47 protein-coding genes, 1 tRNA gene and 1 pseudogene (2 of these 49 running past the window's edge) are annotated in these 57,671 nt (G+C 66.0%); 31 read left to right on the forward strand and 18 right to left on the reverse strand.

From position 1 onward, the window contains the following. The 4 genes from IPN92_15090 to IPN92_15105 all read left to right on the forward strand — a co-directional run. Positions 1–555, forward strand: the final stretch of a protein-coding gene (locus IPN92_15090; protein ID MBK8639524.1) for a peptide chain release factor 3. Its footprint begins 1,026 nt before the window's first position; the window shows 555 of its 1,581 coding nt (coding positions 1,027–1,581); its start codon lies off the left edge, out of view; the stop codon is at positions 553–555. Positions 556–601: 46 nt separating this feature from the next. Further along, positions 602–862, forward strand: a complete 261-nt coding sequence (locus IPN92_15095; GenBank protein ID MBK8639525.1) for a BolA/IbaG family iron-sulfur metabolism protein — start codon at positions 602–604, stop codon at positions 860–862. Positions 863–942: 80 nt separating this feature from the next. Next, the gene (locus IPN92_15100) at positions 943–1,182 is read left to right on the forward strand and encodes an acetyltransferase (GenBank protein MBK8639526.1); all 240 of its coding nucleotides are present in this window, start codon (positions 943–945) and stop codon (positions 1,180–1,182) included. Positions 1,183–1,343: 161 nt separating this feature from the next. After that, positions 1,344–1,418, forward strand: a tRNA-Val gene (locus IPN92_15105). A gap of 550 nt (positions 1,419–1,968) precedes the next feature. Here the strand turns inward: IPN92_15105 and IPN92_15110 are convergent. From IPN92_15110 to chlG, 9 genes are all read right to left on the reverse strand, one after another. After that, positions 1,969–3,792: a glycoside hydrolase family 15 protein gene (locus tag IPN92_15110; GenBank protein ID MBK8639527.1), complete on the reverse strand. Its 1,824-nt coding sequence runs from the start codon at positions 3,790–3,792 to the stop codon at positions 1,969–1,971. A gap of 28 nt (positions 3,793–3,820) precedes the next feature. Further along, positions 3,821–4,561 carry a trehalose-phosphatase gene (gene otsB, locus IPN92_15115; GenBank protein MBK8639528.1) on the reverse strand — a complete coding sequence of 247 codons (741 nt, stop codon included), beginning with the start codon at positions 4,559–4,561 and terminating at the stop codon, positions 3,821–3,823. Between the two features lie 17 nt (positions 4,562–4,578). Further along, positions 4,579–6,861 (reverse strand): trehalose-6-phosphate synthase, encoded by a 2,283-nt coding sequence (locus IPN92_15120; protein MBK8639529.1) that lies wholly within the window; start codon positions 6,859–6,861, stop codon positions 4,579–4,581. A gap of 303 nt (positions 6,862–7,164) precedes the next feature. Beyond that, on the reverse strand, positions 7,165–9,363 hold the full coding sequence (locus IPN92_15125; protein ID MBK8639530.1) for a GAF domain-containing protein: 2,199 nt from the start codon (positions 9,361–9,363) through the stop codon (positions 7,165–7,167). Next, complete coding sequence (gene ppsR / locus IPN92_15130) at positions 9,360–10,727, reverse strand: transcriptional regulator PpsR (GenBank protein ID MBK8639531.1); 1,368 nt, start codon at positions 10,725–10,727, stop codon at positions 9,360–9,362. The genes IPN92_15125 and ppsR overlap by 4 nt, the downstream gene beginning before the upstream one ends. A gap of 37 nt (positions 10,728–10,764) precedes the next feature. Next, positions 10,765–11,028: a hypothetical protein gene (locus tag IPN92_15135; GenBank protein MBK8639532.1), complete on the reverse strand. Its 264-nt coding sequence runs from the start codon at positions 11,026–11,028 to the stop codon at positions 10,765–10,767. A gap of 29 nt (positions 11,029–11,057) precedes the next feature. Beyond that, entirely contained in the window at positions 11,058–12,260 is a 1,203-nt protein-coding gene (locus IPN92_15140) for a geranylgeranyl diphosphate reductase (GenBank protein ID MBK8639533.1), read from the reverse strand. A 1-nt stretch (position 12,261) separates the two neighbouring features. Further along, positions 12,262–13,629 carry a BCD family MFS transporter gene (locus tag IPN92_15145; GenBank protein MBK8639534.1) on the reverse strand — a complete coding sequence of 456 codons (1,368 nt, stop codon included), beginning with the start codon at positions 13,627–13,629 and terminating at the stop codon, positions 12,262–12,264. Next, positions 13,629–14,534 (reverse strand): chlorophyll synthase ChlG, encoded by a 906-nt coding sequence (gene chlG / locus IPN92_15150; GenBank protein ID MBK8639535.1) that lies wholly within the window; start codon positions 14,532–14,534, stop codon positions 13,629–13,631. Before chlG ends, IPN92_15145 begins: the two co-directional genes overlap by 1 nt. A 266-nt stretch (positions 14,535–14,800) precedes the next feature. On the opposite strand from chlG, the gene bchF reads away from it, so the two are divergent. The 19 genes and pseudogenes from bchF to IPN92_15245 all read left to right on the forward strand — a co-directional run bounded on the left by bchF (position 14,801) and on the right by IPN92_15245 (position 40,275). Beyond that, positions 14,801–15,316, forward strand: a complete 516-nt coding sequence (gene bchF, locus IPN92_15155; protein ID MBK8639536.1) for a 2-vinyl bacteriochlorophyllide hydratase — start codon at positions 14,801–14,803, stop codon at positions 15,314–15,316. Positions 15,317–15,333: 17 nt separating this feature from the next. Then, the gene (locus tag IPN92_15160; GenBank protein ID MBK8639537.1) at positions 15,334–16,602 is read left to right on the forward strand and encodes a ferredoxin:protochlorophyllide reductase (ATP-dependent) subunit N; all 1,269 of its coding nucleotides are present in this window, start codon (positions 15,334–15,336) and stop codon (positions 16,600–16,602) included. A 4-nt stretch (positions 16,603–16,606) separates the two neighbouring features. Next, on the forward strand, positions 16,607–18,253 hold the full coding sequence (locus IPN92_15165) for a ferredoxin:protochlorophyllide reductase (ATP-dependent) subunit B (protein MBK8639538.1): 1,647 nt from the start codon (positions 16,607–16,609) through the stop codon (positions 18,251–18,253). Then, entirely contained in the window at positions 18,228–21,965 is a 3,738-nt protein-coding gene (locus IPN92_15170) for a magnesium chelatase subunit H (GenBank protein ID MBK8639539.1), read from the forward strand. Before IPN92_15165 ends, IPN92_15170 begins: the two co-directional genes overlap by 26 nt. Beyond that, complete coding sequence (locus IPN92_15175; GenBank protein ID MBK8639540.1) at positions 21,965–22,873, forward strand: ferredoxin:protochlorophyllide reductase (ATP-dependent) iron-sulfur ATP-binding protein; 909 nt, start codon at positions 21,965–21,967, stop codon at positions 22,871–22,873. Before IPN92_15170 ends, IPN92_15175 begins: the two co-directional genes overlap by 1 nt. Then, positions 22,873–23,574, forward strand: a complete 702-nt coding sequence (locus IPN92_15180; GenBank protein ID MBK8639541.1) for a magnesium protoporphyrin IX methyltransferase — start codon at positions 22,873–22,875, stop codon at positions 23,572–23,574. Before IPN92_15175 ends, IPN92_15180 begins: the two co-directional genes overlap by 1 nt. Further along, the gene (locus tag IPN92_15185) at positions 23,571–25,004 is read left to right on the forward strand and encodes a BCD family MFS transporter (GenBank protein ID MBK8639542.1); all 1,434 of its coding nucleotides are present in this window, start codon (positions 23,571–23,573) and stop codon (positions 25,002–25,004) included. Before IPN92_15180 ends, IPN92_15185 begins: the two co-directional genes overlap by 4 nt. Positions 25,005–25,028: 24 nt before the next feature. Next, positions 25,029–25,832, forward strand: coding sequence for a photosynthetic reaction center subunit H (gene puhA, locus IPN92_15190; protein MBK8639543.1), 804 nt, complete (start codon positions 25,029–25,031; stop codon positions 25,830–25,832). A gap of 8 nt (positions 25,833–25,840) precedes the next feature. Beyond that, positions 25,841–26,512: a PH domain-containing protein gene (locus tag IPN92_15195; GenBank protein MBK8639544.1), complete on the forward strand. Its 672-nt coding sequence runs from the start codon at positions 25,841–25,843 to the stop codon at positions 26,510–26,512. A gap of 28 nt (positions 26,513–26,540) precedes the next feature. After that, positions 26,541–27,002: a phosphonoacetaldehyde hydrolase gene (locus tag IPN92_15200; protein MBK8639545.1), complete on the forward strand. Its 462-nt coding sequence runs from the start codon at positions 26,541–26,543 to the stop codon at positions 27,000–27,002. Between the two features lie 49 nt (positions 27,003–27,051). After that, a complete protein-coding gene (locus IPN92_15205; GenBank protein MBK8639546.1) occupies positions 27,052–27,966 on the forward strand; it encodes a DUF3623 domain-containing protein in 915 nt (304 codons plus the stop codon). Positions 27,967–28,178: 212 nt separating this feature from the next. Further along, positions 28,179–29,540 carry an oxygen-independent coproporphyrinogen III oxidase gene (gene hemN / locus IPN92_15210; protein ID MBK8639547.1) on the forward strand — a complete coding sequence of 454 codons (1,362 nt, stop codon included), beginning with the start codon at positions 28,179–28,181 and terminating at the stop codon, positions 29,538–29,540. Next, positions 29,537–30,133 (forward strand): bacteriochlorophyll 4-vinyl reductase, encoded by a 597-nt coding sequence (gene bchJ / locus IPN92_15215; protein MBK8639548.1) that lies wholly within the window; start codon positions 29,537–29,539, stop codon positions 30,131–30,133. The genes hemN and bchJ overlap by 4 nt, the downstream gene beginning before the upstream one ends. Before the next feature lie 102 nt (positions 30,134–30,235). Further along, entirely contained in the window at positions 30,236–31,582 is a 1,347-nt protein-coding gene (locus tag IPN92_15220; GenBank protein MBK8639549.1) for an AMP-binding protein, read from the forward strand. 67 nt (positions 31,583–31,649) lie between these two features. Then, positions 31,650–34,478, forward strand: coding sequence for a DEAD/DEAH box helicase family protein (locus tag IPN92_15225; protein MBK8639550.1), 2,829 nt, complete (start codon positions 31,650–31,652; stop codon positions 34,476–34,478). After that, the gene (locus tag IPN92_15230) at positions 34,475–36,019 is read left to right on the forward strand and encodes a restriction endonuclease subunit S (protein ID MBK8639551.1); all 1,545 of its coding nucleotides are present in this window, start codon (positions 34,475–34,477) and stop codon (positions 36,017–36,019) included. The genes IPN92_15225 and IPN92_15230 overlap by 4 nt, the downstream gene beginning before the upstream one ends. 39 nt (positions 36,020–36,058) lie before the next feature. Then, complete coding sequence (locus IPN92_15235; protein MBK8639552.1) at positions 36,059–37,060, forward strand: virulence protein RhuM/Fic/DOC family protein; 1,002 nt, start codon at positions 36,059–36,061, stop codon at positions 37,058–37,060. Then, positions 37,057–38,721 (forward strand): annotated as a pseudogene (locus IPN92_15240) (putative DNA binding domain-containing protein). The gene IPN92_15235 and the pseudogene IPN92_15240 overlap by 4 nt, the downstream one beginning before the upstream one ends. A 72-nt stretch (positions 38,722–38,793) precedes the next feature. Beyond that, on the forward strand, positions 38,794–40,275 hold the full coding sequence (locus IPN92_15245) for an SAM-dependent DNA methyltransferase (GenBank protein ID MBK8639553.1): 1,482 nt from the start codon (positions 38,794–38,796) through the stop codon (positions 40,273–40,275). Between the two features lie 23 nt (positions 40,276–40,298). Here the strand turns inward: IPN92_15245 and IPN92_15250 are convergent, their stop codons facing one another. The 7 genes from IPN92_15250 to IPN92_15280 form a co-directional block, all read right to left on the reverse strand. Next, the gene (locus IPN92_15250; GenBank protein ID MBK8639554.1) at positions 40,299–40,664 is read right to left on the reverse strand and encodes a thioesterase family protein; all 366 of its coding nucleotides are present in this window, start codon (positions 40,662–40,664) and stop codon (positions 40,299–40,301) included. A 137-nt stretch (positions 40,665–40,801) separates the two neighbouring features. Beyond that, a complete protein-coding gene (menC, locus tag IPN92_15255; protein ID MBK8639555.1) occupies positions 40,802–41,863 on the reverse strand; it encodes an o-succinylbenzoate synthase in 1,062 nt (353 codons plus the stop codon). Next, complete coding sequence (menA, locus tag IPN92_15260) at positions 41,860–42,750, reverse strand: 1,4-dihydroxy-2-naphthoate octaprenyltransferase (protein MBK8639556.1); 891 nt, start codon at positions 42,748–42,750, stop codon at positions 41,860–41,862. The genes menC and menA overlap by 4 nt, the downstream gene beginning before the upstream one ends. Position 42,751: 1 nt before the next feature. Beyond that, positions 42,752–43,597 carry a 1,4-dihydroxy-2-naphthoyl-CoA synthase gene (gene menB, locus IPN92_15265; GenBank protein MBK8639557.1) on the reverse strand — a complete coding sequence of 282 codons (846 nt, stop codon included), beginning with the start codon at positions 43,595–43,597 and terminating at the stop codon, positions 42,752–42,754. 60 nt (positions 43,598–43,657) lie between these two features. Beyond that, a complete protein-coding gene (gene menD / locus IPN92_15270) occupies positions 43,658–45,469 on the reverse strand; it encodes a 2-succinyl-5-enolpyruvyl-6-hydroxy-3-cyclohexene-1-carboxylic-acid synthase (protein MBK8639558.1) in 1,812 nt (603 codons plus the stop codon). Beyond that, positions 45,466–46,848: an isochorismate synthase gene (locus IPN92_15275; GenBank protein MBK8639559.1), complete on the reverse strand. Its 1,383-nt coding sequence runs from the start codon at positions 46,846–46,848 to the stop codon at positions 45,466–45,468. Before IPN92_15275 ends, menD begins: the two co-directional genes overlap by 4 nt. A 98-nt stretch (positions 46,849–46,946) precedes the next feature. Then, positions 46,947–47,867: an alpha/beta fold hydrolase gene (locus IPN92_15280; protein MBK8639560.1), complete on the reverse strand. Its 921-nt coding sequence runs from the start codon at positions 47,865–47,867 to the stop codon at positions 46,947–46,949. A gap of 211 nt (positions 47,868–48,078) precedes the next feature. Between IPN92_15280 and IPN92_15285 the strand changes: the two genes are divergently transcribed. From IPN92_15285 to IPN92_15310, 6 genes are all read left to right on the forward strand, one after another. Then, positions 48,079–48,948 carry an alpha/beta hydrolase gene (locus IPN92_15285; protein ID MBK8639561.1) on the forward strand — a complete coding sequence of 290 codons (870 nt, stop codon included), beginning with the start codon at positions 48,079–48,081 and terminating at the stop codon, positions 48,946–48,948. Between the two features lie 215 nt (positions 48,949–49,163). Further along, entirely contained in the window at positions 49,164–50,186 is a 1,023-nt protein-coding gene (locus IPN92_15290) for an alpha/beta hydrolase (protein MBK8639562.1), read from the forward strand. A gap of 63 nt (positions 50,187–50,249) precedes the next feature. Beyond that, positions 50,250–51,281 (forward strand): magnesium chelatase ATPase subunit I, encoded by a 1,032-nt coding sequence (gene bchI / locus IPN92_15295; GenBank protein ID MBK8639563.1) that lies wholly within the window; start codon positions 50,250–50,252, stop codon positions 51,279–51,281. Next, positions 51,278–53,080 carry a magnesium chelatase subunit D gene (locus tag IPN92_15300; protein ID MBK8639564.1) on the forward strand — a complete coding sequence of 601 codons (1,803 nt, stop codon included), beginning with the start codon at positions 51,278–51,280 and terminating at the stop codon, positions 53,078–53,080. The genes bchI and IPN92_15300 overlap by 4 nt, the downstream gene beginning before the upstream one ends. 11 nt (positions 53,081–53,091) lie before the next feature. Beyond that, positions 53,092–53,976 carry an alpha/beta fold hydrolase gene (locus IPN92_15305; protein ID MBK8639565.1) on the forward strand — a complete coding sequence of 295 codons (885 nt, stop codon included), beginning with the start codon at positions 53,092–53,094 and terminating at the stop codon, positions 53,974–53,976. Positions 53,977–54,083: 107 nt separating this feature from the next. Next, entirely contained in the window at positions 54,084–55,106 is a 1,023-nt protein-coding gene (locus tag IPN92_15310) for a hydrolase (protein MBK8639566.1), read from the forward strand. A gap of 9 nt (positions 55,107–55,115) precedes the next feature. Here IPN92_15310 and IPN92_15315 read toward each other — a convergent pair whose 3' ends face one another. Beyond that, entirely contained in the window at positions 55,116–56,513 is a 1,398-nt protein-coding gene (locus IPN92_15315; GenBank protein MBK8639567.1) for a hypothetical protein, read from the reverse strand. 111 nt (positions 56,514–56,624) lie between these two features. Between IPN92_15315 and IPN92_15320 the strand changes: the two genes are divergently transcribed. Together IPN92_15320 and IPN92_15325 are read left to right on the forward strand one after the other, a co-directional pair. Further along, complete coding sequence (locus IPN92_15320; GenBank protein ID MBK8639568.1) at positions 56,625–57,107, forward strand: CDP-archaeol synthase; 483 nt, start codon at positions 56,625–56,627, stop codon at positions 57,105–57,107. 113 nt (positions 57,108–57,220) lie between these two features. Continuing rightward, positions 57,221–57,502, forward strand: coding sequence for a hypothetical protein (locus IPN92_15325; protein ID MBK8639569.1), 282 nt, complete (start codon positions 57,221–57,223; stop codon positions 57,500–57,502). A 162-nt stretch (positions 57,503–57,664) separates the two neighbouring features. Here IPN92_15325 and trxA read toward each other — a convergent pair whose 3' ends face one another. Then, a protein-coding gene (trxA, locus tag IPN92_15330; GenBank protein MBK8639570.1) for a thioredoxin crosses the window boundary here: on the reverse strand, positions 57,665–57,671 show its end. 857 nt of this gene lie beyond the right edge of the window; the window shows 7 of its 864 coding nt (coding positions 858–864); its start codon lies off the right edge, out of view; its stop codon occupies positions 57,665–57,667.

Below are 57,671 nucleotides of genomic sequence, written 5' to 3' on the forward strand. Positions count from 1 at the left end.
ATTACCTTCCAGGCCGACGAGCGGCACCTGGTGGAGGAGGCCTGGCCCGGCGATATCATCGGCCTGCACAACCATGGCACCATCCAGATCGGCGATACCTTCACCGAGGGCGAAGAGCTTAAGTATCTGGGCATCCCCTTCTTCGCCCCGGAACTGTTCCGGCGCGTGGTGCTGAAGGATCCCCTGAAGATGAAGGCTCTGCAAAAGGGGGTGGTCCAACTCTCGGAGGAGGGCGCGACCCAGGTCTTTCGACCCCTCAAGAACAACGATCTCATCCTCGGCGCCGTCGGTAACCTCCAGTTCGACGTCGCCGCCTACCGGCTCAAGGATGAATACAGTGTCGAGGCCGTCGTCGAGCCTGTGAGCGTTCACACGGCGCGCTGGGTGGTCTGCAAGGATGACAAGATGCGGGAACGATTCCAGGATAAAGCCTACGAGAACCTGGCCCTGGATGGTGATAACCAATTGGTTTATCTGGCTCCCACGCGCGTCAACCTGAGCCTGATCCAGGAGCGCTGGCCGGATATCCGTTTCCTGGCGACCCGCGAACTCTAACCGCGGCGCCTCATTGCGATGACTCCCTGAAGGAGGATAAGGAAGAATGGAAATTGAAGCCGTGGCGCAACTCATTCGTGCCGGTCTGCCAGATGCTCAGGTGCAGGTCACCGGCGACGGCAGTCACTTCGAGGCCCTGGTGGTCAGCGCGGCCTTCCTCGGTAAGGGCCCGCTGGAAAGGCAACGCCTGGTCATGGCCACGGTACGGCCACAGCTAGAAAGCGGCGAACTCCACGCACTTTCGATTAAGGCCCGGATCCCGGCCTCGGAGACTGATCAGACCGGATCAGGCCTATCAGGCGCTTGATGCCCTGCTGGCTGGCAATCTGGCCTCGGAGAGCCATACTTCTGGGTGAAGGTAACCAATAATCAAAAAGGAGGTCAGCCATGTTTCTGAAACATAAAGCCAGCGGCAAGCTTGTCGAGGTGCTGGGTCTGCGCGATATCTTTAACCCCATCCATGAGTTACTCATCGGCCGCTATAGCGCCGGGGAGGAGTTGCAGGATCCCGAGCAATTCCGCAAAGCCGATCTGGTGTTCTGTTCCGGTGAAGCCCTGCCCAGGTGCTGGACCGACGTCCACTATCGCGATGACGAGGCCTTTCACCACTACCGGCTCGCACCCTGAGCCTTGAGCCAGGCGGCTGATGCGCCCCGTCCCACCCCCAGTGAAATCGCTGTTATCCTCCGGCCAGGGTGGCGCAAGGGGGGCGCTGTCCGGGGTGGTCACGGGTGAAAATACCGATTTGACGGCCCCGTGACCTGTCCCTAGAATGCATCGTTGTGTTCGGGCGATTAGCTCAGCGGGAGAGCACTCCCTTCACACGGGAGGGGTCACTGGTTCGATCCCAGTATCGCCCACCAATTTTAATCAGGCCGCCGCCTCGGACCTGACGCTTTTCCTCCGCCGTACCCCCTTGTCAGGCCTTGTTCCCGGCCCCCGCACCAGGCTTTACCTGTGCCACCCACCAAACTCCCAGCACCTGGGACTTGTTCTCGGTTCAACAACTATCCTGCCATGGGTCGGTTTCGATGCCACTGGATCGTTATGCCCACATCCGGATCTCAAAGTCATTCACGGCAGTCCGTCGAGCATAAAAAAAGCCCCGCTACCGGGGCTTTTTTGACAGGTGCTGGACCTTGATATGTCAGCTTCCAAAGACCGAATCCTGGGTCTTAACCGTTTGTACCGAAGCCACGGAGGCCTGGGACGGGCTAAGGGATTGCTCTTCGGAGACCACGACGCCGGTTGAGACACCACCGATAACCAGAGCGATTGCAGCGATAATACCTAACATTTCAATTCTCCTAAAGGGGAGTGGGGTTGGATTGAGAGTTAGTATATCAGTGGATACTAATATGACAAGACCCAAAATGTTACGCTGTGTTACCGCACTGTTACAAAATTCCGGGCTCAGAGCGCCTCATCCCAGGTGCGGGAGAGGCGCATGGCGCAGTTGATCAGTCCCACCAGGGAATAGGTCTGGGGATAGTTGCCCCACAACTCGCCCGTTTCTGGGTGGATGTCCTCGGATAGCAGGCCCAGGGCGTTACGGCGCCCGAGCAGGTTTTCGAAGAGGCGGCGCGCCTCGTCACGGCGCCCCAGAAGGGCGAGGGCGTCGATGTACCAGAAGGTACAGATGGTGAATGCCGTCTCCGGCCGTCCGAAATCATCTTCCACGCCGTAACGCAGCAGGAGGTCGCCGCGTATCAGGTGGCGACCGATGGCATCGACGGTGGCGGCAAAACGCGGGTCGTCCGCCGTCAGGAAATCCAGTTCGCCAAGGAGCAGGAGGCTGGCATCCAGGTGGTCGCCCTCGAAGGTGGCGACGAAGCTGTCGAGGTCCGGATTCCAGGCCCGACGGGTGATGACCGCATGGAGCCGATCGGCCTCCCGGCGCCACTGGACGGCGCGCTCGGTCAGGGCCAGCCGGGAGGCGATGCGCGCCAGGCGGTCGCAGCCGGCCCAGCAGATGACCGCCGAGAAGGTATGGACGGCGGGTTTGTTGCGCAGCTCCCAGGGGCCGGCATCCGGCTGGTCGAAGACAGCGACCGCCAGCCGGCCTAGTCCCTCCAGCCGCTCGAACAGCACCTGGTCGCCGGCCAGCGGCAGGCGGCGGTCGAAGAAGGCATGGGTGGCGGCGAGGATGACGCTGCCATAGACGTCGTTCTGGACCTGGAGATGGGCCTGGTTACCGACCCGTACCGGTCCCATGCCCCGGTAACCCAACAGGCCGGGGGCGGTGCGTTCTTGCAAGTCGGCGCGGCGGGTGATGCCATAGCAGGGCCGCAGCCGCCGGTCCATGCACTCGCCGACGATGTCGGTGATGTAGCCGAGGTATTCCTCCATGGAGCGGGTGGCGCCCAGGCGATTGAGGGCGCTGACGACGAAATAGGCGTCGCGCAGCCAGCAGAAGCGGTAGTCCCAGTTGCGTTCGCTGCCCGGCGCCTCGGGGATGGAGGTGGTCAGGGCGGCGACGATGGCCCCCGTCTCCTCGAAGCTACAGAGCTTGAGGGTCAGTGCGGCGCGGATGACCTCGTCCTGCCACTCGAAGGGGATGGATAGGGACCGGACCCAACTATGCCAATGCTCCAGGGTCCGCTCCAGAAAGGAGTGTGCGGTATCGCCGATGCCTGCGCCCAGGCTCTCGTCGGCGCCGAGGATGAAATGCAGCGGCCGATCCAGGACAAAGGATGTCTCCTCTACCAGGTAGGACAGGGCGGCATCCGTGGTCAGGCGCAGGGCGTCGGAGTGGCTGGCGTAGCGGATATGGTTGGAACCGAGGGTGAGTTGGGGTGTTTCCTGGCCATAGGCGAACCGTGGGCGCAGACGCACCCGCAGCCGAGGCAGCCCCTTTACCGGCACGATAATCCGCACCAGGGTGGGGGGACGAAAGATGCGGTCGAACTGGTGAAAGCGGGGAGCGAAATCGGTGATTTCCACGACGTTACCCTCCCGGTCCTCGATCCGGGTCACCAGCACCGCCGAGTTGAGTTGATAGGTCTGGTGGCTGTTGGCCATTCCACCCGCCGGCTCTACGGCGAAATAGCCGCCGTTGCCCGGCTCCTGAGGACGATAGGGCTGAGTGCCCCCGAGCAGGGCGCAGAAGATGGGGTCCCCGTCCAGCCGCGGGAAGCCACACCAGAGGATGGTCCCCACCGGGTCGATGAGGGCCGCCAGGGTGCCGTTACCGATGACGCCGAGGTCCAGGTTGCAGCTTGGGTGCGTGGGATTCATGTTCATCTCCGTGGGCAATGGGGCCTGGTCAAGCCTTCAGCCTGGCCGCCAGGCCTTCAAGCCAGTGGCGCAGGTCGGAGGGCACCGCCAACTCATGGCGGGCCTGAGTGCCGTCGCCCGCCCCCACCCGGACGGAAATGCCGCCCAGGGCGTTGACGGCGGCAAAGCCGTCCTCGTCGGTCAGGTCGTCGCCGACGAAGATGGGGGTGCGACCGACGTAGGGTGGGCTGGCCAGAAAGCGGCGGATGCCGGCGCCCTTACTGGCGGTAGACGGGAGGATTTCCATCACCTGCTTACCGGCCTGGAGCCGGTAGTATGGTCCCAGGGTCCGGACCGCCTGTCGGGCCAGGCTCAGGGCCTGGGTCTCCAGGGCCGCGGCGGCGCGGAAGTGTAGGGCCAGGCCCTTGGGCTTGGGTTCCAGCCAGACTCCTGGCAGTTGGCGCAGGGGTTCCTCCAGGGCTCGCGCGATCGCCGCCAAGGGCACCCGGCCGGCGGGGGCGACCTCGCCCACTTGGCCACCTAGGCGCCACTCGGCGCCATGGGTCCCGACCGCGTCCAGGTCGACAGGGAAGAGCCGGTCTATGGTGGCCAGGGGCCGGCCACTGACCAGGGCCAGGGCGCCCCCCAGGGCGTCGGCGAGCCGGCACAGACGGGCCGGCAGGTCGGGCGGTACAATCACGAGTTCCGGGCGCGGCGCCAAATCCAGCAGGGTGCCGTCGATATCCAGAAACAGGGTCCAGGCGTCCGGCCAATCCGTACGGTCCGTCATGACTGGTGGTGGTGCCCTCATCGGCGCGTCTCCCGTCGCCACCCCAGACCGAAAGGTCGTGCCACCGCGTCGATCTGCGCCTGGATGTGCGCCCGCTTACGCAGGCGCGCTGCCGTCAGCAACATGCGCGCGGCCCAGAAATAGACGTTGTATTCGCTGACCATGGAGCGCATCAGGCGCATGCGCGCTCGGCGCTGATCCAGCGGCATGAGCAGACCGCGATGGATGGCCTCCGCCATGGCCTGGCTATCAAAAGGATTGACGATGAGGGCCTCCTGCAATTCGCGGGAAACGCCGGCGAAGGCGCTCAATACCAGAACCCCGTCCTCGTCATCCCGTGCGGCGACAAATTCCTTGGCCACCAGATTCATGCCGTCGTGCAGGCTGGACACCAGGCAGAGGTCGGCGGCGCGGAACAGGCTGAAGACCTCTTCCGGCTCGTGATGGCGTGGCACCAGCCGGATGGGCTGCCAACCGGGCCGGCCAAAGCGCTGGTTGACGGCACTGGCCAGGGCCTCTGCTTCCTCCTGAGTAAGGCGATAGCTGGGCAACTGGCTGCGGCTCGGGGCCGCGATCTGCAGCAGGGTCAGCCGGCCGAGCCACTCCGGATGGTTCTCTAGCAGTGTCTCGATGGCGCGGAAGCGGTCGGCGATGCCCTTGGTGTAATCGAAGCGCTCCACCCCCACGGCTAGCAGGGCGTCGGGGGCCAGCCCTTGGGCCTGGCGGACCCGAGTCCGACAGTCGCTGACGCTGGGCTGGCTGGCCAGGGCCGGGGGTGGCCAGGCGATGGAGATGGGATAGGGCTTGACCAGGGTGATGCCCCCCCCGGAGGCGGCGGTACTGTGCTCCCGGTCGATGCGGCACTCCAGGAAGCGGTCCACCGAATCCAGGAAGTTCAGGCAGTGGAATTGGGTGTGGAAGCCCAGGATAGTGCTGCCCAGGAGCCCGCGCAGGATCTCCTCCCGCCAGGGGCAGATGCCGAAGACCTCCGCGTTGGGCCAGGGGATGTGCCAGAAGGTGATGAGGGTCGCCTCCGGGAGGCGCTCGCGTACCATGCGGGGCAGGAGGGCGAAGTGGTAGTCCTGAACCAGAACTACCGGATTGGGGGTGCGTGCCTCCGCGACGACCGCCTCGGCGAATTTGCGGTTGACGGCGACATACTGGTCCCAGTCCGCTGCACGGAAGGTCGGCCGGACGAAGACGATATGACAGAGGGGCCAGAGCCCCTCGTTAGCCAAGCCGTAGTAGTAGCCCTCCTGCTCGGTGTCCGAGAGCCAGACGCGCCGCAGGTCATAACTCGGGGCCTCCGGCGGGACCCGGATGTGGTCCTTGCCGTCCACTGTCTCGGCATCGGCGTTGCCACTGCCGTGGGCGATCCAGGTCCCGCCGCAGGCACGCAGGATGGGCTCCAGGGCCGTGACCAGGCCGCTGGCCGGGTGCTGGATATGGATGGCGTCATCCTCGCCACGGACGTGGATATAGGGTTCGCGGTTGGAGACGACGATCACCTGGGCGTCGGGTAGTTCGGATTTGAGCAGCCGGCGCAGGCTCTCGGGGGTCCAGTCGACACGGATGGCGTCGGCGAGGCCCCGTGGCAGTTCCAGATCGCGCAAGGCCTCCCGTGCGTCCCGCACCAGGGCGGCGATCTCGGGGGCCAGGCTGGGGTCGGGCGCGCGCCCGGCCGAGGCGGAGGCCAGGCCCTGGCGCACCGCCCGTAGCCAGTCCCTCAGGGTTAGCCTGGCGACAATCGCCGTCAGACCCGCCACCAGGATCCCCAGGACCCCCAGAAAGACCATCAGATAGCGCTCCAGATTGGCGCTGCGGCGCTCGATGAAACTGAGGTCGTGGAGTATGACCAGTTGGCCCAGGTCCAGCCCTTCCTCCCGCAAGGGGAAGGCCGCGATTAGCAGGCTCCCGCCGCCCCAGGACTCGGTCTGATAGCGGGCCACCGGCGCGGTGGCGGGGGGCACGGGCGGGGGTGGCGGGGGCGGGCATGCCAGACCTAGGGGCCAGGTGGGGGAGTGGTTCAGCAGCCGGCCCTCGGGGTTGCACAAGCCGACCGCTAGGAGCCGTTCGTCGCGGGCCAGGCGCGTGAAGAGGGCGTCGATGCGCAGGCCGATGGGATCCTTGGTCAGCCGTGGCAGGCTCTCCCCAATGGAGTCGAACACCAGCGAGGAGCGCATCTCTACGTCGGTGCGCAGCCAGCGTTCGAGGAGTTCTCCCAACAGGGGGGTGATGGCCCAGGCCAGTCCCCCCAGGACCAGGATCAAAGGGAGCAAAAACCGCATTGCCATACGCATGGAGCAAGTCCTCGGGTTCGGACCAGTCATCCCTGCCGCGGCGTTCAGCCGGCGTTGGGGAAACTGGGTTTACAGAGGTTACTGTTCGAGCAGGCCTACAACCTGGATTATAGACCCAGTGCCAGTCATGCTTCGGCATCAAGGGAGAGAGAGGGGGGCGGGTGGCGGCGGGTCGCCAAGCCGACCGGTACCTATTCACGGCATCTCCGACCCGCCACCACTCGGCCCGGAAAACCGCAACTAGCTGTTCTTAAATTATAAGTTTCCCGCTGCTGCCGCATGCAACAACTCGCTACCGTTTAGTCAACTCCCCCGTCGGGAGCCATGACCGGCGTACCACAGCAGGTGCTCCAGGAGCCCCGTGGTGCGAGCGACGGATGCCTGCACGCTTTTGAGCATGGCGGGCACCTGGGTGACGTCGAGGTTGTCGCTGATTTCCAGGGCGGCCAGTTGGGCGTTGCCGACGATGCTCGCCAGGAGGTCCCGGAAGATGAGGTCCTCCTTGGAGTCCAGTGGGATGGCCAGCACCTTGTGTTGAGCAATGATGCCTTCCTGGAAGCGCCGCCGCGCGTCGTCGGCGGCCTTGCGCTCGCTCAGATCATTAAAAATAATCACAAAACCGAGGGTTTGGTGGGGGGAGGAGAGTACCGGGTCGGCACGAACCAGAAAGGCCCTGCCGCCGCCCTCGGGGACCAACAGCAAGGTCTCGCTCCGCCAGGGGCGGAGATGCTCCTGGAGATCGAGCAGTTGCCGCCGCGCCTCGGTCTTGTCCACGAAGAGGGCAAGAATATCCTCCAGCGTGCTGGGTCGAGGGCCGGCCTTGAGCAGGCGGTCGAAGGCCTGGTTGGTCAAAAGGATCCGTCCCCCGGCATCGGCAATCAGCAGGGGCTGCTCCGAGAAGCGGACCCGCGTCATCACTTGTTCCAGTTGATGCTGGGTAATCAGGAATCGCACCGCGCGAAACTGCTGAATGACGTCCGCTACCGAGTCTCCCATCAGGCGGGCGGTGGTGAGGTCGTTTGCCGTCCAGGGGTCCGAGGTGCCCTCGACAACCTCGTGCCACTGGGCGAAGGACCGGCGCGGCGAGAGCTGGGTGGGATCGTCGCCGGTTTTTACCCCTTCGTGGGGGTTGCCGCCCCAGGTCAGGGTCCGTATCCGCTCGGGTCGGAACCAGAGCAGGTATTCCCCAGGGGTTTGGGAGATGGGCACGGCCAGGACGCCGGCCGCGACGGGGGTCAGGGGCTGGAAGAGTGGCTCGCGACGACAGAGGGCGGCCGTGGCCATCACGGGTTCGCGGGGTCGTCGATCCAGCCAGGCCCCGATCTCGCGCAACTGCTGCGTCCCCGGGACATCGCCGGCGGTGACGATGGCATCATCCCGCAGCAAGGCTACCCCCGTCGCATTCAGCGGCTGCAGCACAAACTGGGGGTTGTCGAAGAGGGCGCCCTCCCAGTCACCGTTGGTCGAGATGGCCTCGACCATGCGCTGCTCGAGGCGCCGCACGGATAGCTCGGCCTGGGACTGCACGAAGCTTTCGAGGGCAGCGATGCGGGTCGATGTCGCCTCGGCGAGCAGTTCACAGACGACACGGGTGGGGTACTGGATAAGGCGGGGGGTGTAATGGTGACAGGCCACCAGCCCCCAGAGTTTGCCGCCCACGACCAGGGATGCCACCAGGGTGGCGCAGACGCCCATGTTCTTGAGGTACTGAACGTGGATGGGCGACATGCTGCGCAGGCAGCACAGGGACATGTCGAGCGGGTCGCCGCCAAGGGGGGTGCGCTCGGGGAGGAGGGGGACCGGGGTGTAGCCCGCGTCCACCAGGACGCGGACGCGATTGCGTTCATAAAGGCGTCGCGCGATCTGGGGAATGTCGCTCGCCGGGTAGCGATTGCCCAGGAAGGGTTCCAACTCGGGCTCGCGCTCCTCGGCGATGACGGCACCATGTCCGTCCTCGTCGAAGCGGTAAACCATGACCCGATCGTAGCCCGTCAGATCCTTGAAGATCTTCGCGGTCTCGTCGGCAAGGGTAGGCAGGGAGGAAGTCGCCGAGATGGCCCGCAAGGCCTCGCAGACGAAGGCCGAGGGGTCGGTCGGGGGGGCGGCGAGTTCGAGTTCCAGAATCAGGCCACCGCCCGCCGGACGGTGCAGGGAGCCGTCGAGTTCGCTGCCCAGGGTATCCACCCGGCAACGGACCGCCACCGGGATCTGATCGATGGGATCCCCGAGGTGGGTGCCGACGCGCAGGGCCAGGTTGCCACCCAAGGCCTCCAGCGGCTTGCCAAGTACCCCGTCGGGGACGCGCAGAAACGCCGGGGCGTTGGCGCTCGCCTGCACGATGATCAGGTCCGGTTCGCTAACCAGCAACAGAACCCCGTGGGGCTGAATGGAGTTGGCGAGGTGAATCTGTTCCCGCTCGCAGTTGGAAAGGTTCGCCTGGCCGAATCCGGGATTGGCGGTGGGCGACGCATCCTGGCCCGCGCCCTGGCCTGGAGCACTCATCGCTTCGACTCTGCCTTTTCGTCCTCGAGGCCGTAACGGTTGAGCTTGACGTAGAGGCTTTGCCGGCTGAGGCCGAGCAGTTCCGCCGCAACGGTCCGGTTGCTGCCCGCCAACTCCAGCGCCGCCAGAATATAGTGGCGTTCGACGACCTCGACGGTGTCATCGACGAGCTTGCGCAGGGTGGTCTTGCCGACCTGTTTGGTCAGAAAGTCCAGCCACTGCGCCACGCCGCCCGCCTGACCCTCGGTGGAGAGCCGGCGACCGATATCCCGGAGGAAGACGCCAATATAGGCGGGACTCGTGGCGGTGTTACCAGTTGCGGAGATTTCGACCTCGACCTCCGTGCCATGTTCGCCATGGAGCGTGGTTGAAAAGAGCCTTACCGCGCCCAGACGCAGCACGTTGGCCAGCAGAACGGTCAGGTCGGCGCCCGGGCGACCGAGCCAGCGGCCGAGGGGTTTGCCCAGGAGCGAGGTCTCGGAACCCATCTGTACCATGTCGAGAAAGGCGCGGTTGCCTCGCAGGATCGCGCCCTGGTCGTCGATCACCACGAAGGCGTCAGGCCCCCGTTCGAGCAGGTCCTCGATGGGGATCGTTTGGGTAACGCCCTGGTAGAGGGTCGTCGGCATCCCGGAAGGGGAGAGCTGGACCAGGAAGATCTCGTTCGCGGCGGATGACATGAGGGAGGCCCGCGCCAGCCAGGGCTGCCGGTCCTCGCCGAGCCGCAGCAGGATACCGGGGGCCTTGCCGCGCTCGCGAACCTGCCGCAGCATGTTGGCGAAGGTTTCGCGATCCTCCACCAGGAGGGTTTCAAGAAATTTGCCGGTTCCCGGGGACCTGGGCTTGGGGGTGGGTAGCCCCAGGGCCTGGGCGGCGGCGGGATTCAACTCCAGGACGCTCAGGCCCCGGGCATCCAGGATCACGACGGCCTCGTTGGAGGAGTTGAAGAGGAGCCGGTAGCGGGTTTCGACCTCCCGTAGCTTCCAGTAATCCCGCTCCAGGGCCTGCTGAGCCTCGACGAGCCGGTTCTGGAGTTCGGTGACGGCACGCAGGTTTTTGCCCACCGCCAGGAGGCCGCGGTCCTTGCCGAGCTGGATGGTGGTGTACTCGATATGGGCCTCGGCCCCGCTGGGCAGGCGCTGTACGACCTGTCGGAACGCCGAAACGCCGAGGGAACGGGCATCCTCGAGCATGTGCTTGAGGTGAATACCGTCCGCGGGCCTGACGGTGTCGGTCCAAGACAGGCCCACCCAGTCGTCGGGGTGCTCGCCCGCGAAGGTGTCCGACAGGCTGGCTTCCTGAATAATGCCATAGCTGTCCATCATAAGCTTGACGTCTGGCGCTGCGATGCTTTTCTGGATCATCTAGGTATTATACGGCTAGCCGCCCCACGGAAAGTAGTTAACGCCATCGGCTGGCAAGATCGGCGACATGTGCCACCAGGGCCATCAGCAACCAAAGGATGCTCATCTCCCAGCCGGCGTTGGTGAGGGCCGCCCGCAGCGCCATCAGCAGAGAAGCGCCGGCCGCCAGGTTGGCCAGTAGCCCGAACAGGGGCACCCCACGGCCGGTGACCCGTCGATAGGCCCAGAGCAGGGCTGCCTCCAGGGTCATCAAGACCATAAGCAGATCGACGATCCGCCCCGAACCGAAGGGTTCCATCATACGGGTTTTGGTTCCCTGGCATCATGGTGTTAAGGGGGAACTATGCCCAGCAGGTGCGCCACATCCTTGACCAGGATGCGCATATGGGCGACCGGACTCGCCCTGACCAAGCGCTTATTCATGTAGGCCTCCCAGGTGAGCCGCTGCACGTCCGGGTCCCGGCACATGCTCACGAATCTTTCGCGCCGCCGGTCGCTCGAATACCAGAACCGTTGGAGTAGTCCCAGGATGCGGAACACCCGCCCGTGCGCCTTCATGAAGCGCGACCGGGCGGAGGCCAGGGCGCGGACATCGCCGGAAGTGCAGAAAGTATCGGCGGCTTGCGCCGCCAGGCGCCCGCTGACCATGGCGTAGTAGATGCCCTCGCCGGAGGCCGGCGCGACCACTCCCGCGGCATCGCCCGCCAGAATCAGATTGTGGCCGTCGTCCCACCGCGGGCGTGGCTGCAGGGGGATGGGCGCGCCCTCGCGCCGCAGGGTCGTCATCTGGTCGAGACCCGCGGCCTCCCGGAGCCTCGTCGTGGCCTGACGGAGCGAGAAGCCCGCAATGGCCGTGCCCACCCCGATACTGACGCTGTCGCCATGGGGGAAGATCCAGCCGTAAAAGTCGGGGGAGATAACACCTTGATAATAAACGTCGCAGCGGGAGGCGTCATAGTCGCCGCGCTCACCGTTCGGCGCCGAGACAATTTCATGATAAGCGTTGACGTACCGCATCTTGTGGGTGCCAGGCATGCATTGCTTGGCCACCGTGGAGTTGGCGCCATCGGCGCCGATGAGGCAGCGGGCACGCACCGTCTCCGCGGCCGAGCAGTTCTGCCCCGGCCCACCGGGATGGTAGTGAATCCGTACCCTACCCCCCGCCTCGCGCGTCACCTCCTGGAGGGTGCCGACCCGCAGTTGCGCCCCGGAGGATGCCGCTCGCTGACGCAGCCAAGGGTCGAAGTGATCCCGCTTGACCATGCCGACATAGCCGCCGTTGATGGGCATGTCCACGCGGCGCTCGGCGGGGGAGACCATGCGGGCCGAATGGATGCGGGCGCACAGCAGGGATTCGGGAATATCGAACTCGCGCATCAGTTGCGGAGGGATGGCCCCGCCGCAGGGTTTGATACGGCCGTTGCGGTCAAGCAGCACCACCGAGCGCCCGGCGCGGGCCAGTTCGTTGGCCGCCGTCGCCCCCGCCGGCCCGCCCCCCACGACGACGACATCGAAGGTTTCCAGTCCGGACATGCTAGGAGGCTCCCGTTTCGGTGACAGGTTCACCCTGGGCATGGAAGCTGGCCGGCTGCCCGTGCGCCGGCAAGGGGCGGGTCACCCTGACCGCCAGGACCGCGGAGACCAGGAACATGAGCGCCTCGCCGGAGAAGACGGTCGCATAAGCCATAACGGGCGATTCCATGAGATAACGCGCCAGATCAACGGCGGCGGTCCCGAGGAAGCCCCCCAGCCCGAACGCCAAGGCCTGCGCGGCGCCCCAGAGCCCCATGCGCATGCCTTCGCGATGCTCGCGGCCCGCGCCCACGAGGGCCATCATGGAACCGATAGCGGCGACCGCGAAGAGGCCGTTGGCGACGCCAAGGGCGAAGACCGTGATATGCAGGGGCCAGGCCGGGGCGAAAAAGGCGCCCAGGGAGAGGGCGAAAAGGGCGACCGCGGAGGCGATGCAACCCCGCACGGTCCAGTCCTGCAAGGTGCCAAAACGGCGCCCCCAGGTGGAACTGCCCATGAAGGCCAGCAGCAGCATGCCGGTGAGCACTCCACCATTCTGGGTGCCCGCGAGTTGCGTCGATTGGCCAGGCGTCAGGCCAAAGACGATACCCGCGAAGGGCTCCAGAATCAGGTCCTGAGCACTGTAGGCCAGCATGGAAAAGAAGACGAAGAGGGTGAAGCGCCGGGCCTTGGGCTCCGACCAGACCTGGGCCAAGGCCTCCTTGAAACTGGCCTTGCCGGAGGCGGGAGCCTGGCCGGGCCCGGGAGTCAGTGGGTGGGCGGCCCCTTCGATCCCCCAAATGGAGAGCAGGGTAACCACTAGGGCGATGGCGGAGACGGTCGTCGTGACCATGACGAGGCGTCCAGGGGAGAAGGGGTCGAGGAAGTGACCGGCGGTGGTGGCGGTGATGATAAAGCCGATGATCATCATCACCCAGAGGGTGGTGGCCGCCGCCGCCCGCTGGCGCTCGCCGACGCGCTGGGCCAGGAGCACCAATAATGAGGTACCACAGGCACCCACGCCTACGCCGATGAGGATGAAGGCCAGGATTGCCAGGGCGGTCCCCCCGGACAGGTTATGCTCCATCCAGGCGGTGGCGACACTCGCCATGACCCCGCCGAGGGCCAGTAACCCCATGCCGCCAATGATCCAGGGAGTGCGGCGCCCGCCCATGTCCGAGCCATAACCCCAGCGTGGGCGGGATATCTGTACGAGATGGTGCAGGGCGACCAGGGCGCCAGGGATCATGGCCGGCAGGGCGAACTCGACGACCATGACCCGATTCAAGGTCGATGTCGTCAGGACGATGATGGCGCCCAGGGAGGTCTGGACCAGTCCCAGGCGCAGGATGCCGAGCCAGCCGAGATTGGGTTGCAGGCTACTGTTCATTAAGTCATTTCTCTCAGGGCAAAGGCGCTTATGAGCATGCCAGTGACATAGACGCTTACTCCCATGGCGCTGAACCAGGTCGCCTGCTCGCGTGGGTTGCGCAGAAACCGGATCATCATCAGGAGTTGGATGAGCAGGATCAGGGCGACGGCGAAGGCATGCCATGGCCGCTGCCAGGCGGCCAGGGCGGCGGCGACCGCGATTTGGGGCAGGGCCATGAAGAGACAGGCCGCCCAGGCCGCGCCGCGGACACCCAACTGAACGGGCAGGGAGCGGATGCCCAGGCGCTGGTCACCCTCGATCGCCTTGAAATCGTTCAGGGTCATGATGCCGTGGGCGCCCGCGCTATAGAGGCCGGCCAACAGCAGAATGCGCCAATTGGGCATCATGCCCCCGATCATGACCGCCGCGCCCGTGACCCAGGCCAGCCCCTCGTAGGAGACGGCGACGGCGGCATTGCCCCACCAGCCGTTGCCCTTGAGGCGCAGGGGGGGCGCGCTGTAGGCCCATGCCATCGCCAGGCCAAGGGCCGTGGCGCCCAGCACCCAGGTGCCCAGCAGGGCAGCGATCGCGAGGGAGACCAGGGTCCAGAGGATCGCGATGCGCAATCCCCAGCGGCCTGGCATCCGCCCCGAGGGAATGGGGCGGTGCGGTTCGTTGATAGCATCCACATGCCGATCAAACCAATCGTTGACCGCCTGGCTGGTGCCACAAACCAGGGGACCGGCAAGGAGGACGCCGACCATGACCAGTGGCCAATGCGCCACGATAGGTTGCCCCGAGGAAACCACCCCACAACCGAAGGCCCACATCGGTGGGAACCAGGTGATGGGCTTGAGCAATTCCAGGATGACTGCCCCGTTTGGGGATTTATCCAGGATCGCCGACAGGGATGATTCACTCATGGCGCGAATCTACTACCTGACACCTGCCAGTGTCAACCAAAGTTTACACCCCCGGTCCGGAGCGGGACTCCTGATCCGGTCGGGGTCTCGGCGGGTGGCTGATCACCGCAGGTGACTGGTACCCGAATAGAGTACCTCGTCGGCGGCATTAGCGGCTGGTCCGAGCCCATCTCAATTCTTCCTTGACGTAAACTTAGGTTGACACTTGCCCCCCGAGGGGGCTAGATTTTACCGGCAAGCATTGGCTGCGCACGGCGGGTTTCGCTATGGGTCACTCTCAGTCTCGGAATTCCTTGCCTCGGCCGCTGTATTCACCCGAGGAGCGTCGCAGACGTGACGCATCAACCTGGACGATTGTCCAGGGCATTCTTGCGCCCGTGCAATTTCTGGTCTTCCTGGTCAGCCTCATCCTGGTGTTGCGTTACCTGGCGACGGGGGCGGGCGAGGCGGCGGCAACCGTATCCATCGTCGTTAAGACCCTGTTCCTGTATGCCATCATGATCACGGGGTCCATTTGGGAGAAGGTTGTCTTCGGGCGTTACCTCTTTGCCCGATCCTTCTTCTGGGAAGATGTTTTCAGCATGTTGGTCCTCGCCTTGCACACCGGCTACCTGGTGGCTCTGATCGGTGGCTATCTGGACGTGCGGGCCCTGATGTTGCTGGCCCTGGCCGCCTATGCCGCCTACCTTATCAATGCCACCCAGTTCCTTCTCAAGTTGCGCGCAGCCCGACTTTCGCAACCCGCCCCAGGGGTCGTGGGCATGGTCGGGGCGGCCGAGTGACCTTGGCGGTCGCCGCCATGGCTAGCGACGTCCCCGCGCCTTGCCGGGATGAGGCGACTTCCCCTGTCAGCAGCCAGCGGCAGGCTTTTTGTGGCCTGGCGGGTATCGTCTGGCTCCACCGCAAGATGCAGGATGCCTTTTTCCTGGTCGTTGGCTCACGAACCTGCGCCCACATGCTGCAGTCCGCGGCGGGTGTCATGATCTTCGCGTCCCCGCGTTTCGCCACGGCGATCCTGGAGGAGCGTGACCTCGCCGGGCTCGCCGACGTCCATGTCGAACTGGACCGCCTGGTCGAACGGTTACTGGAGCGCCGCCCGGACATCGCCACCCTCTTCCTGGTGGGCTCCTGCCCGTCGGAGGTCCTCAAGCTCGATCTGGGCAAGGCGGCGGAGCGGCTGACTAAGGCCCATCCGGGGCGCTTGCGCGTCCTGGCCTATTCGGGCAGTGGGCTCGAGACCAGCTTCACCCAGGGCGAGGATACCTGTCTGGAGGCCATGGTGGGCGACTTGCCCAGCCGGCCCGCGGGCGAGCCCGGTCTTCTGGTGGTGGGCACCCTCGCCGACGTGGTCGAGGACCAGTTTTCCCGCCTGTTCGAGGCGCTGGGCATGGGGCCCGTGCACTTCTTTCCGCCGCGCCTCTCGTCCCAGCTTCCCCCACTCGGTAGCGGGACCCAGGTGCTGCTTGCCCAGCCCTTTCTGGGTCGGACGGCGCGCGCCCTGGAGGCCCGGGGCGCCAGGGTGCTGGAGGCGCCCTATCCGATCGGGATCGAGGGGACCCGTCTCTGGCTGGGCGTTGCGGCCCGGGCCTGGGGGGTGGCGGAGGGGCGCCTCGCCGAGATTCTGGAGCGGCCGGTGGCGCGGGCCGAGCAGGCCCTGGCCCACTACGCCCCCGCACTGGCTGGTAAGCGGATCGCCTTCTTCCCCGATTCCCAACTGGAGATCCCGATAGCCCGCTTTCTTCAGCGGGAATGTGGCATGGAACTCCTGGAGGTCGGCGTGCCCTATCTGGACCGCCGCCTGATGGCTGCCGAAGTCGCCCTCCTGCCCGAGGGGACCCAACTGCTGGAAGGGGCGGATGTGGACCAGCAACTTGAGCGGGTGCGGGCGGAGCGACCCGACCTCACGGTGTGCGGCCTGGGCCTCGCCAACCCGCTGGAGGCGGAGGGTCTCGCCACCAAGTGGTCGATTGAACTGGTCTTCTCGCCGATCCAGGGTTTCGAGCAGGCGGCGGACCTCGCCGAACTTTTCGCCCGCCCCCTCATCCGCCGCGAGCGGCTGAAGGTTTAGGCCCATGCAACTCGCCCTCTGGACCTACGAAGCCCCGACGCATGTCGGCGCACTACGGATCGCCACCTCCATGGAGGGGGTGCATTGCGTGCTGCACGCCCCCTTGGGCGACAGCTACGCGGACCTGCTCTTCACCATGGTGGAGCGCCGGGCCCAACGCCCACCGGTCTCTTACACCAGCTTCCAGCAACGGGACCTGGGGCGGAGCACCGCCGATCTGGTCAAGGATACCGTGCGCTCCGCCTACGAGCGCTTTCGCCCCGAGGTCCTGCTGGTGAGCGAGTCCTGCACGGCGGAACTCCTGCAGGATCAGGCCGGTACCCTGGCCCGGACCCTGGGTCTGCCGGTGCCCGTCCTGCCCTTGGACCTGCCCTCCTGGTCGCGCAAGGAGACCTGGGGGGCGAGCGAGACCTTCCTGCGTCTGGTGCGCGCGCTCCTGAAGCCCCGGGCGCCCGCCCCGGGCGCCGAGCGGCCGCGCCGCGAGGCGGGGCGGCGTCCCCGCGCTAACCTGCTAGGCGCCACCGCGCTGGGTTTCCGCTGCCGCGACGATCTGGTGGAGGTCACCCGGTTGCTGGAGCGGGTGGGCGTCGATGTCCATGTCATCGCCCCGCTGGGCGCCCGGCCCCGGGACCTGCTGCGCATCCCGGAGGCGGACTTCAACATCTGTCTCTATCCCGAGGTGGCGGAGACGACCTGCGCCTGGCTGGAGCGCCTCTTCAGCCAACCCTGGGTGCGGACGGTGCCCATTGGCGTGGGGGCCACGCGCGATTTCCTGGCGGAGATCGGCCGGGTCGCCGGCATCGATGTGAGCGCGGCGCTCAACGGGCCCCCGTCACGGCTGCCCTGGTATAGCCACTCGGTGGATGCGACCTATCTCACCGGCAAGCGGGTCTTCATCTTCGCCGATGCCACCCATGCCATCGCCGCGGCCCGCATCGTCGCCGAGGAGTTGGGCATGAGCGTCGTGGGCCTGGGGACCTATCTGCGCGAGCAGGCCCGCCCGGTGCGCGCGGCTGCCGAGGCCTATGGGATCGAGGCCCTGATCAGCGACGATTACCTGGAGGTCGAGGCCCGGATCAGCGAGTCGCAGCCGGAGCTGGTCCTGGGCACCCAGATGGAACGGCACGTCGCCAAGCGCCTGGGGATTCCCTGCGCCGTCATCTCGGCCCCGGCGCACGTCCAGGACTTTCCCGCCCGTTACGCGCCGCAGATGGGCTTCGCGGGGGCGGATGTCATCTTCGACACCTGGGTGCATCCCCTCATGATGGGGCTCGAAGAGCATCTGATCACCATGTTTCGGGGGGATTTCGAGTTTCGGGAGGGCGCCGCCCCCTCGCATCTGGGATCGTCCCCGACCCCGACCCCGACCCCGACCCCGACCCCGACCCCGACCCCGACCCCGACCCCGACCCCGACCCCGACCGCGGAGCTTGAAGGCCCCGCGCCTCCGGCGGTCGATCCGCGACCGGGCGCGCAAATGCCGGAGTCCGGTCCCGTCTGGGATGCCCAGGCCGAGCAGGAACTCAAGAAGATTCCCTTTTTCGTCCGCGGCAAAGCCCGCCGCAATACCGAACGCTTCGCCCGGGAGCGTGGCCTTGCTACCATCAGTATGGAGACCCTCTACGATGCCAAAGCCTATTTTGGCCGCTAAAAAGGGCCACGCGTCCTTGGACACCACCCCGGTTCGCGTGGTGATGTTGTCCCTGGACAGCCACCTCGCGAGTACGATCGAGCGCGCCCAGGCAGATCTGAGGACAGTCCTGCCTGGCTTGTCCATCAGCATGCATGCCGCCACCGACTGGAACGAGGACCCCGAGTCCCTGGTGCGCTGCCTGGCGGACATCAGCCGGGGCGATATCATCATGGTCACCATGCTGGTCATGGAGGAACACATCCTGCCGGTCTTGCCCACCCTCCAGGCCCGCCGTGATGCCTGCGACGCCATGGTGGTCTGCATGTCCGCCGCCGAGATGATGCGCCTCACCCGGATGGGCGGCTTTCGCATGGACGGCACCGGTGGCGGTCCCATGGCCCTTCTAAGGCGGCTGCGGGGCAAGTCCAAACCCAACGAGAACAAGAACGCTGGCGCCCAGCAGATGTCCATGCTGCGCCGTATCCCCAAGCTGCTGCGCTTCATCCCGGGCACGGCCCAGGACGTCCGCGCCTATTTCCTGACCCTGCAATACTGGTTGGCGGGTTCCGACGAGAATGTGGCCGCCCTGGTGACCTTCCTGATCGACCGCTACGCCGAGGGCCCGCGGCGCGGCTTGCGCGGCTTATTCAAGGTGCCGCCCCCCGTGGAGTATGCCGAGGTCGGCCTCTATCATCCGCGCCTTAGGGGCCGGGTCGGCGAGGATCTGGCCCGAGTGCCGATGCCGGCGCGTCCCGCCCGGGGCCGGGTGGGCCTTCTGCTGATGCGATCCTATGTCCTGGCGGGTAACACGGCCCATTACGACAGTGTGATCGAGGCCCTGGAGGGGCGCGGCCTGCAGGTCGTTCCCGCCTTCGCCAGCGGGCTCGATGCCCGACCCGCCATCGAGCGCTTCTTCATCCGTAATGGTAAGGCCCTGGTGGACGCCGTGGTCTCGCTCACCGGCTTTTCCCTGGTCGGGGGGCCCGCCTATAACGACAACCATGCCGCCCAGGAGGTCCTCGCCGGACTGGATGTGCCCTACATCACGGCCCTGGCAGTGGAATTCCAGACCCTGGAGCAGTGGCAGACCTCCGCTCAGGGGCTGATGCCGGTCGAGGCGACCATGATGGTCGCCATCCCCGAACTCGACGGCGCCACCGGGCCCCTCGTCTTCGGTGGCCGCTCCAACGCCGCCCTCCCCGAGCGGGCGCGGGACATGCAACCCCAGACCGAGCGCATCGAAGTCCTGGCGGAGCGGGTGGAACGGCTGGTCCGGTTGCGCCACACGCCGCGCTCCCAGCGCAAGATCGCCATGGTGCTGTTCAACTTCCCCCCCAACGCCGGCAATACGGGCACCGCCGCCTATCTCTCCGTCTTTGCCTCCCTCTTCAATACGCTGACGGAGTTGCGCGATGCCGGTTATGGAGTGGAGGTGCCGGAATCCGTGGACGTGCTGCGGGAGTCCATCATCAACGGCAACGCGGCGCGCTATGGTGCCCATGCCAATGTTCATGCCAGGGTGCGAACCGACGACCATGTGCGGCGCGAGACCTGGCTCAAGGAGATCGAGAAGCAGTGGGGCCCCGCCCCGGGCCGCCAGCAGACCGATGGCGCCTCCCTCTTCGTCTTGGGCCAGTCCTTTGGCAACGTCTTCGTCGGCGTCCAGCCGGCCTTCGGCTACGAAGGCGATCCCATGCGCCTCCAGTTCGAGAAAGGCTTCACCCCGACCCATGCCTTCTCCGCCTTTTACCGCTGGATCAGCGAGGAATTTGGCGCCCACGCCGTGCTGCACTTCGGCACCCATGGCGCCCTGGAGTTCATGCCCGGCAAGCAGGCAGGGCTCTGCGGGACCTGTTGGCCGGACCGTCTTATCGGGGCCCTGCCGAATTTTTACCTCTATGCCTCCAATAACCCCTCGGAGGGCATGATCGCCAAGCGCCGTTCCGCGGCGACCCTGGTCAGTTATCTGACCCCCCCCATCGCCCATGCGGGGCTCTATCGCGGTCTCATCGACCTCAAGGTGTCCCTGGAGCGCTTTCGGGGCCTGGCCCCGGAGAACCAGGACGAGCGCGGCCAACTCGCGGAGTTGATCCAAGCCCAGGCCGCGGAGATGGATTTGACCGCCGCCGAGCCCGCCTGGGGGCGGGAGGCCGAAGACTGCGTGGCCCGGCTCGCGGCGACGGTACTGGAACTCGAGTACACCCTGATTCCCCATGGGCTGCACGTGGTCGGCAAGCCGCCCTCGGCGGATCAGCGCGCCGATATGTTGCTGGCGGTGGCGGAGGCGTCACATGACGTGCGTCCCGCCAAGCCCGCTATCGCGGCCCTGGTCGCCGGCCAGACGCCGGAGGCGGTCCTGGCCCTGGCGGGGCTGGCGCCCGAGGAGGCGAATCTCACCCTGTTCCGGGAGTTGGCGAACACCGATCGCCTCCTCGCCAAGGACACCGAGCTGCCGGGGATTGTCCATGCCCTGGATGGCTGCTATGTCCGCCCGGCCCCCGGCGGCGATCTGCTCCGTACCCCGGACATCCTGCCCACCGGGCGCAACCTCCATGGCTTCGATCCCTTCCGCCTGCCCAGCGCCTTCGCGGTGCGTGATGGCGACGCCCAGGCGGCGCGCCTGCTGGAACGGCACCTGGCCGAGGGCAATAAGTTCCCGGAATCCATTGCCCTGGTGCTCTGGGGCACGGACAACCTCAAGACCGAGGGCGGACCCATCGCCCAGGCCCTGGCCCTCATGGGTACGCGGCCCCGTTTTGATAGCTATGGCCGCCTCGCCGGAGCCAGCCTCATTCCCCTCGAAGAGCTGGGACGCCCCCGGGTCGATGTGGTCATGACCCTGTCGGGCATTTTCCGCGACCTTCTGCCACTGCAAACCCGCATGTTAGCGGAGGCCGCCTATCTGGCCGCCGTCGCGGAGGAGCCCGAGGAGCGCAATTTCGTCCGCAAGCATGCCCTGGCCTACCAGGCGGCCAAGGGCTGCGACCTCGAAACCGCCGCCCTGCGGGTCTTCAGCAACGCGGATGGCGCCTATGGGGCCAACGTCAACTACCTGGTGGACAGCAGTCGTTGGGGCGAGGAGGACGAGCTGGCCGAGACCTATACCCGCCGCAAGTGCTTTGCCTTTGGGCGGACGGGCAAGCTGATGCGCCAGCCCGAACTGCTGTGCAGCGTGCTGTCCGATGTGCAACTCGCCTACCAGAATCTGGATTCCGTTGAACTCGGCGTCACCACCATCGACCACTATTTCGATACCCTGGGCGGCATCAGTCGCGCCGTGAGCCGCTCCAAGGGCGGCGACATCCCCGTCTATATTGGCGACCAGACCCGGGGTAACGGCGTGGTCCGCACCCTGGCCGAGCAGGTGGCCGTGGAGACCCGCACCCGCATGCTCAATCCCAAGTGGTACGAGGGCATGCTGGAGCATGGCTACGAGGGGGTGCGTCAGATCGAGGTCCACATCACCAACACCATGGGCTGGTCGGCCACGACGGGGCAGGTCGCCCCCTGGGTCTATCAACGCCTGACCGAGACCTATGTCCTAGACGCCGAGATGCGCGAGCGTCTGGCCGCTCTCAACCCCACGGCATCCGCCAAGGTCGCCAGCCGGCTCATCGAGGCCCATGAGCGCCGTTACTGGACGCCGGACCCAGCCACCCTGGAGGCCCTGCGCCGGGCGGGTGAGGAGTTAGAGGATCGGCTTGAGGGCGTCCTGGAGGCGGCGGCGTGATCGGCAGCGCCTCCCGGTTCCCGACCTGCCAGTCCGGCACCCCCTGTCCCGATGAGCTGGGGGTCGTGGACTTTGATTTCGATTGCACCGACGATGTTGGCGCCGCCAAGGTCTTCGCCGTCTATGGCAAGGGTGGCATTGGCAAAAGCACCACCTCCTCCAATCTGTCGGTGGCCTTTTCCAAGCTCGGCAAGCGGGTCCTGCAGATCGGCTGCGACCCCAAGCATGACTCTACATTTACCCTGACCAAGCGTCTCGTGCCCACGGTGATCGATGTCCTGGAGTCCGTGAACTTCCACCCGGAGGAGCTGAGGCCCGAGGATTACGTCTACGCTGGCTACAACGGCGTTATGTGCGTCGAGGCCGGTGGTCCGCCCGCGGGCACGGGTTGCGGCGGCTATGTGGTCGGACAGACGGTCAAGCTCCTCAAGCAGCACTCGCTCCTGGAGGATACGGACGTGGTGATCTTCGACGTCCTCGGGGATGTGGTCTGCGGGGGGTTCGCGACCCCCCTCCAGCATGCCGAGCGCGCCATCATCGTCACCGCCAACGACTTCGATTCCATCTTCGCCATGAATCGCATCGCCAGCGCCATCCTCGCCAAGTCCCGGGATTACCGGGTTCGGCTGGCGGGCGTGGTGGCTAACCGCAGTGCCGCCACGGACGAGATCGATCGGTTCAATGATGCGGTGGGCCTGCGGCGGTTGGCCCATTTCCCGGATCTGGACGTCATCCGGCGCAGCCGGCTCAAGAAGTCCACCCTCTTCGAGATGGACCCGACCCCGGAGGTGGAGTCCGCCCAGGCCGAGTACCTCCGGCTGGCCGAGATCCTGTGGGCCGGCACCGAGCCCCTGGACGTGGCGCCCATGCGCGACCGCGATATCTTTGACTTCCTGGGGTTTGACTGATGGCGGATAGCGGCTACCAACAACGGCGGGGTCAAATTGAGACCTACTTCAACCGCACTGCGGCGGAGGCCTGGTCGCGGCTGACCTCCGATGCCCCCGTCAGCCGTATCCGCGCCACGGTGCGCGCCGGCCGGGATCGGATGCGGGACTTGCTATTGAACTGGCTGCCAGAGGACCTGTCCGGCAAGCGCCTGCTCGACGCGGGCTGCGGGACCGGCGCCCTGGCCGTCGAGGCGGCGCGGCGCGGCGCCCAGGTCGTGGCTATTGATGTGGCGCCGACCCTCATCGAACTGGCGCGCGAGCGCATCCCCCTGGACCTGGCGCCAGGGGCGGTGGAATTCCGGGTGGGGGACATGCTGGATCCCGCCCTGGGCGAATTCGACCACGTGGTCGCCATGGATTCCCTGATCCATTACCACACCCAGGATGTCCTGGCCGTGTTGAGCGGCATCGGGTTGCGTACCCGGGGGTCCATCCTCTTTACCTTCGCGCCCAAGACCCCCAGCCTGACCCTGATGCACGCGGTTGGGCGCTTCTTCCCGCGCGGTGACCGGGCCCCGGCCATCGAGCCGGTCGGAGAGGCGGACCTCCAGCGCCGCATCGCGGCGGAACCGGTATTTGCCGGCTGGCGCCTGGGTCGCTGCGAACGCGTCGTCAGCGGCTTTTATACCTCCCAAGCCCTGGAACTGGCGCGCCGATGAGGGCCCAGACCCACGATCTGATCCAGACCTGGATGCGGCTCGGTCCCCGGCTGCTGCCCTTTGCGGACGCCGCCACGGCGGAGTTGCCCCTGCGCCGGCTGCTGCGGCTCGCCCTCTTCCAGGTCTCCGTGGGCATGGCCGTGGTCCTGCTCACCGGCACCCTCAACCGGGTGGCCGTCGTGGAACTCGGGGTCCCGGCCTGGTTGGTCTCGATCATGGTCTCCTTGCCCCTCCTCTTTGCCCCCTTCAGGGCCTTGGTGGGCTATCGCTCCGATACCCACAGATCCGCCCTGGGCTGGCGCCGGGTACCTTACATCTGGTTGGGCACCATGCTCCAGTTTGGTGGCCTGGCCATCATGCCCTTCGCCTTGCTGATCCTGTCCGGCGACAGCCATGGCCCGGCATTCCTGGGGCCCCTCGGGGCCGGGCTCGCCTTTCTGCTGGTGGGGGCCGGATTGCACATCACCCAGACGGCGGGTCTGGCCCTGGCGACGGACCTGGCGCCGGCCGAATCCCGACCCCGGGTGGTGGCGCTCCTCTATGTGATGCTGTTGCTGGGCATGGTGGGCAGTGCCACGGTCTTTGGGCTGTTACTGGATGATTTCAGCCAATTGCGGCTCATCCAAATCATCCAGGGCGCCGCGGCGCTGACGATGATGCTCAACCTCGTGGCCCTCTGGAAGCAGGAGGCCCGCGAGCCCGGTCGTACCCGGGGGCTGGCCAGGGGCCAGGATTTTGGCCAGGTCTGGCGGGACTATGTGCAGGGGGGGCGCACGAGGCGGATGTTGGTGGCCCTGGGCCTGGGTACCGCTGGCTTCAGCATGCAGGACATTCTCCTGGAGCCCTACGGCGGCCAGATTTTGGGGCTGACGGTCGGGGCCACCACCGCGCTCACCGCCCTGCTCGCCGGCGGGACGCTCCTGGCTTTTGCCCTGGCCGCCAGACACCTGGGCCGGGGGGGGGACCCCTATCGCCTGTCCGCCATCGGCGCCCTCATCGGTGTTGTCGCTTTTACCCTGGTGATCTTCGCCGCGCCCCTGGCCTCCGCGCTGCTCTTTCGCACCGGCGCCTTCCTTATCGGTTTCGGTGGCGGTCTCTTCGCGGTGGGCACCTTGACCGCGGCTATGGATCAGGCGGCGGAGGGCTATCACGGCCTCGCTCTGGGAGCCTGGGGCGCCGTGCAGGCCACCGCCGCTGGCCTTGCCATCGCATTGGGCGGCGTGCTCCGCGACCTGGTCGCGGGATTCGCCGAGCAGGGGCTGCTGGGTGTCGCGCTTAACAGCCCGGCAACCGGCTATGGCGTAGTCTATCATTTGGAAATTGGACTGCTTTTCGCGACCCTGGTCGCAATTGGACCGCTCGTGGGCACCCGCCAGCGGCCCGTGACATCGATGTCAGCGCGTTTCGGCCTAGCCGATTTTCCCGGCTAGTAACTTGCAACTGGAGGAACCCTCATGTACACCGGCGCTTTAACCAGCCATCTTGACGTTGCCCAGATCGTCTTGTACGCCTTCTGGCTCTTTTTCGCGGGGCTTATCATCTATCTTCGCCGCGAGGATAAGCGGGAAGGCTATCCTCTGGAGTCGGACCGCTCCCAGATCAAGGTCGTTGGCTTCCCGTCCATGCCCGAGCCCAAGACCTTCCTCCTGCCCCATGGTGGTGGTATCCGTACGGCGCCGAGACAAGAAGCCCGCGAGATCGTCAACGCTACTCCGGTCGAGCCCTGGCCCGGCGCGCCCCTGCAGCCCAATGGCGATCCCATGCTGGCTGCCGTGGGCCCTGGTGCCTCCCCGGATCGCGCCGATGTGCCGGATCTGACCCTCGAAGGCATGCCCAAGATTATCCCGATGCGGGTGGCGCAGGAGTTCTCGGTCGCTCCGCGGGACGTGGACCCGCGCGGCCTGCCCGTTGTGGGCGCCGATGGCGAGGTGGGTGGCATCGTCAAGGATATCTGGGTCGATCTCTCGGAGCCTCAGATCCGCTACCTCGAGGTGACGCTGGCCGCCGCCGAGGAAGATGCCCTGGCGAACGAACAGCCCGCCCTGATCCAGGAGGTGCTGCTACCCATGAACTTCGTGCGGGTAAACCGTAAGGAGCGTCAGATCAAGGTCGCCTCCATCTTGGGCCGGCACTTTGCCCATGTGCCCCGCTTGTCCAACCCAGAGCAGATTACGCTGCGCGAGGAAGACAAGATCTGCGCCTATTATGCGGGAGGTACCCTCTACGCCAAGGCCGAGCGCTCCGAGCCCCTGTTTTGAACCCGGCCGTGAACGAGTACGACCAAGAGCCGATTCCTGGTCTGCCGGAGATCCCTCCCGAAGGGGAGAGGATCCTCTGGCAGGGCGCGCCAGGCTGGATGGGCCTGGCGCGACGCGCCTTCCATGTGCGTAAGGTGGTCATCTATTTTGCGGTGATCTTCGTCTGGTTTCTGGCTACCAAGCTCCTGGCGGGGGAATCCCTGGTCCAGGGGGTGGTGCTGGGAAGCTGGCTGCTGGCCCTGGCCTTGGTGGCGATCGGACTACTGCTGCTGCTGGCCTGGGCCAATAGTCGCGCCACCCTCTACACCCTGACCAACCGGCGCGTGGTCATGCGCTTTGGGGTTGCCGTATCCATGACCATTAACATTCCCTTCACCCAGATCGGGTCCGCTGGGTTGCGCCGGTATGAGGATGGGACGGGGGACATCACCCTATCCCTGGCCGGGCGGCAGCGTGTCTCCTACCTGGTGCTCTGGCCGCATGTGCGGCCCTGGCGCTTTGGCCAGGTAGAGCCCATGTTACGGGTGGTACCGGATGCCGCCCGCGTGGCCGATATCCTCTCGGGTGCCTTGAAAGCCTTGACGACCCCTGGGGCCGAGGTGGCCCCGGTGGCCAGCCCCATCAAGGGAGGAGGGGCCGACCCTTCGGCACCGGATCTGTCCGCGGTAACTTCCGCATGAAACCTTTTTGGAGACGGAGCATGGCGGCGTGAGTGAATCCCTGAACCAACAGCCCTTTCCCCGTGGTGCCCTGATCGGCGCGGCGGCCCTGATTGGCTTTTCCCTCTTGGCGGTCACCCTGGCCCGGCTTGTTGGATTGGAAAGGGGCGGGGAGCCCCTGGCCCCCGTCGTTGAATCCCGGGAACTGCGCTTCGCGGACCGTGGAGATGGCGCGGTTCTGGTTTATGAGGGTCAGGGCGACGAGGTCGTGGACCTGGTGCCACCCGGCAGCGGCGGCTTTGTGCGGGGTGTGCTCCGCGCCCTGGCGAGGGAACGTCGCAGTCATGGGGATCAGGAGGCAGCCGTGCCTTTTCGGCTTAGCCGGCTCGCCGATGGTCGAGTCACCCTGGAAGACCTCTCGACGGGGCGACTCATCGATCTCAGGGCCTTCGGACCCACCAACGAAGAGGCCTTTACACGGCTATTGGATGACGGGGAACCTGCCCCATGAGGTCTGCCGCTCCCCTTGGTCATCCGGCCTTGCCTAAGAGCAAGCGCCGATGATCGATTATGTGATTCCCGTTTTATACACCCTCTTCGTCTGGTGGCTGACCACGGGTGTCCTGCTGTATTTACACCGCCTGCCGGCGCGGACCTACCGCCGGAGCATGCTGGGTATGATGGTGATCGCGGGGGCCGCCCTCTTCGGCCATGCCCTTGCCAGCTTGGGGACCGAGCCCAGTGACGCCTACCTCGCCTTTTCCTGCGCCCTGGTCCTGTGGGGGTGGCTGGAGTTGGGTTATTTCACGGGATTCCTGGTGGGGCCCCATTGCGATCCCTGCCCCGAGGGCTGTAGCGGTAGGCGCCGGTTTTGGCTGGCGATGCGTACCGGCCTCTACCTGGAGATCGGCATTATCGTCACCGCCGCCGTGCTGGTGGTCGCCGCCTGGGAGGCGCCAAATCAGGTGGGCGTATGGAGTTTCCTGGTGTTGTGGTTGATGCGATTAAGCGCCAAGCTCAACCTCTTCCTCGGAGTCCCGAACCTCCACGACCATTGGTTGCCCGAGCATATGCGGTTCCTTTCGACCTATATGATCCGGCGTCCCATGAATCTCCTCTTCCCCCTCTCCATCACCGCCGCGACCCTGGTTCTGGGACTTTTGGTCCAGATCGCATCCCAGCCGGAGATGGGGAATTTCCAGCGGATTGGGCTCATGCTGGTATCTACCCTCCTGGCGTTGGGCATCCTGGAACACTGGTTCCTGGTGCTGCCCTTCTCCGAGGAGGTGATCTGGCGCTGGGCCATGAAGGGCAAGCAACCAGGCACGTTGGCGAATGGGCTACCGGTCCCGGCACCCATCGAGGCCGGGTCGGGATGCGATGCCCGCTTCCTGAAGTCCGGGCCCGAATGTTCATCCTGCCCGAGTCCGGTGATCATCCCGGAACCCGCGCCCAAGGGTTGCGCTGGCCCATGATCCTCAGGTTTTCCGCGGTTAATGGGGCGCTACCCGTAACGAGATCGACTCGGGAGCGCGATAAAATTGATACTTGAGGCCCCGCGCATGAATAGCATCATGACCCAACACCAGTACCCCTCGGCCCGCGCCGAGATCGATTGCCAGTGGCTCCCCCGGGTGGTCGCCAACCTGGTTGGCGCCTTGACTTATGGATGATCGGATTTAGTTCAATGAACCTATCCATCCTCGACGAGATTCCTCCCGGCCTGATTGACCGGTATCTGGGCGCCACGGTCGACCATGCCACCGCGGGGGAGGTGGAGGTCAAGGTCAACGGGATCGGGCCCGATGAGTACGCCCGGACGCTTCGTAACATCGGCGTCGGTAGCAATCAGTCCCTGGCCCTCTACCTCCATGTCCCCTTCTGCGCGGTACGCTGCCACTTCTGCGCCTGCAACACTAATGTCACCCATGATGCCGAGCAGATAGATGATTACCTGGATACCCTGGCACGGGAAATGGACCTGGTCGTCGCCACCCTCGGCGAGGGTCGCCAGGTACGCCAGCTCCATGTCGGGGGTGGAACGCCCAACCACCTGAGTGATGAGCAGTTGGTCCGCCTGGTGGAGATTGTCCATCAGCATTTCCAGATCGCCGAGGATGCCTGTGTCTGTATCGAGTGTAACCCGCGAAGAGCCTCCGCCAGACAGATGGAACTGCTCCAGGGTCTCGGATTCGGCTGGATCAGTCTGGGCGTCCAGGATCTGTCACTGGAGGTGCAGCGGGCGATTGGCCGCATCCAGTCCGAGGCCGTCATCCGGGACGTTTGCCAGATGGCTCGCGAGGTGGGTTTCCAAAACATTAACATCGACCTGATTCATGGCCTCCCGGATCAGACGGATAAGGCCCTGGCCAGCACTCTGGAGCAGGTCATCTCCCTGAGACCCGACCGTATCCGGTGCTTCAGCTATGCCCATGCCCCCGCCCGGCGTCCTAACCAATTGGCCATCAACTCCCAGTCGCTACCGAGCCCGACCGAGAAAATCTCCCTTTTCGGCCGCGTGGTGAAGGAACTCACCCAGGCGGGCTATACCTGGATAGGCGCGGACTGTTTTGCCGGCCCGCGGGACGAATGGACCCTTGCTCAGGCCGAGGGCCGCCTGCGCCGCAACAGCATGGGCTATACCGCCGCGCCGACCGATTATCAGCTAGCCTGCGGTCCTCATGGCCTCGGCGAAGTCGGGAGCCTCTTTGTTCAAAATGAACCCAGCCTGGCCGGCTGGACGCGGGCGGTCATGGCCGGGCGCTTGCCGATTGCCTGGGGCCACCGCCTTGGCGATGAAGACTTTCGGCGCCGCCGTGTCTATGAACATCTCCTCTGTAATCTGGTCCTGCCCGCCAGTACCGCCAAGACCCTTGGCGCGGATTTGGAGAGCTTGGGGCGCTGCGCGGACGACGGTCTGCTGGAGATGAACGCCGAAGGCATCCGGGTAACCGAACGCGGTCGCTTCTTTCTGGAATCCCTTTGTTCACAACATGCCAGCTCGCTGGATTGGGATAGCGCTCCATGGCTATTCCCGAAATCGCGATGAGCCAGACCCCGGCGGCACATCGCATCGGCCCCAACGCCATCACCCGGGTAGCGGAGGTGCTGCGCGAGGATTACCCCGAGTCGGAGGTTGAGCGGCTTTTTGCCCTCGCGGAAATCGCCGGCTACCTCGCGGAGCCCCCCCAGAAGATGGTTGACGAGCGGGATGTAACGCGCCTCCACGGGGTCCTGCGCACCGAATTGGGCGTGGAGATTGCCTTGCGGTTGGCCCGAGGCGCGGGGGTGCGAACGGGCGACTACCTTCTGGCGCACCGGATTCCCGCCGGCGTCCAGGTCCTCCTGTCCTGGCTACCTGCCCGACTGGCCAGCCGGGTACTGCTCGGCGCCATCCAGCGTCATGCCTGGACCTTCGCCGGGAGCGGCGTGCTGGGGGTGCGCAAGGCCTTTCCCCCCCGGCTTTCCATCGCGGGTTGCTGCATTTGCCATGGGGCCCAGTCCCCCATGCCCCTCTGCGATTTCTATGCCGCCGCGATCGAGCGGCTCTTCCAAAAGCTCGTCAAACCCCGCGCCCGGGTGACCGAAATCACCTGCCAGGCCATGGGGGCCGACGCCTGCACCTTCGAGGTGCTTTGGTAGCCAGCGCACCCCGCACTCCAAGCCTGGTCCTGGGGCGTCGGTAGGCAACAAACCGTGAGTCAATGGGAAATCCTTAACCGGGCCCTCGGCCGGAGCGGCCAGATGACGGCGCTGGTTGCGGGCCCGGTGCGCTGGGACTATGCCGAGCTGGCGGCCCGGGCCTCGCGTCGCGCCCAATGGTTGAGCGCCCAGGGCCTGGTTGCTGGCCAGGTAGTGTGGGTGTCCGAGGCGCCGGTGCTGGACCTGCTGGTCATGCAGCATGCCCTGGCCCTTCTCGGCTGCGGCCTGCTCCCCCTCTCCCCTCAAGCTGGAATGGATCGCGACCCGTCCGTGGCGCGGTCGGCGGGGGTGGAGTGGCGCTGGCAGCCTGGGGCGGATGAGGGTGGCGATTTGATTCCCACCGGTTTCGGCGCGGCCTCCCCACCGGGGCCAGGCGATGCACGTCCCGCCCTGGTGATCCAGACAAGCGGCAGCGGTGGGGCGCCCAAGGCGGTGATGCTGACCGCCGCCAACGTCCTGGCCTCCGCCGCCCTGGCCAACCAACAACTGGGGCTGGTAGCGGGGGACTGCTGGCTCTCCTGCCTGCCCCGGAGCCATGTGGGCGGCCTCATGATCGGCTACCGATGCGCTCTGGCGGGGGCCAGCCTCCTGCTTCACGAGCGGTATGATGCCGCTAACCTGGCTTATGACCTGGAGCGCCAGCGGGTCACCCACCTGTCCCTGGTTCCCCCCATGCTCGCCCGACTCCTGGCCATGAGGGAGCGGCCGCCGCCCTGTCTGCGTGTCCTCCTGGTGGGCGGTCAGGCGCTGAGTGGCGCCTTGGCGCGCCAGGCCATCGCCGCCGGCTGGCCGCTGTACCTCTCCTATGGGATGACGGAGACCGCTTCCCTGGTCGCCGCCTCGCCCTGCCTGCGGGCCGTGCCCGAGCCGGGCTTGGTGGGGCCTGCCCTGCCGGGCATCCAGCTCCGGTGCGCCGGCACGCCCACATCGCCCGGGCGGATCGCGATCCGCGGCCCCGTGGTCATGGCCGGTTATGCCGAGGCGGGGCGCCGGCCCGGCGTCGGCCTCGAAGATGGCTGGTTCCTCACCAACGACCTTGGCTACCTCACCGCGCGGGGAGAGGTCGCGGTGCTGGGGCGCGCCGACGAGGTCCTGGTGATCGGGGGCGAGGCGGTACTGCCCGCCCGGGTCGAGGACCAGATGATGTCGGCCCCGGGCCTGGAGGCCGTGGTCGTCGTGGCCCTCGGTGATCCGGTCTGGGGTTATCGCCTGGTCGCGGCCTATGTGGGCGTCATGGCCCCGGACGCCCTCGCTGGCTGGTGCCGGGAGCATCTGGCGGACCGTGAACGCCCGCGCGATTACCGGCGTTTTACCCGGCTCCCCACCACGCCTTCCGGCAAACCCGAGCGGGGCCGGATCAAGTCGCTGATTCTGGGGGAGACTAGCTGATTCGCATCAAGCATGCCGGCCGGGCTTCATATAGGATGTGGGACCTCACCGATCCGGTAACTTTCCGATGAGCGACAACCAGAACCCAGAGCAACAGGCTCGCGACCGTATCGATGCGCAACTGCGTGCCGCTGGCTGGGCGGTGCAAAAGAAGATCGATTTTGCGCAGGATAAAGGGCAAGCGGTGCGCGAATGGTCCACCGATGTCGGCCCCGCCGACTACGTGCTGTTCGTCGATAAAAAGGCGGTCGGTGTCATCGAGGCTAAGCGCGAAGGGGAAGGCCAGCATCTGACCGTCCACGAGCCTCAGACCGAAGGTTATGCCGTCGCCAAACTGAAGTGGGTGAACAACCGCGAGCCGCTACCCTTCCTCTACGAGGCCACCGGTATCATCACCCGCTTTACCGATAGTCGCGACCCCAAGCCGCGTTCGCGCGAAGTGTTTAGCTTCCACCGCCCGGAAACCCTACGCGACTGGCTGAGGGACGGCGACAGCCTGCGCGCCCGCCTCGCCCAACTGCCACCGCTGAATCCCGACCACCAGCCCGCCAAGGAACTGCGCCTGCGTGACTGCCAGGAAACCGCCATCACCAACCTGGAGCAATCCTTCCGCGAAGCCCGGCCGCGCGCGCTGATCCAGATGGCGACCGGCGCCGGCAAGACCTACACCGCCATCACCAGCATCTACCGGCTGTTGAAGCACGCCAACGCCCGGCGCGTGCTGTTTCTGGTCGACACCAGGAACCTTGGTGAACAGGCCGAGCAGGAAATGATGGCCTACGTCCCCATCGACGACAGCCGCAAATTCACCGAGCTGTACACCGTGCAGCGCCTGAAATCGAGCTTCGTCGACAAGGGCGCCGACGTCTGCATCTCGACCATCCAGCGCCTCTACGCGCTGCTCCAGGACAAGGAATTGCCCGAGGACGCCGAAGAAATCAACCCGGCTGAACTCACCCAGCCCAAGGCCCCGCAACTCGTCGCCTACAATGCCAAAATCCCGCCGGAGTTCTTCGATTTCATCTTCATCGACGAATGCCACCGCAGCATCTACAACCTCTGGCAGCAGGTGCTCGACTACTTCGACGCCAGCCTGGTCGGCCTCACCGCGACGCCCGACAACCGCACCTACGGCTTTTTCAAGAAGAACGTGGTCAGCGACTACAGCCATGAAAAGGCGGTGGCCGACGGCGTCAACGTCGGTAACGAAATCTACCTGATCGACACCCACATCAGCCGCCACGGCGGCATCATCGTCGCCGAGCAGCAGGTCGAAAAGCGCGAGCGCCTGACCCGCCGCAAACGCTGGGAACAGCAGGACGAAGACGCCGCCTACAGCGCCACCCAGCTCGATCGCGACATCGTCAATCCGGACCAGATCCGCACCGTCATCCGCGCCTTCCGCGACAAGCTGCCGGCCATCTTCCCTGGCCGCGGCGAAGTCCCGAAAACCCTGATTTTCGCCAAGACCGACAGCCACGCCGACGACATCATCAACACCGTCCGCGAGGAATTCGCCGAAGGCAACGCCTTCTGCAAGAAAGTCACCTACCGCGCCGCCCGCGACAAAATCCTGCCCGACGGCAGCACGCAGCAAGGCGAAGACCCCAAATCCATCCTTGCCCAGTTCCGCAACGAATATCACCCGCGCATCGCCGTCACCGTGGACATGATCGCCACCGGCACTGACGTCAAACCGCTCGAATGCCTGCTCTTCATGCGCGACGTCAAGAGCCGCAACTACTTCGAGCAGATGAAAGGGCGCGGCACCCGCACGCTGGACATGGACGACCTGAAAAAGGTCACCCCCTCGGCCACCAGCGCCAAGACCCACTACGTCATTGTCGACGCCATCGGTGTCACCAAGTCGTTGAAAACCGCTAGCCAGCCGCTCATCACCAAGCCCGGCGTGCCGCTCAAGGATCTGGCCATGGGCATCCTGATAGGTGCCAGGGACGCCGACAGCGTCTCCTCGCTGGCCGGCCGGCTGGCCCGCCTCGACAAACAGCTCGACGCCGACGACAAGCGGCGGCTGCGCGACGCGGCCGGCGGCGTCGAATTGAGCCATCTGGTCAGCAAACTGTTCAACGCCATCGACGCCGACCTCATCGAAGCCCGCGCCCTCGACCTGGCCGGTCTGCCAGCAGGCAACGACCCCGGCGAAACGGCGCGCGATAAAGCGCAGCAACAACTGGTCGGCGAAGCGGCGGCGCTGATGAACGGCGAACTGATCGAACTCATCGACACCATCCGCCGCGAAAAAGAACAAACCATCGACCACGACAACCTCGACAGCCTGAGCTACGCCGGCTGGAGCACCGAGAGCGCCGCCCAGGCCGCCAGCATGACCCACGAATTCGCCGACTGGCTGGCCGCCCACCGTGACGAAATCGAGGCGCTGACCATCTTCTTCGCCCAACCCTGGCGCCGACGCGAGGTCACGCTGAACCTGATCCGCCAAGTCTTCGACAAGCTCAAAGCCGACCAGCCCAGACTCGCCCCATTGCGCGTCTGGCAGGCCTACGGCCAGCTGGACGCCATCAACGCAAATTCGAACGGCGCCCTGCCGGAACAGGAACTGACGGCACTGGTCGCCCTGATCCGCCGCGTCTGCGGCCTGGACGAAAAAATCACCCCCTTCGCCGACACCGTGCGCCGCAACTTCCAGAACTGGATCCTGCGCCACCACGCCGGCGGCACCGAGAAATTCAACGAAGAACAAATGAACTGGCTACGCCTGCTGCGCGACCATATTTGCCACTCCCTGCACGTCGACCGCAGCGATCTGGACATGAGCCCCTTCGACGCCCAGGGCGGGTTGGGGAAAATGTGGCAATTGTTCGGTGAGGGAATGGACCCGCTGCTTGATGAGTTGAATGAGGCGTTGGTGGCGTGATGGGAATTGAAAAGTTACCAAGTAACTGGTGCGTTTCCTCACTGGCTGAGATTGCTCGGCCAATCGGCGGCTCGACACCGTCGAAGAGCGATCCATCGTTATGGGAAAACGGCACGGTGCCTTGGGTTTCGCCCAAGGACATGAAGGTGTTTGGTCTCCATGGCAGCGAGGATGCCGTTTCAGAAACGGCGTTAAAGCGGCTGACGCTGATTCCCCCGGATAGCGTTCTCGTTGTTGTCCGTTCGGGGATTTTGTCCCGCATCCTTCCTGTCGCAATCAACCATCTTGCGGTGACGATTAATCAGGACATGCGCGGCTTCGTTCCTGAGCGCGAAATTAATGCAAGGTTTATCGCGTGGCAGTTGTTGGCAAACCAGCGGGATATTTTGGGCAAATGCTCCAAGGACGGAACAACCGTTGCGAGTATCGAGGCATTAGCCTTGGCGTCTTTTCCTCTGGCGTTGCCGCCGGCTAATGAACAACACCGCATCGTCGCCAAGATCGAGGAACTGTTTTCCGAACTCGATCAGGGCGTGGCCAGCCTGAAAACTGCCCGCGAACAGCTCAAGGTCTATCGCCAGTCGCTGCTGAAAAACGCCTTCGCCGGCAAGCTGACCGCCGCCTGGCGCGCCGCCCACGCCGACCAGCTCGAAACCGCCGCCGCCCTGCAACAACGCATCGCCAGCGAACGCACCGACCGTCACCGCCAGCAACTCGCCGACTGGCAAGCCCGCGGCCAACAAGGCCCCAAACCCAAACCCCCCAAGCCCTTGCCCCCGCTCACCCCCGAAGAACTCGCCGAGTTGCCTGAACTGCCGGCGGGGTGGGGATGGTTGAGGTTAGAGGGTCTGGTTTCGGGGGTAGATCAAGGTTGGAGTCCAAAATGTGATGGGCGCCCAGCAGAGGAAAACGAATGGGCAGTAATCAAAACCACCGCAATTCAGCATGGCCGTTTCGATGATTTTGAAAACAAAGCCTTGCCACCGGGGCTTTCACCAAGAGCGCAGCACGAACTTCAGTCGGGAGATATTCTCGTCACCCGAGCCGGGCCAAGAGTTCGCGTCGGTGTGTGCTGCCTTGTTCGCTCAGTAAGAACTAAGTTGATGAATTGTGACAAGGCGTATCGAATACGTGCCTTGTCCTCGCTGTGTAGCCCTCTGTTTCTTGAGTCTGTTCTGAATTCACCGAGAGTTCTTGATGTGCTTGAGCGAATCAAATCGGGGATCAACGACAGTGGCGTAAATCTGAACCAAGGCGCTTTTCTCAGCTTGGCTGTTCCTGTTTGTAGTTTGAGCGAACAAGCTGAAGTAATTGCCGATCTCGAATTCAAACTCTCCGAAGCCGACCAACTCGACCAAACCCTCGCCACGGCCCTGCAACAGGCCGAGGCGCTGCGCCAGTCCATCCTGAAAAAGGCTTTCTGCGGTCAACTGATCAAACAGGACAAAAACGACGAACCCGCCACTGCGCTGCTCGAACGCATTCGCGCCGAAAAGCCGGATGGCATGAAAATATCTGGCAAACGGGGGAAATCCAGCTAATATACCGTTGTTATATATAGTTATTTTCTGAGTCCTGCCATGCAAACCCAAACCAGCCCCCAGGCGCCTATCGCCATCTACCAGTCCGCCGATGGCGCGATTGCTACCGAGGTTCGTCTTGAAGGTGATACCGTCTGGCTGTCACAAGCCCAGATCAGCCAGTTGTTTGGCCGGGAACGTTCTGTCATCTCGAAGCACCTGCGCAATATGTTTTCCGAGGGAGAACTTGAGGCAAATTCAGTATGTGCAAATTTTGCACGTACTGCCGATGATGGTAAAACCTATCAGGTCGATCACTATAACCTCGATGTCATCATCTCCGTCAGCTACCGCGTCAAATCGCCGGAAGGCACACGTTTCCGCATCTGGGCCAACCGCATCCTCAAGGATTATCTGGTGCAGGGCTATGCGCTGAATCAGCAGCGACTGACGCAGCAGCAGGAGAACATCCGCCAACTGGAGCGCACCCTGAGCCTGTTCCAGCAGAACCTGATCGAGCAGGGCAGCCTGCCGGAAGCGCGCGGGCTGGTGAATGTGATTGCCGGCTATGCACGCACCTTCGTGCTGCTCAACCAGTTCGATAGCGAACGCCTGCCGCTGGGTGATTTCGCGACGACGATCCATTACGAAATCCGCGAGGATGAGGCATTGGCCGGAATTTCGACTTTGAAGGCGGATATGCTCGGGCGCGGCGAGGCCTCGGCACTCTTCGGTAACCAGAAGGACGACAGCTTTGCCGGCATTCTCGGCAATATCCTGCAGTCTTTCGGCGGCGAATATCTTTACCCGAGCATTGAGGAACAGGCGGCGCATCTACTGTACTTCGTGATCAAGAACCACCCTTTTTCGGACGGCAACAAGCGCATCGGCGCTTTCCTGTTCATCTGGTTTCTGCAGCGTAACCAGCATCATTTGAAGTCGGATGGCGAATTGAAGATCAACGACAACGCCCTGGCGGCGATTGCGCTGCTGGTGGCGCAGAGCGACCCGGCGCAGAAACAACTGATGATTCATCTGATTATGAATTTGATTCGGGGATGAAAAAGGATGACGTCATGAGTCAGCTACCCCTTTCTGAATCCCTGACCTGCGAATTCAAGAGTGACCGTAAATGCCTGCCGGATCGGGAGTTGATCGAGGCCGTGGTGTGCATGGCCAACGGCGAGGGTGGGGAAATCTATCTCGGTGTCGAGGACGATGGCCGGGTGACGGGCTTGCACAAGGAGCATCGTTTTCTCGATGGGCTGGCGGCCTTGATCGCCAACCGCACGCAACCGGGGCTGCGGGTCGATGTTGAGGCGCTTGAGGTCGATGGCCTGACCGTTGCCCGTATCAGGGTGCCGAAATGCGGTCAGCCGGTGGCGACCAGCGACGGCTTGTTGAAACGCCGCCGCTTGCAGGCGAACGGCCAGCCGGAGTGCGTGCCGTATCTGCCGCATGAGTTTGCCAGCCGGCAGGCCAGTTTCGGGCTGCTCGATGTCAGCGCTCAGGCGCTGGCCGGGGCCATGGCCAGTGATCTCGACCCGATCGAGCGGGCGCGGCTGCGCCAGTTCATCGAACGTTTCAACGGTGACCGTGCCCTGCTGGAACTGGACGATGCGCAACTCGATGCCGCCCTCGGCCTGACGGTACGCACGCCGGCCGGTTATCTGCCCTCCCTGACCGGCCTGCTGCTGATCGGCAACGAGTCGTCGCTACGGGCGCTGGTGCCGACGCATGAAATTGCCTTCCAGATTCTTGATGGCGAGGAAGTGCGCTTCAACGAATTCAGCCGGGCACCCTTGCTGCGCGCTTTCAAGTGGGTGGAAACCTTGTTCAAGCCGCTTAACACGGAGCGGGAATTCCAGTCCGGGCTGTTCCGCGTGCCGGTGCCGCGTCTGGATCATCGCGCCTTCCGCGAGGCGATCGCCAATGCCATCACGCACCGCGATTACGCGCTGCGCGGCGCCGTACATGTGCGGCTTTCCGGCGATTCGCTAACCATCAGCAACCCCGGTGGTTTCGTCGAAGGGGTGACGCTGAACAACTTGCTGAGCACCGAGCCGCGCCCACGAAATCCGGCGCTGGCCGATGCCTTGAAACGTATCAGGCTGGTTGAGCGGACTGGTCGCGGCGTTGATCTGATTTATCGCGGCTTGCTGCGATATGGCCGGCATGTGCCGGATTTCAGCCAGTCCGATAGCCATTCCGTGGTGTTGTCTTTGAGCCTTGCCGCTGCCGACGAGGCTTTCCTGAAGGTGATTCTTGAGGAAGAGGCACGGGGCCACAAAGAGTTGCCCGTCGATAGCCTTATCATCCTGGCGGCATTGCGGGAACAGCGGTGGGCCAGCAGCGAGCAGTTGGCGAATTCAGTCTAAAAGGAGGTGGGGCGTATCCAGGCCAGCCTCGAAGCCTTGGTTGAGGCGGGGCTGTTGCAGGCGCATGGTGTGGGGCGCGGTCGGAGCTACACGCTGTCTGCTGATTTATACCGATTATTGGGCGAAAAAGCGGAATACACGCGCCAGGCCGGCTTTGATCGCTTGCAGCACGAGCAACTGGTAAAGAATTACGTGAAGCAGCACGGGCGTATCACACGCCGGGAAACCATCGAGCTTTGCCGCTTAACGCCGGATCAGGCGTATAAGCTGCTGAAGCAGCTGGTTGAGAAAAATATATTAAAAAAACATGGTGTAATGCGCCATGCGTATTATGTAAAAGCCTAGTCTATACGCCTTCTACGCGCCTCGGTGCATAGAAGGCGTATAGAAAAGCGCATAGAAATCGGAAAGCAATCCATGAACGCAACCGCCTCCATCGTCTCCCGTGTCTGGAGCTTCTGTACCACGCTGCGCGACGACGGGGTCGGCTATGGCGACTATCTCGAACAGCTGACCTACCTGATCTTCCTGAAAATGGCCGACGAGTACGGTCGGCCGCCCTACAACCGCAAGATTGGCATTCCCACCGACTATGCCTGGCCGAGCCTGAAAGCGAAGCGCGGGGCGGAGTTGGAGGTGCATTACGTGTCCATACTGCGCGAGCTGGGCGTCAAGCCGGGGTTACTCGGGCAGATTTTCACCAAGGCGCAGAACAAGATCCAGGACCCGGCCAAGCTCTCGCGGCTGATCGACATGGTCGATGAAACCAGTTGGGTGACGCTGGGGGCGGACGTCAAGGGCGACATCTACGAGGGCCTGCTGGAGCGCAATGCCGAGGATACGAAGTCGGGCGCCGGCCAGTATTTCACGCCACGCCCCTTGATCCGGGCGATGGTGGAATGCGTGCGCCCGCTGCCGGCCAAGACCATCGCCGACCCCGCCTGTGGCACCGGCGGTTTCTTTCTCGCCGCCTACGATTTCCTGGTTGATACCTATCCGGGCATGGACCGCGACCAGCGCGCCTTCTTGAAGCACGACACCTTTTTCGGCAACGAGATCGTCGCCGGTACGCGGCGCCTGGCACTGATGAACATGTTCCTGCACAACATCGGCGAAATCGACGGCGACAGCCCGGTGTCGCCGAACGACGCCTTGATTGCGCCGCCGAAGGAGACTTTCGACTACGTGCTGGCCAATCCGCCCTTCGGCAAGAAGAGCAGCATGGTGTTCACCAACGAGGAAGGCGAGCTGGACCGCGACGACCTGACCTACAACCGCCAGGATTTCTGGGCGACGACCTCGAACAAGCAGCTCAATTTCGTGCAGCACATCCGCAGCCTGCTGAAGAGCACCGGCCGCGCCGCCGTGGTGGTGCCGGACAACGTGCTGTTCGAGGGCGGGGCTGGCGAGACGGTGCGCCGCAAGCTGCTGGAAACCACCGACCTGCACACCATCCTGCGCCTGCCGACGGGCATTTTCTACGCCAACGGCGTCAAGGCCAACGTGCTGTTCTTCGACAACCAGCCGGCGAGGAAGGAAGCCTGGACGCGGGAGGTGTGGATTTACGATTACCGCACCAATGTCCATCACACCCTGAAAAAGAAGCCGTTGCGTTTCGGGGACCTGCAGGATTTCGTCGCCTGCTACCAGCCGCTGAACCGCTTCAAGCGCGCCGAGAACTGGCACGAAACCGAGAATCCGGAAGGCCGCTGGCGCAAGTTTGCTTACGAGCAGATCATCGCCCGCGACAAGACCAGCCTCGATATTTTCTGGCTCAAGGACAAGAGCCTGGCCGATCTCGACAACCTGCCGGAGCCGGATGAACTGGCCGGGGAAATCATCGAGAATCTGGAGGCCGGGCTGGCGAGTTTTCGCGCGGTAGCGTCGGCCTTGCTGTAGTCATGTCTCTAGCCCGGCTGGACTCAGGGCGATCCCTCTTGCCAGCGCCAGGGGTTCAGGGCCGCCACCAGGGCCGGTGGTAAGGGCGCACTGGATCCGCGGTCGGGGCCGAGGCACACATGGACCGTGCGGACCCAGGCTCGTAACTGGCTGTCACCGTCAAGGAACCGATAGTCCAGGGTAAAGGCGGTGCTCCCGATATGGTGGACTCCCAGCGCCACGCACAGGGCCTCCCCATGGCGCAGGGGGTGGTAGTAATCCGCCTCGGCATGGACCAAGGGCAATAGGGGGTCAGCGGCGGCGATGATACGTTCCAGGGGAAAACCGATGGCGTCCATGAAGGCCTCGTAGGCATCGTGGGCGTGACGGAACAGATGGCCGTAGAACATGATGCCCGCCGCGTCGATGTCATGCAGCGCAACCCTGAAGTCGTAGCGGAAGGGTTCGGACGCCTCGCCCCAACCCTCCGCCACTCGGGGGGAGGGAGCATGAGCCGGCGGGTCTGCAGGGGTTACGGCCTTGACCTTCACGACCCTGGCTCCGCCGGCCTCGGGTTAAAGCCGCCGCCGGCTTCTGGGCCGAGCCGGATGTGACCCTGTTCGGCCTCCGGGGCCCGGCCCAGATCCCGGGCCAGCCAGGGGGAGGTGGCGAGGCCCTGGGCCAGGGGAGAGTTCAGGGCGGCGGCGAGCTGGAGGCTCGGCCAGAGCCCAGCGGCGGACTCGATGAGGCTCGTGAGTACCACCTCGATGCCCAGCTCGACGGCACGGTTCGCCAGGTCCAGGGTGCGGCGCAGACCGCCGACGGCGGCGGGCTTGAGGACGATGCGGCGGACGCCCAGGCCCTCGAGCTCGATGGTTGTGGCGCCGCGATGCAGGCTCTCGTCTAGGGCCAGGGGAAAGCGGGCGATTGCCTGGAGCGGTTGGAGCTGATCCCGGCTCGGCTCCCGCAGCGGCTCCTCGAGGGACTCGATGGGGAGGGTATTCAGCGCGGCCAGCAGAGGGACGGCCTGCGCATAGCTCCAGGCACCGTTGGCGTCGAGGCGCAAGGCTGCTTCCGGTGGGAGATGACGTGCCAGGGCGGTCAGGCGTCCCAACTCGATGTCCGGGTCCGTCAGTCCGACCTTGATCTTGAGGATGCGGAAGCCAGAGCGGCAACTCGACTTGATCATCTCGGGCATCACGTCCCCCAAGGGGCCCAGGGTGGCGTTGACCGCGACCGAATCCGCGGCCTGCGGGTCCAGCCATTGGCGCAGGGGCACCCCCGCCTCCTGGGCGGTCAGGTCCAGCAGGGCGCACTCCAGGGCGAAGCGGGCGGCGGGGGCGGGCGAGCGGTCCGCCTCGATCTCCTCAAGCAACCTGGCCAGCGGCTGACCGACGACCCGGGCGCGCCAGCCCTCAAGCGCCATGAGCCCGGCCTCGCGGCTCTCGGTCCCCGCCTCGGGCATAGGCGCGTAGTCGCCGTAACCGCGCAAGCCCTGGGCGTGGGCGCAGAGGAGCCAGCCCTCGCGCTCGTGCATCAGGCCACGCGCGCTTTGCCAGGTCCGCCGCAGGGGCAGGCGGTAGGGCTGGATCTCCAGTCGCTCGATCATGCGGTCGGCAGGGCGAAGCCGATGATTAGCAACACCGCCAGGGCCGACTGGTACAGGGCGGTCGCACCCAGGAGGGCATTGAGGGCGCTGCCTTCCTGCCCACGAAAGAGCCGGATAATCAGCCAGGCGCTCAGGGGCAAGGCGGCGAGGACGGGCCAGAGACGCCCGGGGAGATCCAGAAGGTACAGCAGGGGAAAAGGGGCGAGCAGCAGCAGCGCGTAGAGGAGTTGCGACCGGCCTGGGCCCAGGTAGTGGCAAAGGGTCCGGCGCCCGGCCCGCAAGTCGGTTTCCCGGTCGCGGTAACTGTTGAGGGTGAGCACGGCCGCCGCCGGCAGGCCCAGGGCCACGCCCAGGCCCAGGGCGGTCGGGGAAAAGGCCAGGGTCTGGAGGTAGTGGCTACCGGTGACCGCGGCGATTCCGAAAAAAATCAGCACGAACAATTCGCCGAAGGGGCCGTAGGCGATGGGGCGCGGTCCCCCGGTATAGGCATAACCCGCCGCCAGGGCGGCCAGTCCGAGCAGGAGAATGGGCCAGCCGCCCCGCAGGGTGAGCAGGACCCCGAACAGCAAGGCAGTCAGGAAGGCCAGATGCGCCGCGCGCCTGACCTGGGCCGCCGTGAACCAGCCCTGGGCCGCCGCCCGCTCGGGACCGACGCGGTCCTGGGTGTCGGTGCCGCGCTCAAAGTCGGCGGCATCGTTGTGCAGATTGGTCCCGACCTGGATGGCCACCGCGGCCAGCAGGGTGGCCAGGGCCGTCGGCAGCTCGAGCCCGTCGGTCACGAAGGCCGCCAGGGCGATGCCCGCCAGCACCGGGGCCACCGCCAGCGGCAAGGTGCGGGGGCGTCCGGCGGCGATCCAGCGCGCCAGGTTGACCGTCGGGGCGGGCATGTCAGGAGCGCTGGGGAAAACGCCGGAAGTCCGGGGCGCGCTTCTCCAGGAAGGCATTCCGACCCTCCTGGGCCTCGTCGGTGGTGTAGAAGAGACCGGTGGCGTTTCCCGCCAATTCCTGGATGCCCGCCAGGCCGTCGGTCTCGGCGTTGAAGGCCGATTTCAGCAATCGCAGGGCGGTGGGGGAGAGTTGGAGCATCTGGCGGCACCAGTCCAGGGTGACGGTCTCCAGTTCCGCCAGCGGGACCACGGTATTCACCAGGCCCATCTGAAGCGCCTCCTGGGCGTCGTACTGGCGGCACAGGAACCAGATCTCCTTGGCCTTTTTGAGCCCGACCGTACGCGCCAGCAGGCCCGCGCCGAAGCCCCCATCGAAGCTGCCGACCCGGGGTCCCGTCTGGCCAAAGCGGGCATTATCGGCGGCGATGCTGAGGTCGCAGATGAGGTGCAGGACATGGCCGCCGCCAATGGCATAGCCCGCCACCATGGCCACCACGGGCTTGGGCAGGGTGCGGATGTCCCGTTGCAGTTCCAGCACATTGAGGTGCTCGCCCCCCGCGGTGTCACGGTAGCCCTGGTCGCCGCGGATGCGCTGGTCCCCCCCAGAGCAGAAGGCCAGGTCACCGGCCCCCGTCAGGATGATGACGCCGATGGTGGCATCCAGACGGGCGCGATGAAAGGCGTCGATCAACTCCCGCACCGTCTCCGGGCGGAAGGCATTACGGACCTCCGGCCGGTTGATGGTGATCTTGGCCACTCCCGCCCAGTGCTGGTAGAGGATATCCTCGTAGGCGGGTCCGGGCAGGGTCTCCCAGGACACGGCATTGGGGTCGGCGCTGTGCTGCATGCGTCTTGGCTCCGTGTTTTCTATAAATGACTGCGCCGGGGTGATGCCGCCGGGCCACCCTCAAGGGCCGAGCAGGTCCGCCTCCGCCACTCGCCGCCGGAATTCGAGGTGGATCTCCTGGCTGCGGGGGGCGTCCATCATGACCTCAACGACGAGGCCCGGGGTAGATGTCAGGCCCGCCGCGAGGGCCGTACGCCAACCTTGGGCATCGCCGACCCGGCGGTGGCTCAGGCCGAAGGTGGCGGCCAGGGCGCCGATGTCCAGGGCCTGGGGGGTACGCCACAGACGCTCGAAATCCGGCAGGCCCCGCTGGGGCAGGTAGTCAAAAATCCGGCCGCCGCCATTATTGATCAGAATACAGGGGCGGGGCAGTGGCGCGGCGAGCAGGAGGCCCGAGAGATCGTGCAGGAAGGAGAGGTCGCCGAGCAGGCCCGTGGTGGGGATGCCGGCGGCGTTGAGCCCGGCCAGGGTGGAGAGCTGGCCGTCGATGCCGCTCAGGCCCCGGTTGCCGAAGACCCTCAGGCCTGCCTCCCGGGTGCCGGACCAGGTCTCGAACTGGCGGATGGGCAGGGAGTTGGCGCAGAGGAGCCCCTCGCCCGCGGGCAGCCTGGCCACCAGGTCGCTGATCAGGTGCCCCTCGCACCAGGGGGCCGCCGCCAGGTAGTCGGTGGCGAGGGCGGCGAGCCGCGCCTCGGCCAGGGCCCACTGGGCGAGCCAGGCCGGGTCCGCGGGGGCGGGCGGGTCGGTGGCGAGGGCCCTGCAGAGGGCGACGGGGTCCAGGTCCAGATGAAGCGACCGCTCCAGGGCCAGGTCGTGGGCCGGGTCGGACCAGCGCGCGGCCGGGTCTACCAGGATCAGGGGGATGCCGGGCAGCCAGTCGAGCACCGTCCGGGAGACGGGCGCCCGCCCGAAGCGCAAGACCCAGTCCGGTCGCAGGGCCCGCGCGGCTTGGGGATTGCGCACCAGGGACTTGTAGCGGCTGATCAGGGGCGAGGGGGCCGCTCCCTGGCCGTGGCCGAAGCGCAATTCAGAGAGGGGATCGGCCAGCAGAGGCACCTCGAGAGCGGCGGCGCAGCCGAGGACGGCCGCCGGGAAGCCGGGCCGCGGGTTATCGGGTCCGCAATAGATGAGGCCCCTTCCCCGCAGCCGGTCCCTGATGGCGGGCGGCAAGGTCAGGGTGATCTCCTGGATACCCGTGGCGATCCCGCCCGGCTTCTCGCCCCTCGGCAAGGGCGCGGAAGGGGCGACCCCTGATCCGTCACTGACGGGCCAGGCTGCCGCGGATCCGGGCGGCTCCGGGCGGCTGTCCGCGCAGGGCACCAGGGGCTCGCGGAAGGGCAGGTTGATATGCACCGGCCCGGGTCGCCGTCCCTGGCTCACCGCGGCGGCGCGGCCTCCCAGGGCGGTCAGGGTGCAGCGGATGGCGGGGTCGTCCACCGGCGCCCCGGGGTCGTGGAACTCCCGGACCTGGGTGCCGAAGAGGCGGGTCTGATCGGTGGTCTGGTTGGCCCCCCAGCCGCGTGCCTCCGGGGGGCGGTCGGCGGAGAGGAGGATGAGGGGAATGCCGGCGGCGCTGGCCTCCATCACCGCCGGATACCAGTGGGCCGGGGCGCTGCCGGAGGTGGCGAGCAGGGCCACCGGTCGGCCGCTGGCGCGCGCCAGGCCCAGGGCAAAGAAGGCGGCGCTGCGCTCGTCCAGGATGGGCGTGAGGGTCAGGTCCGGGCGTTGCTGGGCGGCCAGGATGACGGGCGTGGAGCGGGAGCCCGGGGAGATGACCAGGTGGCGCACGCCCCCGGCGATGAGCCCGTCGAGGAGGGCCAGGGCCCAGCGCAGGCCGATCGTAGCGTGGTCCGGAGAGGCGGACGCTGTCATGCGAAGCGCAGGGCCGAGAGCATGGCGGCGAGCTTGTGTTCGGTTTCCCACCACTCCTGGGTGGGATCGGAGCCCGCGACGATGCCGGCGCCGGCATAGAGGTCGGCGGTGCGTTCGTGGATGTCGGCGCAGCGCAGCAGGACCCAGAGGTCGCCGCTGAGGTCCGGTTCCAGGGTGCCCGCCGCGCCCGTGTACCAGCCGCGCTCGAAGGGGTCGCTGAGGCTGAGCCAGGCACTGGCCTCCCGGCGCGGCTGGCCGTTGGTGGCCGGCGTCGGGTGGAGCCGTTCCGCCAGGGAGAAGAGGTCCGTGGGTTGGTGGAGCGTGGCGACGATGCGGGTCCAAAGGTGCTGGACGTTGCTGAGCTGCATGACATCGGGCTCCGCCGGGACATCAATGCTTGCGGCGCAGGGCCCCAGGGCATCGCGGATCGCCTGGATGACCAGACGGTGCTCGTGGCGGTTCTTGGCGCAACCGCGCAAGGTCTGGTTCAGAGCCCCGTCACGCTCCGCCTCCACCGCGCGGCGGATGGTCCCGGCTAGGGCGTCCACCTCTACCCGGTTCCCACGCAGGCTCAGCAGTCTTTCGGGGGTTGCGGCCACGAAACTGCGCGTCCCGTGGCGGATACTCACGATCTGGCAACTGGGAAAGAGGGTGGGCAAGGCTGCCAGCAGGCGGGTGAGGTCGAAAGACCGGCTCCCCTCGAGGCGCAGCCGGCGGGCGAGGACGACCTTCTGCAACTCCTTGGCGGCAATCCGGTCCAGGGCGGTCCGCAGCAGGCGTTGCCAGCCCGTGGCGTTGGGCGTGTCCAGACAGCGCCGGAGGTGGGCGGGACCCAGCGGGGTTGGCGGGGGTTGGAAGAGGGCGGGGATCAGGCGATCCAACAGGGCCGACCAGCGGCCTACCAGGTCGGCGGGGTCCGCCGGCAAGCGGGCGCTGAACACCAGGGCGGCATGGTCCCCGAGGGTGCGCAGGGCAATCTCGGGCACCCGCAGTAAGGCATTGGGCAACTCCCCTGGCGTCGGGGCCCGGTCATCCGGCCGGGCGGCGAATCCCAGGAGCGCGAAGCCCCCCAGGCCAGTGGCATCGGAATCGAGCTGGCGCCAGGAGGCCGCCAGTTTCTGGGCGTGGGCCCTCAGGGTTGACAGGCGGTCTGGGCCCCCCGCGCGCCACTCGGCCGCGGTACCATAGCCGATACGCTGCTCCTCGCGGTGGCCCTGGAGAAACTGAAATTGGGGGCCATCAAGGGCCGGCGTCGCTGTCGGCGGCCGGGGCAGATCCAGGGCCAGGGAGACGAATCCCTCGGCCTCGGCGCCGATGGCCCTCGCGCTTGCGCGCAGACGGCCCTTCATCTGGTCCAGGATAGCGGGTGGCGCAGGCATGGGGATGACTTGGGTCGGGACTCGCGCGGGCTGTCGGTTCATGGGGGCCGGTCTCCCGGACCCTACTGAAAATGGGGTGTCGCGATCGGCTCCGAACCCTAGGTGAGGTCGGCCCAGAAGCGCTCCATGGCGGCCACGGTCTCGGCGGTCTTCTCCCAGTGCGGGATACCACTGGTGGGGCTGATGCGCTCGGCGCGCCAGTTGGCGTGCTGGGCGATCAGGTCAGGCAGCAGGTCGAAGGAGATATTGGGATCACGGTCGTACAGCGCGAGGGCCGGCAACTTGAGCTTGGCGTACAGCATGTCAGCCGCCTTCGGGGTGAATAACTGACCGGAGAGGAAGTAGAGCGGGGCATAGCGGGCGCCGGGCTGATGGGCGGTAGCATAGGCGTACTCGACCATCTCGGGCGGCGTCTTGCCCACGAAGGCCTGGCCCAGAAAGTAGCGGATGCTGGGCCGGGACGTCAGGAGGGTGAAGAGCCCCTGGCTCAGATAGGGCAGGCTCAGGGCCTTGTGTACCCGGACGCTCAGATCGCCCGAGGGCAGGGAGCGCTTGCTGAAGCCCGTGGGCGAGAGGATGACCAGGGAGGTGACGGCCTCGGGGACGGCCAGGGCAGCCCGGGCGGCGAACTCCGAACCCAGGGAGAAGGCCGCGACGTCCGCCGGTTCGCGCACCACCCCCGCGAGGAAGTCCGTCAGGGCATCGGCATACAGCTCGGGGGAATAGCGGCGGGCGCTGCGATCCGAGAAGCCGAATCCGGGCAGGTCGGGGGCGAAAACCGGCCGTTGTGAGCGGAAATGCTCAAAGAGGGGCCGCATCTCGAAGGCGCTGGGGGCGGCGTTGATGCTATGCACCAAGACCAGGGGCCGACCCTGGGCCTGGGTGTCTGCGTAATAGCTGACGCGCCCGGCCCGCTGGGACTCGAGCACCCGGCGCGGGGCGCTGATCGCCTCTGGCAGGGCGGTCCGGTAAGCCGGCAGGCAGGCGGCGGGAAGGGGAATGGAGAAATCAGTCTGCATGGCGCCGTTACCTACCCTAACATAGGGTCTTGAAAAATATAAATATCCACACCGGACAGCTGCTTTTGCGAGCCCGCGCCCTGGCAAAAACGCGGTAATGACCGGTCAATCTGGGGTTTGTGGCAATATAAACCCGTGCCCGAGGATGTCAAGCTAGGTTGTCGTCAAGTAGGTGGAACATGCGGCCGATTAATCGACCTTCTCAGCCCTTATGACCCCCATAGTCGACTCGCTCTCGCGGAATCCCGCGCTGGGCCTGGTCTTGGTCTTGGGGGCGGGCTTGTCGCTCCTAGGTTGCGCGCCCCCCGCCGTGCGGGATGCTGGCCCTGATACCCAGGCGCCAGAACCCGGGGTGGCGGTCCCGGGTCGGGCCCACCAGGTCCGGGTGGAGGAGGGTGTCATCCTCTCCGCCACCGGATGTGAATTCGACTATCGGCTCTATCGCCCCGCGCAACCCTCCGCCGAAGGGCTAGTTATTCTGGGGCCTGGCTTCATGCGCGGCAAGGAGCACCTGGCCGGGCTGGCTCGGGCCCTGGCCGCCGCGGGGCTGGCAACGGCGACCCTGGACTATTGCAATGGGCGACTCTGGGATGGCGGCCATTATCAAAACGGCCTCGACATGGTGCGGCTCGCCCAGGAACTGGGAGGGCGTCGGGTCGTCTATGTGGGCTTTTCCGCCGGCGCCCTGGCGGCCCTGGTCGCCGGGTACCGGGATCCCCAGGCCCTCGGCGTGATCGCCCTGGACCTGGTCGATGCCGACGGGCTGGGACTACGGCTGGCGGCGGGACTCGACAAGCCCCTGATCGGTCTCATGGGCGAGCCCTCCGCCTGTAATGCCGGGGCCCGGGGGCTGCAAGTCTTGAAGGCGAGCCGGCTGGGTCGCGCCGAGTCCGTTCCCGGCGCCGGGCACTGCGATTTCGAGTCGCCGACGGATGGCTTGTGCGAGCTGGTCTGCGGAGCAACGGCGGGAGCCTCCGCTCGACGTCGGGAGATTATCGCGGCCACGGTGCTGGCCGCCGTGGAACTCGTGGAGCCCCGGCCGGACCGATCGGACCCACCCGGCCGACCGGACAGAACCTAGCCCCCCCTTGAAGGTTTCGCTATGATGCGGCCCTGCCCTGGACCCCGCCCCTTGCTCCGCGTCGGTTGCTCGACCCTTTCGACAAGGCGGGTGGCGGAGTTGCTGACAATCATTCCACAAGGGCGGTCACTAGACCCAAGAGGGAAGTTGGCATTGAACATCGATCGGTTTCCGGCACGTCGTGGGGTGCGCCCGGGCGCGCCCGGGGAAGGGCTATGCTGAGACGCATCCTCTGGATTCTGGGGATCATCCTCGGACTGGCCCTGGGCGCCGCGCTCCTGGGGCCCTTCCTGATCTCGACCGAGTCCCTGGCGGGCCGGGAGCCGGCGGGCGCGGTCGCGACTGCTCAGAGCCACTTTGTCGAAATTCCCTTCCCCGGGACCGGGGGGATCAGGCTCCACTATCTGGAAGCCGGGCCCGAGAATCCGCCCAATGCCCCGGTCTTCATCCTGCTGCATGGCTTCACCTTCAATGCCTTCACCTGGCAACCGGCCCTGGATTTTTTCGCTCGGCAGGGGCGGGTGTTCGCCTTTGACCAGATACCCTACGGCCTGAGCGCCAAGCTGACGCCCGCGGATTGGGACGGCCCCAACCCCTACGCCAAGGAGGCGGCGATCGCGCAGCTCTTTGCCTTCATGGATACCCTGGGCATCAAGCGGGCGATCCTGGTGGGCAATTCCTCGGGTGGCACCCTGGCCATGGAGGCGGCCCTGGCCAGGCCCGAGCGGGTCGAACGCCTGATCCTGGTGGCGCCTTGGGTTTACGCCCAACGGCCGACTATGCCCGCCGCCGTGGCGGAGTTGCCACAGTTACGTCGCTTAAGCCTCCTCATTGCCCGTAAGCTCGGCCAGGGTGGCCTCCTCGATTACTCCTATGCCGACCCTGGGCGCCTCGACGAGGATCGCCGGTTCCTCATGACGATCCACACCCGGATGGCGAATTGGGACCTGGCCTGGGGCGAACTGCTGAATCGGTCCCTGTCCAGTCCGGTCACGGTGAGTTCGCGGCTGGACCAGATTACCCAGCCCGTCCTCATGCTGACGGGCGACCAGGACAAGGTGGTCCCGGTCGCCGACACCCGTAAGGTGGCCGAGCGGCTCCCGAACGCCACCTTGGAGCTGTTGCCCGGCTGCGGGCATGTGCCCCAGGAGGAGTGTTTGGAATCCTTCGAGCAGGCCGTCTCCGGCTGGCTGCGGGCCCCGAAACCCGTCGCGGCGGACCCCGAGTCCCGGGGCTAAGGCCGCCGCTAGTCTGCATTTACTCTATTTTCCCTATTATTTTCCCATAGAGACCTTTAACCCATGCCTATCGCCTTCCCCTTTTCCGCGATCGTCGGCCAGGACGAGATGAAGCAATCCCTGCTGGTGGCGGCGGTCGATCCAACCATTGGGGGCGTGCTGGTCTTCGGAGATCGCGGCACCGGCAAGTCCACCGCGATTCGCGGCCTGGCGGCCCTCTTGCCTAAGATGCGAGCGGTCCTGGGCTGTGCCTACTCCTGCGATCCAGCGGCGGACGCGGGCGCCCTGTGCGCGGAATGCCGGGAGCGCGCTAACAAAGGGGGAGTACCCAAGACCCACTCGGTGCCAGTGCCGGTGGTTGATCTGCCCCTGGGGGCGACCGAGGACCGGGTGATCGGGGCCCTGGACCTGGAGCGCGCCCTGACTCAGGGCGAAAAGGCCTTCGAGCCAGGCCTTCTCGCCCGCGCCCATCGCGGCTTCCTCTATATTGACGAGGTGAACCTGCTCGAGGACCACCTGGTCGATGCCCTCCTGGACGTGGCCGCCTCGGGGGAGAATCTGGTGGAGCGCGAGGGCTTGAGCCTGCGCCATCCGGCCCGCTTCGTTCTGGTCGGCAGCGGTAACCCCGAGGAGGGCGAACTGCGCCCCCAGCTCCTGGATCGCTTCGGCCTCTCGGTGGAGGTCAAGACCCCCGGCGACCTGCCCACCCGGGTTAAGGTGGTTCGCCTGCGCGATGAGTTCGAGCGTGATCCGGCGGCCTTCGTTGCCAAGTGGAAGCGCAAGGACGGCAAGATTCGTCACCAGCTCGAATCGGCGCGCAAGGCCCTGTCCACGGTCGAGGTCCCCGATTTGGCCCTGGAACAGGCGGCCATGCTGTGCATGGCCCTGGGTACGGACGGCCTGCGCGGTGAACTCACCCTGATCCGTGCCTCCCGCGCCCTGGCCGCCCTCGAAGGCGCTACGGTCGTGGGCATTACCCATCTGCGGCGGGTCTCCGCCCCGGCCCTGCGTCACCGGCTGCGGCGTGATCCCCTCGATGAATCTGGCTCGACGGTACGCGTTCAGCGCGCCGTCGAGGAGCTGTTTCCCGCATGACCCCGAGCACAACCCCCGGGATCGAGACCCTGATCTCCCCCTGGGATGATGTCGCCCTGGCGGCCGCCCTCTTCGCCGTGGACCCGGCGGGCACCGGCGGCGTCGCCCTGCGGGCGCTGGCGGGGCCGGTCCGGGACCACTGGCTCGCCTTGGCGCGGGGGCTGTTGCCGACTGAATGCCCGCGACTCAAGATTCCCCTGCATGTGAGCGTGAGTCGCCTGCTGGGGGGCATGGATCTGGCCGCCACCCTCCAGTCGGGGCGGCCCGTCGCGGAACGGGGCCTGCTGGCCCAGGCCGATGGCGGCATGGTGGAACTGTCCATGGCCGAGCGGCTGGAGGGCGCCACCACCGCCTATCTGACGGCGGTGCTGGACGCAGGCGAGGTTGTTCTCGAACGTGACGGCATCGCCGCCCGTACCGCCTCCCGCTTCGGCGTCATCGCCCTGGACGAGGGCGTGGGCGAGGATGAGCAGTTGCCGGCGCCGCTGCTGGATCGCCTGGCCTTCCACCTGGACCTGTCGCGCTTCGCGATGCGGGACCTGCCTAAGGAGGCCCCGTGGGGCACCGGGGAGGTCCTGGCCGCCCGCGCCCGCCTGGGCAATGTCAAGATCGCCGACGAGATGGTCGAGACCCTCTGCGGCGCGGCGCTGGCCCTGGGCATCGCCTCCATCCGCGGCTCCCTGCTCGCCATTCGCATCGCCCGGGCGGCGGCCGCCCTGGCGGGGCGGGACCAGGTCATCGAGGAGGACGTCGCCGTGGCCGCCCGCCTGGTGCTCGCGCCGCGCGCGACCCGGCTGCCTGCCGGTGAGCCCTCCCCCGAGGAGGAAGAGCCCGATCAGCCCGGCGAGGATGAGGAACCGCCCGAGCAGCCCGATGAAGATGGCCAGGGAGATGAGGATACGGGTGGGGAGGACCGACCCCTGGAGGAGATGGTCCTGGAGGCGGCCCAGGCCGCCATGCCGCGCGACATGCTCGACCGGCTGCGGCAGGGCGCCGCCCGGCGTGCCCGCTCCCGGTCCCCGGGCAAGGCCGGTGCCCTTCAACAGGCCTCCCTGCGGGGCCGGCCCATCGGCGCCCGGCGGGGCGATCCGGGGCCTGGGGTGCGCCTGAATGTCGTCGAAACCCTGCGCGCGGCCGCGCCCTGGCAAGTCATCCGACGGCGGGAGCAGCCGGCGGGCGACAGGGTCAAGCGGGTCGAGGTCCGGCGGGATGATTTTCGGGTCACGCGTTTCAAGCACCGCGCCGAGACCACCACCATCTTTGCCGTGGATGCCTCCGGTTCCTCCGCCCTGCACCGCCTGGCGGAGGCCAAGGGTGCTATCGAACTGCTGCTGGCGAGCTGCTATGTGCGCCGCGATCGCGTCGCCCTGATCGCCTTTCGCGGTCAGAGTGCCGAACTGCTGCTGCCACCCACCCGCTCCCTGGTGCGGGCCAAGCGCTCCCTGGCGAGCCTGCCGGGCGGCGGCGGCACGCCCCTGGCCGCCGGCATCGATGTGTCCCTGCTCCTTGCCGATGCGGTGCAGCGTCGGGGCGGGACACCTACCATCGTCCTGCTGACGGATGGTCGCGCCAATGTCGCCCGGGATGGTCAGGGGGGCCGGGCCCGGGCGAGCGAGGAGGCCCTGGTCGCGGCGCGGCTGGTGCGCGCGGCGGATATCCGCGCCCTCTTGGTGGATACCTCGCCGCACCCCCAGCCCAAGGCCCGGGAGTTGGCCGAGGCCATGGGGGCGACCTATCTGCCGCTCCCCTACGCCGATGCCCGGGTCCTGTCCAGTGCCGTTCAGGCCGCCACGGGCTAGGTCGGGGCTTGATGAGCGACCGTCCGCACTGGCAGCGGGAGGGGCGGGATTGGCCCAATCGGGAGGCGAGCCTTTTCCCGGTGGAGTCGGGATTACGCTGGCATCTCCAGGTGATGGGCGAGGGGCCCGTCATCCTGCTGGTCCATGGCACGGGGGCGGCGACCCACTCCTGGCGCCGCCTGGCGCCACTGCTGGCGGAACGCTTCGAGGTTATAGCCCCGGACCTCCCGGGCCATGGCTTTACCGAGGCCCTCGCCGCCCCGGCCCTCTCGCTCCCGGGCATGGCGGCGGCCTTGGGCGGGCTCCTGCGCCAGTTGGGCAAGGCGCCCGATCTGGTCGTCGGCCACTCCGCCGGGGCCGCCATTCTGGCGCGCATGTGCCTGGATGGCCTCATCGGCCCCCAGGCCCTCATCAGTCTCAACGGCGCCCTCCTGCCCCTGAATGGCCTGCCGGGTCACCTCTTCTCCCCGGCCGCCAAGCTGCTTGCCGCGACCCCCTTTCTGCCGCGTCTGTTCGCCTGGCGCGCCAGCGCCCCCGATGCGGTAGAGCGGCTGGTACGCAGCACCGGCTCGACCCTGGACCCCGTCGGCATCGCCCTCTACCGCCGCCTGATCTCCTGTCCCGGCCACGTGGGCGCCACCCTGTCCATGATGGCCAACTGGAACCTGGAGCCCCTGGAGCGGGCCCTGCCGGCTTTACGGCCCCCCCTTTTCCTGGTCGTCGGAGACAACGACTGGACGGTGCCGCCCGCCGAGGCCCAGCGCGTCCGGAGCCGGCTGCCCACTGCCCAGATCATCTCCTTGCCGCGACTAGGGCATCTGGCCCACGAGGAGCGCCCGGAGGAGGTGGCCGACCTCATTACCCGGCTGGCCATCTCGGTCGGGGTGTTGACTTAACCGGAATTCGCGTTGAACCACGCCATGGGTGAGGGGCTGGGGCCATTGGCGGCAAGCCTCTGATCCATCCGCCATCGCCACCACTCATATCATGGGGAATCATAACCATGGGGACCATCGTCGCAAGCAGCTTCCGCCCCGCCTGGTGGTTGCCGGGTCCCCACCTCCAGACCCTTTGGCCAGGCTTGGCGCGGTCCCGGCCGGATCCGCCGCCGGAGCGCCGCCGCATCGAACTCGCGGACGGCGACTTCATCGACCTGGCGCAGGGGATGGGCAGGGGGCCTCGGGTCCTGGTGATCCACGGGCTCGAAGGCGATCTTCGGTCTCATTATGCGGGGACCCTCCTCGCGGCCCTCGCCGGCCAGGGTTACTGTCCCCTCTTTATGCATCTGCGGGGCTGTTCCGGCGAACCCAACCGGCTATCGCGCGGCTACCACTCCGGGGCTAGCGAAGACCTGCACGAGGTTCTGACGCACCTGGCCCGGGATCCGTCTGGGATGCCTCTCGCGGCCATTGGCTTCTCCCTGGGCGCCAACCTCCTCCTCAAGTATCTCGGCGAGCGGGGCGGCTATCCGGCCAAGGATCCGCGCGGCCCCCTGCTGGGCGCCGGGATCGCGGTGTCACCCCCTTTTGTTCTGCGCGATGCCATGTTGCGGCTGAATCAGGGTGTCTCCCGCCTGTACCGGAGTCATTTGGTGGGCCGACTCAAGCAGACCTTCCTCCGTAAGTTCGCCACCCGGACCTGCCCCATCAGGATCGACATCGGCTCGATTCGGGATTTCAATGCCTTCGACGAGCGCATCACCGCTCCCCTTTGTGGCTTCGCCGGCGTCTTCGATTATTACAACCGGGCCAGTTGCCGTGGCTATCTGCCTGCCATCACCACGCCGACCCTGATCATCCACGCCCTGGACGATCCCTTCATGTTTCCCTCCAGCGTCCCCTTCGAGCAGGAACTGGGACCCGGCGTCATTTTGGAGCTCAGTCCCCATGGCGGCCATGTCGGATTCGTCGCCGGCAACCTGCCATGGCGACCGGATTACTGGCTGGAGGGGCGCATCCTGGGGTTTCTGAGGGCCATAAAGGAGAAGGGTAAGCCATCAGGAATAGACCTACCGATCGAACATTGAAGTGAGTCGCTACTTCGCCACCCCAACCCCGCCCGTGCGCAACTGCTCGGTCAGCTTTTCAAATTCGCGCTGCATTTCGAGGTTGCGGAAGGGTCGTGGCTTGGGGACCTGGCGGCTGATGAGGCCGTCCAGCAGCTTGCGGCTGGCCTTGACGATGCCGACCAACTCGCCGGAGACGCGCACCGTCTCGTAGGTATTCCAGGCGGTGGCGATATCGGTCTCCAGGGCGACCCGGGCGGCGGTGATCTGGCGGCCCTGTTCATCAAGGTATTGGCGATAGACCCCCGCCGCCTCGATGGTCAGGCGCTGGGCATCGAGATTGGCGACAAGAATCTCGCGTTTCTCCGGGGCTTGCTTGAGGAGGGCCTGGGTCTGGCTGGAGAGTTCCCGGGCGCGCTCGGCGATAGCGTCGATGCGGGGGATATAGTTGTTGGCGATGGCCTGTTCCACCTGGAGATGCATCTGACGCAGGCTCTTGAGCAGGACGACATAAAGGCCGTAGTAACGGCGGGCGCTCTGGAGGTCCTCGCCGCTCTCCTCGACAAGTTTTTCGAGCTGGCCGGTGATGGCCTTGACGTTGTCGAAGAGGATGCCGAGGTCGATGAGGTTGTCGCCCACCACGGTGGAGAGCATGAAATCCAGTTGGTCGTCGCTCAGCTCCAGGCCCATGGCCCGCAACTCGGCGGCGAAATCGCGCTTGACGGTCTCCAGGTTCGCCTCGTAGCGGGCGATGTCGGCCTGGCGGTCGGCGATGGCCTCGTCATAGTCCGCGACTGTTTTCTTGACCAGGGAGTCCGAAGGGGCGGAGACGCGCTGGCGGCGATATTCGGCCAGGTCCTGGCGGGCAGAGGCGATCTCCTGCTGGAGGACGCGGATGCGCTGCCGATGGTCCTGGGTGTTGGAGCCGGAGAGGATGGCGACGGCCTGGTCGAGGAGTTGGTCGATCTCCGCCTGGTTGCTGGCCTGGTCGTCGCCAAACCAGCGGTTCTCCGGCAGGCTGGCCTGGCGCTCCTGCAGGGCCAGGGACTCCTCCAGGGTCGGCAGGACCCCATCCCAAAGGCGGGCGAAGTTGGCCTGGGGGTCCGGCCCCAGATAGCGCCGGGTGGTGTCCCAGGCGGAGCCGGCGGTCTGCTTGGAGCCTTGCCAGAGGGTCTCGGCGCTCTGCTGGGAACCCTCGAACCAGCGCCCGGCGCTGTCCTTGGTCCCCCGCCAGAGGTCCCCGGCCGTGCCCAGGGATTTGTCCCAGAGGGAGGGCTCCGTCACCCCTGGCCTCTCGTCGAAGGCGGTGGGGGGGAATGCCGGGGCAGGACCGGGATTTTGGATCGGGGTCTGGGCCTGGGCGCCGGTGAGAAAGGCCTGAACCCCCATGGCCAAGGCCAGGAGCAAGGTCGAAAGCGGTGGTTGCATGGTGGCACTCCATGACCCCGCCGGCGGGATTGGGACGGGGGAGGGCGGATGTTCGAGAATCGACCATAATCTACATCAAGACACCGGCCGCGGCGCGAGAGATGGGATGAAATGTGGGAAAAAGCGGGCTTGCTGTTGTTGCTCATCGCCGCCAACGGCGCGCCGATCCTGCTGGCCTGGGCCCTGGGCAAGCGCTGTGATGGGCCCCTGGATGGCGGCTGGATGCACGCCGATGGCCGCCCTCTGCTGGGGGGGCACGTCACCAGGCGGGGTCTGGTGGGCGCGGTGCTGGCGACGATGGTGTTGGCTTATCTGCTCGGCCTGGGCGCTGGCCTGGGGGCACTGATTGGCCTGCTGGCGATGGTGGGCGATGCCTTGTCGAGCTTCGTCAAGCGCCGCCTGGGGCTCAAACCCGGTGACAAGGCTACCGGCCTGGATCAGATCCCCGAATCCCTGCTGCCCCTGATCGCGGTGGCTGGGTCTTTCGGCTTGGGGTGGCTGGACCTGGGCCTGCTGGTGGCCGCTTTCACCCTGTTTGACATGGCGGTGTCTGGGCCCCTCTACCGGCTACATTTGCGGCAGCGACCTTATTGACGCCTCTCGTCCGCCGCCTGGTTGGGATTGGTCTGTGCTCGCTCCCGGCCTTATTTGCGCTGGTCTGTGGTCTCTGGCCACGACCCGTCCCGCTAATGCAGGAGGGATTGGGTTTGGTCCTGGTCGGTATCGCGGGTCTCATCGCCGGTATCAATCTCTATTTGCTCTACCTGCGTCCCTGTCGCTATCGCCGTCGCCAGGGTGCGGACGTGGGCTATCATTTTGTTTCGGGCCTGCCCACCGTGGGTAATTTACTGGTGGTCGGTGGCTGTTTCGCGGCCTTCGGTAGCGGTCTGGTGGGGGGCTGGGGGTTGCTCGTGGCCTTGGCCGACCCTGACGGACTGGCCTGGTTCCCCATCCGCACCTGGCGGGATGCCTCGTTGTGGGGTGATTAGGTAAGCCTTTTTCGAGCAGTGCAGCCCTGCGGGCCGCGCGAACCTTGGCCAGCGCGCGCTCCATGTGACGGGCCCGCCCACTGGACCCAGACGCCGAGGATGCGGCGCCCCCCTGACCCTGGTCGCCCTCATGTCGGCCTTTAGTCGCGCGGGTTTCCCCTCTCAGTAG

It is taken from the genome of Chromatiaceae bacterium, assembly GCA_016714645.1.
Taxonomy (GTDB): Bacteria; Pseudomonadota; Gammaproteobacteria; order Chromatiales; family Chromatiaceae; genus M0108.

Bases quoted from the DNA above. Each gene is read 5' to 3' on its own strand.
- IPN92_15095 (MBK8639525.1), top strand. From the start codon at position 602: ATGGAAATTGAAGCCGTGGCGCAACTCATTCGTGCCGGTCTGCCAGAT.
- IPN92_15100 (MBK8639526.1), top strand. From the start codon at position 943: ATGTTTCTGAAACATAAAGCCAGCGGCAAGCTTGTCGAGGTGCTGGGT.
- IPN92_15110 (MBK8639527.1), bottom strand. From the start codon at position 3,792: ATGAATCCCACGCACCCAAGCTGCAACCTGGACCTCGGCGTCATCGGT.
- otsB (MBK8639528.1), bottom strand. From the start codon at position 4,561: ATGACGGACCGTACGGATTGGCCGGACGCCTGGACCCTGTTTCTGGAT.
- IPN92_15120 (MBK8639529.1), bottom strand. From the start codon at position 6,861: ATGCGTATGGCAATGCGGTTTTTGCTCCCTTTGATCCTGGTCCTGGGG.
- IPN92_15125 (MBK8639530.1), bottom strand. From the start codon at position 9,363: ATGAGTGCTCCAGGCCAGGGCGCGGGCCAGGATGCGTCGCCCACCGCC.
- ppsR (MBK8639531.1), bottom strand. From the start codon at position 10,727: ATGATCCAGAAAAGCATCGCAGCGCCAGACGTCAAGCTTATGATGGAC.
- IPN92_15135 (MBK8639532.1), bottom strand. From the start codon at position 11,028: ATGATGGAACCCTTCGGTTCGGGGCGGATCGTCGATCTGCTTATGGTC.
- IPN92_15140 (MBK8639533.1), bottom strand. From the start codon at position 12,260: ATGTCCGGACTGGAAACCTTCGATGTCGTCGTCGTGGGGGGCGGGCCG.
- IPN92_15145 (MBK8639534.1), bottom strand. From the start codon at position 13,629: ATGAACAGTAGCCTGCAACCCAATCTCGGCTGGCTCGGCATCCTGCGC.
- chlG (MBK8639535.1), bottom strand. From the start codon at position 14,534: ATGAGTGAATCATCCCTGTCGGCGATCCTGGATAAATCCCCAAACGGG.
- bchF (MBK8639536.1), top strand. From the start codon at position 14,801: ATGGGTCACTCTCAGTCTCGGAATTCCTTGCCTCGGCCGCTGTATTCA.
- IPN92_15160 (MBK8639537.1), top strand. From the start codon at position 15,334: ATGGCTAGCGACGTCCCCGCGCCTTGCCGGGATGAGGCGACTTCCCCT.
- IPN92_15165 (MBK8639538.1), top strand. From the start codon at position 16,607: ATGCAACTCGCCCTCTGGACCTACGAAGCCCCGACGCATGTCGGCGCA.
- IPN92_15170 (MBK8639539.1), top strand. From the start codon at position 18,228: ATGCCAAAGCCTATTTTGGCCGCTAAAAAGGGCCACGCGTCCTTGGAC.
- IPN92_15180 (MBK8639541.1), top strand. From the start codon at position 22,873: ATGGCGGATAGCGGCTACCAACAACGGCGGGGTCAAATTGAGACCTAC.
- IPN92_15185 (MBK8639542.1), top strand. From the start codon at position 23,571: ATGAGGGCCCAGACCCACGATCTGATCCAGACCTGGATGCGGCTCGGT.
- puhA (MBK8639543.1), top strand. From the start codon at position 25,029: ATGTACACCGGCGCTTTAACCAGCCATCTTGACGTTGCCCAGATCGTC.
- IPN92_15205 (MBK8639546.1), top strand. From the start codon at position 27,052: ATGATCGATTATGTGATTCCCGTTTTATACACCCTCTTCGTCTGGTGG.
- hemN (MBK8639547.1), top strand. From the start codon at position 28,179: ATGAACCTATCCATCCTCGACGAGATTCCTCCCGGCCTGATTGACCGG.
- bchJ (MBK8639548.1), top strand. From the start codon at position 29,537: ATGAGCCAGACCCCGGCGGCACATCGCATCGGCCCCAACGCCATCACC.
- IPN92_15220 (MBK8639549.1), top strand. From the start codon at position 30,236: ATGACGGCGCTGGTTGCGGGCCCGGTGCGCTGGGACTATGCCGAGCTG.
- IPN92_15225 (MBK8639550.1), top strand. From the start codon at position 31,650: ATGAGCGACAACCAGAACCCAGAGCAACAGGCTCGCGACCGTATCGAT.
- IPN92_15235 (MBK8639552.1), top strand. From the start codon at position 36,059: ATGCAAACCCAAACCAGCCCCCAGGCGCCTATCGCCATCTACCAGTCC.
- IPN92_15245 (MBK8639553.1), top strand. From the start codon at position 38,794: ATGAACGCAACCGCCTCCATCGTCTCCCGTGTCTGGAGCTTCTGTACC.
- IPN92_15250 (MBK8639554.1), bottom strand. From the start codon at position 40,664: ATGTTCTACGGCCATCTGTTCCGTCACGCCCACGATGCCTACGAGGCC.
- menC (MBK8639555.1), bottom strand. From the start codon at position 41,863: ATGATCGAGCGACTGGAGATCCAGCCCTACCGCCTGCCCCTGCGGCGG.
- menA (MBK8639556.1), bottom strand. From the start codon at position 42,750: ATGCCCGCCCCGACGGTCAACCTGGCGCGCTGGATCGCCGCCGGACGC.
- menB (MBK8639557.1), bottom strand. From the start codon at position 43,597: ATGCAGCACAGCGCCGACCCCAATGCCGTGTCCTGGGAGACCCTGCCC.
- menD (MBK8639558.1), bottom strand. From the start codon at position 45,469: ATGACAGCGTCCGCCTCTCCGGACCACGCTACGATCGGCCTGCGCTGG.
- IPN92_15275 (MBK8639559.1), bottom strand. From the start codon at position 46,848: ATGCCTGCGCCACCCGCTATCCTGGACCAGATGAAGGGCCGTCTGCGC.
- IPN92_15280 (MBK8639560.1), bottom strand. From the start codon at position 47,867: ATGCAGACTGATTTCTCCATTCCCCTTCCCGCCGCCTGCCTGCCGGCT.
- IPN92_15285 (MBK8639561.1), top strand. From the start codon at position 48,079: ATGACCCCCATAGTCGACTCGCTCTCGCGGAATCCCGCGCTGGGCCTG.
- IPN92_15290 (MBK8639562.1), top strand. From the start codon at position 49,164: ATGCTGAGACGCATCCTCTGGATTCTGGGGATCATCCTCGGACTGGCC.
- bchI (MBK8639563.1), top strand. From the start codon at position 50,250: ATGCCTATCGCCTTCCCCTTTTCCGCGATCGTCGGCCAGGACGAGATG.
- IPN92_15300 (MBK8639564.1), top strand. From the start codon at position 51,278: ATGACCCCGAGCACAACCCCCGGGATCGAGACCCTGATCTCCCCCTGG.
- IPN92_15305 (MBK8639565.1), top strand. From the start codon at position 53,092: ATGAGCGACCGTCCGCACTGGCAGCGGGAGGGGCGGGATTGGCCCAAT.
- IPN92_15310 (MBK8639566.1), top strand. From the start codon at position 54,084: ATGGGGACCATCGTCGCAAGCAGCTTCCGCCCCGCCTGGTGGTTGCCG.
- IPN92_15315 (MBK8639567.1), bottom strand. From the start codon at position 56,513: ATGCAACCACCGCTTTCGACCTTGCTCCTGGCCTTGGCCATGGGGGTT.
- IPN92_15320 (MBK8639568.1), top strand. From the start codon at position 56,625: ATGTGGGAAAAAGCGGGCTTGCTGTTGTTGCTCATCGCCGCCAACGGC.